Below are 50,744 nucleotides of genomic sequence, written 5' to 3' on the forward strand. Positions count from 1 at the left end.
AAGAGTTGTATAATCAATTGTTGAAAGCTCAGCCTGAGCCTGCTCAAAATGCAGATCGCATGGCAGAAGTTGCAAAAAGTAAAGAAGCATGGGAGCAGGAATTGGTTGATCTTGCAATGGAACCAGGCAGTCCGATCAATCCGCGGAGAGCCCTTTTGGAACTGACTAGAGCACTTCCTGAAAACACAATTATTTCGACTGATATTGGAAACGTATCATCAACAGCAAATGCTTACTTGAAATTCAACAAAACAAGACGCCATATTGCAGCGCTGACTTTCGGAAATACTGGGTTTGCATACCCTGCGGCGATGGGTGCACAGCTAGCTGAACCTGATACTCCTGTAGTAGCTATCATCGGAGATGGCGCATGGGGAATGAGCTTGCACGAGGTGAGCACAGCTGTTGAACAGAACATCCCTGTCATTGCATGTGTATTCAATAATAAATCTTGGGCTGCAGAGAAGAAGAACCAAGTAGATTACTATGACAACCGCTTCATCGGTTCCGACATCGAAGCTCCTGATTTCGCTGAAGTGGCAAGATCAATGGGGGCACTTGGTTATACAATCGACAAGCCGGAAGATATTGCCGGAGTAGTAAAAGAAGTATTGGAGAAAAGAAAGCCTGCAGTCCTTAACATCTTTGTCGATGGAACACAACTCGCTCCGCCGTTTAGAAGAGATGCTCTGAAAATGCCAACACGCTTCCTGGATAAATACAAACACCTTGATCATGAGAATTGGAAAAAATAAATACAAGGTTAAAAACTTCAGCCCGTTAGGTGGAAGCCTGACGGGCTGATTTGTTTGAGCTTAGGGTGTTTACGAAAATACTCTTCGGAATTTAGAAATACTACTCACTTTGCGAAAATACTCTTCGGAATTCAGAAATACTACTCACTTTGCGAAAATACTCTTCGGAATTCAGAAACACTACTCACTTTGCGAAAATACTCTTCGGAATTCAGAAATACTACTCACTTTTACGAAAATACTCTTCGGAATTCAGAAAAACTGTTCACTTTGCGAAAATACTCTTCGGAATTTAGAAATACTACTCACTTTGCGAAAATACTCTCCGGAATTCAGAAATACTACTCACTTTGCGAAAATACTCTTCGGAATTCAGAAACACTACTCACTTTGCGAAAATACTCTTCGGAATTCAGAAATACTACTCACTTTTACGAAAATACTCTTCGGAATTCAGAAAAACTGTTCACTTTTGCGAAAACACTCTTCGGAATTTAGAAAAACTGTTCACTTTGCGAAAACACTCTTCGAAATTTAGAAATACTACTCACTTTGCGAAAACACTCTTCGGAATTTAGAAATACTACTCACTTTTCGAAAATACTCTTCGGAATTCAGAAATACTACTCACTTTTACGAAAACACTCTTCAGAATTCAGAAAAACTACTCACTTTTCGAAAACACTCTTCGGAACTTAGAAATACTACTCACTTTGCGAAAACACTCTTCGGAATTTAGAAATACTACTCACTTTGCGAAAATACTCTTCGGAATTCAGAAATACTACTCACTTTTACGAAAATATTCTTCAGAATTCAGAAAAACTGCTCACTTTGCGAAAATACTCTTCGGAACTCGGAAGGTGGACTATGACGTACTTTTGTTTTAATTTATGGAGCGTCGATTGCTACTCCATGTGGGCTGATGATGAACCGATAATGCCATTATGGGCATGGGCGATTATCCATTCAGTCGCTGGATTCAGATTAATATGGTTTGGCAGGTATAAAATTTTTGAAAAAGTGATAACAGTTTTGATTGGTATTATGTTCCTTGCTGTTGTTTCAAAGGAAGTAAAGCCTGAGTTTAGGAAAATGGAATAATACAGCATTGATCCTTGTCATCGTTATATTTTAAAATTGGGCTTGCCAAATTCATTTAACTTGATTCTGCAGAAGTCTCCCACTTCTATAAGTGGTGAGATGAATGCATATTGATATTCCATTCAGTGGGGGTTCAAACCCCGGTTAAAGCCTCCGGCGGATGCCACAGATTTTATCGAGCGAAGCTCGATAAAATCTGGGCGCAAATACGCCAAGGCGCATTTGATTTTTTCATCCTTTAACAGCGAAAAGCTGCGGCATTGTCCGCAGCTTTTGTTTCAAACTATTTCGCTTCAGGTTCCGTGGCCATGGATTCGGCGGGGCTTTCCTTATCCCTGAAATCTCCCAAGATATAGTGATCCAAATCTTTTTCGGGTATTTCTTTGTAATTTTTATACCTTATAAGGAAGAAGATGCCTCCAAGTGCCACCCAGACAAGCAGGACAATCCAGGAAGGCGTACCCAAAAATCCTGGAGAGCCGGGAACTACTAATAATAGAAAGAAGCCGATACTGCTGATGACTCCAATAAGTGCAACAAGCTTTCTCCCAGGAGCAACGAGGAGAATACCCCTTACTTTTCCAGTGTCTTGATCAGACCATTTAAAAAGGCGGTAGGCAACAAAAGTGGTGTAAAAGTAAGCGATCGTTACGCCCAAGGCAGCCATGTCAACGACCCATAATAATGCTTGCCTTCCGAAGAACGGGGCAATGAGGCAAGCGGCCATTGTAAACCAGATACCCAATTTTGGAGTTGCGTATTTAGGGTGCAATTTTCCGAATGAATCCGGAATGACTTTAGCCCTACCCATCGCAAACAGGAGCCGGCTCGTTGATACATAGAAACCGTTTAGACCTGTAAAAATTCCCATCATAACTGCAAAAGCAAGTATAAGGACGCCAACTCTGCCAAATGCATTTTCAACAATTGTACCTGTACCCCACATATATCCCGCATCAACTGTATTGATCCAAGGCATGCCAACACCAGTGGCAATGATAAGGAAGGCATAAGTCAGGCCCGCACAGATCAACGCCCAAAATATTAGCTTGAATGATTTGCTTGGATGGAAATCAAATTCTTCAGCTGCTTGCGGGATATTGTCAAAGCCGACATAAGCCCATGGTGCAATGGCTATGATGGCTGCTATAGCTGCAAGGGAAGACGTTCCAGGTTTAAAAAGCGGCTGTAAATTCTCCATCGAGCTTGAAGGGTGAAAGACCATTCCCACTGTCAAAAGGATAATCGCTATCACAAGCCCTACGCAAAAGATGAACTGTGAGAATCCCGAAAGGCTTGCTCCACGAATGTTTAAATAGGCAAAGAAAATTAAAGCGAGACAAGCAATGATGACTTCACCAAAAGTGACGTCCCATCCGGCAATAGTGTAAAGGTGGCCTTTCGTAAAGAAAGCGGGCATTGTGAATTTTGCCAACAGGGCTAAAGCAGAAGCATTCAAAGCAACGATTGACATATAGCCAAGTGTCAGGAACCACCCGCAAAAGAATGCATGATATCTTCCAAGCCCGTAATAGGCATATGCAAATTCTCCTCCCGAGACTGGCAGTTTTTCGACGAGATAGCCATAGCTCACACCAATTACAATCATAAGAAGCGCTCCGATGGAATAACCAATAATGACACCAAGAGGCCCTGCCATTGACATCCAGTCCACAGGCAATACAAAGGCTCCCCAGCCGATACAGGATCCGAAAGCGATGGCCCAAACCCAATGAGGCTTTAACGTCTTTGCCAGCTGCTGCCGTTGTTCCATTAAAAAACCCTCCTTCATTTCCGTTGTATAAAAGCGCTTACAAAGAGGAGTCGTCAAGATGTTAATTAAAATTCTATTCCTTTGATTGGTTGAAATCAACGATATCTGATAATTCTAATAATCAGAATGTGCGATATCATTCATGCTTATTTTCTATATATAAAGGTACATGACTCGTCTGTTTTTAATGTTATTCCGGATAAAAACAAATCAGCACTGCTTAATCAAATGCGCCTTGGCGTATTTGCGTCCAGATTTTATCGAGCTCCGCTCGATAAATTTCCTCTGAAAATCTGTGGCATCCACCGGAGGTTTTAACTTTATTCAGCCGGGATTTGAAACCCCACTGAATAGAATACCACTATGCATTCATCTCACCACTTACTGAAGTGGGAGACTTCTGCTGAATAAAGTTAAACAGTGCTCTTAAGTCTACCGATTATTCTACCCTCACTCCTTTACGAAAAGAAGGAGGAACGGTTGCTACTGATGCTGCAGGCTTGGTTGATCCGTATTGATCCCCAAATTTATGGCAACTCCCAAAGTATATTGATCCAACACTTCATCTGGAATATTTTTATCATTTCCTGACAGAAGACGTTTCCCAATGTAGAAGAGTTTGTATATTCAAATAATTACTTGAATATACATAGGTTTAATGATTAAATGAAGGAAATAAGGTGACTTTTACATATATGGGGGTGGGTCCAATATCAATATCGGGCAGCTTATTAGTATTGAAGACAGTAGTCCCTAAAGAGCGTTTTGCAGATGGAGAAACGGATCATTTGCTTGGAAATGGAGGAAGTATCTCGGTATACCCGCAATCGGAAGAGGAGATCGTGAATCTATTATCCTATGCCAATCAATCTGGACAAACAGTTTCTATCGTGGGAGCCGGAACGAAAAGAGGTTATGGTGGCCTGGCTGAAAGCGCCGATATTTTATTGTCATTAAAAAAGTACAACGGCATTGTTGAGCACATTCAAGGGGATATGACGGTCACTGTCAAAGCGGGAACCTGTTTTGGCGACCTTCAAGAATATCTTGCTGATTATGATCAAAGGCTTGCGATTGATCCTTTTTCACCACAGTCCTCGACTATAGGCGGGATTATTGCCGCAAATGACAGTGGTCCGAAACGGCTCGGTTATGGCTCTGCAAGAGATTCGGTCATTGGCTTGAGGGTTGTGTACCCTGATGGGACGTTAATCCGTACTGGCGGCAAGGTTGTAAAAAATGTGGCTGGATATGATATGAATAAATTGTTTATCGGTTCAATGGGCACACTTGGAGTCTTATCGGAAGTGACACTGAAGCTCAGGCCCCTGCCGAAATATGAGAGCTTAGTTCTTTTATCATTTCCTGAAGATGACTCGGAGCAGATTAGGCAATTTTCCATCCAGTTGCTTGACTCGATGCTGGAACCCGTAACGCTGGAATTGCTCAATCCGTCATTGGCTGGGAGATTGACTGGAAGTTACAACAAGACATTAGCAATCGCTTTTGAAGATGTGGAAAGTTCTGTCCTGTATCAAGAAAACGTATTAAGAGATATGAAGCCTGATACAGCGGATTTCAAAGTGCTTTCAGAGGAAGAAACCCGCACTTTTTGGAAAAAGTTATATGAAAACCCTATCAATGAATCGTCAGAAGAATTGACAGCGTCGGTGAAAATTGGCGTGGTCAATATGGACGTGCTTCATATAATAGAAGAAACTACCCAGCTTGAGAGCCCTAGACGCTTAACTATCCAAGCGCATGGGGGATTGGGCCACGGTTTATGCCGGGCAGTAATTAAGGGTGAGGAAAGATTGGTAATCGATGCGATGATTCAATTGAGGAGCAAAGCAGAGGAGAGCGGTGGATATGCAACTGTCACCCATTTGCCGTATAAGCAAAGGAAGCAGATCGATATATGGGGAGAAAAGCCGCCATCCTTTTTCCTTATGGAAAGAATTAAGAAAACGGTTGATCCAAATGGCATTTTAAATCCGCAAAGATTTTTGGGAGGGATTTAGGAGTGGCAGCGATAGTAAAGGAGACCAATCAGGAACCGGCATGCACCACATTGCAATTGGGAAATTACCTTTGGAATGATCCGCCGGATCCGAATAAATGGGCGGATTGTGTCCATTGCGGGATGTGCTTAGAATCTTGCCCTACGTATGAAATCACAGGCCATGAGCACCATTCGCCAAGAGGCAGGGTGCATTTGATCCAATCAGTTGCCGAAGGGCGCCTTGAAGTCAATGATGAACTGAATGACCCCGTTTTTGACTGCTTGGATTGCCGCGCGTGTACAACTGCCTGTCCTGCAGATGTAAATGTAGGCGGTCTGATTGAAGAAGCAAGAGGGCAGATCCGGCAGGCAATGCCTTTGACAGGATGGAAAAAGGCAGTCAGTAAATTATTTTTGGAAAAATTGTTCCCTTATCCAGATCGGATGAATGCTTTTGGAAGTCTGCTGAAATTTTATCAAAAGAGTGGTGTGCAGACGGCGGTGCGAAAAACCGGCTTGATTAATATTATGCCGGACCACTTGGTGGAAATGGAAGGAATCATGCTGGAAGTTAAAAAGCCTGTCCGGAAAAAATATAAACATGAAAAAGTAATCAAAGCCCAAGTGGATAAGAAAACAGAAGTTGCTATGTTTGCAGGGTGCGTGATGGATGTGATGTTTGGCGACGTGAATGAAGCGACAATCAATGTACTGACTCGAAATGGCAATGATGTGACGCTCCCGAAAAATCAGACATGCTGTGGGGCGCTTCATGTTCATGCCGGTGATAGGGAGATGGGAAGGGATCTGGCCAAGCAGAATATCGAAGCATTCGAAGAAGCAGACACAGTTATTGTCAATGCGGCGGGGTGCGGTTCTATGATGAAAGAATACCATGAACTATTCCGAGATGATCCCAAATGGAAAGTGAGGGCGGAGAAATTCTCGGAAAAAGTGGTTGATATTGCAAAATATCTTCATGATACAGGATACGAAAAACCAAAAGCCTCCATTGAAACGACGATCACTTATCATGATGCCTGCCATCTGGCTCACGGCCAGGGAGTTCGGCAGGAGCCGCGTGACCTGCTGCTAGATATTCCAGGGGTGAAAATGATTCACATGCCAAATGCCGACAGATGCTGCGGCAGTGCTGGAATCTATAATATAACCAATCCTGAAATGGCGGATGCGGTACTACAAAGTAAAATGGAAAATGTCCCGGCAGAGGTCGAGATGATCTCGATGGGCAATCCAGGGTGTATGCTTCAGATGGCGCTTGGAGTCCAGAAATATGGCCGCAATCAAAAAGTTGTTCATACAGTGCAATTATTGGATTGGGCCTACCAAAAAGAAGTCCGGGAGGGGGGATGAGGTTGGCGGCTCATATAAAAATAAAAGACAGACACATTCTGAATCTCGCGAAACTCGTTTCTGGCCCCCGTTCGATCCTATATAAAAAAACAGACTTGGCAGCCTATGATTGTGACGGATTCACCATAGAAAAATATTTACCAAGGGCGGTGGTTTTTCCGCAAAATACAGAGGAAGTTGCAGCTGTTGTAAAGTACTGCTCAGAAAACGATTTGCCGTTTTTGGCACGAGGAGCGGGAACCGGTTTAAGCGGCGGTGCGATCCCGATCAATGGAGAAGTAATCATCAGTCTGACAAGGATGAAGAGATTGCTTAACGTCGATCTTGAAAACAGAATGGCAGTGGTTGAACCTGGTTTCGTCAATTTGAAATTGACACATGCCATTTCTGATCAGGAATATTATTATGCACCAGATCCATCTAGTCAATATTGCTGCACGATTGGCGGCAATGTAGCAGAAAATGCTGGAGGAGCACATTGTTTGAAATATGGTGTAACGACCAATCATATATTGGGATTAGAGGTTGTATTGCCGAATGGTGATGTGATAGAAATTGGAAAAAAGGGAATACCTGATGCGCCTGGATATGATTTGTTGGGGCTTTTGACAGGATCTGAAGGGACTCTTGGAATTGTCACGAAGATCACTGTGAGGATTTTAAAAAACCCTGAATCCAAGCAGACTGTGCTTGCTTATTTTGATAGGGTCGAAGATGGCAGCCAGGCAGTGTCTGACATCATTTCAGCGGGGATCGTTCCAGCCGCTCTTGAAATGATGGATAAAATAGCGATTGAAGGGGTTGAAGCTGCTGCATTTCCTGTCGGCCATCCAAGAGATATAGAGGCTCTTCTATTAATTGAAGTGGATGGTATCCATGCAGGAATAGAGGAGCAGATCAATCAAATTTTGGAAGTGTGCAGAAATCGGAATGTCAGGGAAGTAAGGGCTGCGAAAAATGAAGGAGAAAGAGAAAGGTGGTGGGCAAACAGAAAAACGGGTTTTGGGGCGATGGGAGCTATCTCGCATGATTATCTTGTGCAGGACGGTGTTATTCCTCGAAGCAAACTTCCGGAAGTTTTAAGTAAAATCAATGAAATCAGTCAAGAGTCAGGGTTACGGATAGCGAATATTTTTCATGCAGGAGATGGAAACCTTCATCCACTTGTATTGTTTGATTCCCGTGTGCCGGGTGAAACCGAAAAGGCTATTGAAGCCGGCAGTGCTTGTCTAAAAGTTTGTGCTGATGCGGGCGGAACGATTACGGGCGAACACGGCGTAGGAATTGAAAAGAAAGAAGAGATGCGGTTTGTTTTTACAGATGAAGAGATCATGGCCCAGACAGCTATAAGGAAGGTCTTCAATCATGACAATTTACTTAATGCAGGAAAGCTATTTCCGACACCTGGAAAATGCGCTGAGATTAAACAGGAGCTGACAAAAGCATAAGAGAAATGCCAAACAAATATCTGTGAATGGGTGCATTTGCAGATATTTTTTTAACTTCATTCAGCAGAAGTCTCCCACTTCTATAAGTGGTGAGATGAAAGCATATTGGTATTCCATTCAGTGGGGGGCAAACCCCGGCTGAATAAAGTTAAAGCCTCCGGCGGATACCACAGATTTTCAGAGGAGATTTATCGAGCGAAACTCGATAAAATCTGGGCGCAAATACGCCAAGGCGCATTTGATATATATAACATTAGACGGAAAATTGTATTCAAATGATGATGTTACATGTCCAACTCCAGGCGCCATTGCAGCAAGGGTCAAGCCACGCGGAAGTTTATTCAGGAAGAATGTGCTCCTGCGGCACAGCTTATTCAAGGAAGCTTTTCACGATGTAATTGAAATGAGCATCTTTGCTGTGGTGGCTTAAAAACTCCCTCATCAAAATTCACCTTGTGCTTGTCGCCTAAGGCTGTGCGCCTTGCGCTTTTCTTTATAGATCAAGCTGTATAGAACAACAAAGCACCTCAAGAAAGGGCACTGATTCAGAAGAAAGGGGAAAATGCAAATATGAGTACAGGTTTGCTTGCCATTTTGTCTCTCTTGCCCATTATTGCCGTAGGTGTATTTTTGGTTGGTCTCAGGTGGCCCGCGAGCAGGGCAATGCCCATTTCCTATGTTTTAGCTGTTGTACTAGCTCTTTTTGTCTGGAAGGTTCCACGACTGAATGTCACGGCTGCGACCATTAATGGAGTCATTGTAGCGATTACGCTTTTGTACATTATTTTTGGAGCCATTTTATTGTTGAATACTTTACAAGAAAGCGGCGGGATGAGAACGATCCGCCGAGGATTTACGGACATTTCGGAAGACCGGAGAATTCAGGTTATTATTATTGCTTGGCTGTTCGGGTCTTTCATTGAAGGTTCGGCAGGGTTTGGGACTCCTGCCGCGGTAGCGGTTCCTTTGCTTGTTGGTCTTGGTTTTCCAGCGATGGCAGCCGTTGTGGCTGGTATGGTGATCCAAAGCACACCAGTTACCTTTGGGGCAGTCGGTACGCCTGTTTTGGTAGGAATTCAAACGGGTCTTTCGGCGGAGCCAAGCATTAGTCATGATTTTCTGCAGCTAGTAACGATGATTGGCGGCAAAGCTTCCATTTTACACATGATTGCTGGGACATTGATTCCGCTGTTTGTTGTTTCGTTGATGACTAAGTTTTTCGGGAAAAACAGATCGTTCACCGAAGGGCTCAAAGTATGGAAGTTTGCTCTTTTTGCCGCTTTTTCCATGACGATTCCTTATTTGATTGTCGCTAATACGCTCGGACCAGAATTCCCCTCTATGACAGGAGGGCTTGTTGGTTTAATCATTGTGGTCATGGCTGCGAAAAAAGGCTTCCTTCTGCCGTCAAAAGAAGAAACATGGAATTTTGAAGAGGAGTCAAAGTGGGATCCGGAGTGGACTGGCAAAATCATTCTAAAAGACATTGCGCACAAAAATGGTTCGATGAGCATGATAAGAGCATGGTCACCCTATGTCCTCGTCGCTCTCTTGCTTGTATTGACAAGATTGAAGTCACTTCCGTTCCTGGAATGGACCCAGTCGTGGACGATCGCTTTTGAAAACATGTTTGATTCAGGAATAACAGCCAGCTTTCAACCGCTTTATTCACCTGGCACTATTTTTGTTGTGGTATCTGTCATTACATTCTTTTTGCATGGAATGACTAGGAGCGCATACAAAAGAGCTTGGGCACAATCAGGTAAAACCGCATTAGCTGCATCTACTGCACTCATTTTTACTGTGCCGATGGTTCAGGTGTTTTTAAATAGTGGCGGGGGTGCTGCCGGATATGAGAGGATGCCGATAGAGCTTGCCAATGGTGTAGCGGCGGTAGCAGGTGAGTTTTGGCCGTTTTTTGCTACTTTCATCGGAGGTCTCGGTGCATTTATTGCAGGTAGCAATACGGTCAGCAACATGATGTTCTCGCTTTTCCAATATGATGTTGGTTCCCAAATTGGAGTGGATCCCACCTGGATTGTCGCATTACAATCAGTGGGAGGAGCAGCTGGAAATATGATATGCGTCCATAATGTTGTTGCAGCATCGGCGGTTGTCGGGCTCCTTGGAAAAGAAGGGACGGTCATTCGAAAAACGCTATTTCCCTTTGCTTATTATGCCTTGTTCACAGGTGCGATAGGCTACTCAATTGTCTGGTATTCCCAAAAAGGGATATTGAATCTAGGATCCATCATTTCCTTGGTCATCGTATTTGTTGCAATCTATATTATTGCCACAAATAAGAAACGGGCCGCCAAGCTCGAAGTGCCTGCTTCAACTGATTCATTTAAAGGTGTAAAATAAAGGAAAACTTTCTTCATATGGGTATTTTCCAAATCTACCGATTGATGATGCAAGTATGACGGCACTTTCATAACTGCTGGTGGTCGCTTTAGTCATAACGGCTCTAGGTTTTATTCCTACAATAAGCGTGATATATATTGAAAGAAATAATGTAAAAATCCATTAAGCTATTCACTGGACATTTCCAGGGAATGCTTTTCTTTTTGAGTAAAGAAAGTATAACTTGTTATGGAAAATTTTATTCAAATGAAGCTTTATCATTGTCTAGCTACGACGTACAGGAAGTACTAGTGCAAGCGAAGCGACAGGATGTCACGTCCTGAGACAGCCAGCGCCTAGCCCCGCAAGAATCAAGCCGCTTGCACTTTTCTTTTTTCTAGTCAAAGGATGATTGCAATTCGGCTCTTGTAGGAATAAGATTAAAAAGAGATTGTAATGAAAGGATTTATGTGATGGCAAACGATTTGACAAAAGAAGTGAATTCCAGAAGAACCTTTGCAATTATCTCCCACCCTGATGCAGGAAAAACGACTTTGACTGAAAAGCTCCTTTTATTTGGCGGAGCCATACGGGATGCTGGGACAGTAAAAGGAAAAAAAACAGGGAAATATGCAACATCTGATTGGATGGAAATCGAAAAGCAGCGCGGAATTTCTGTAACGTCGTCCGTCATGCAGTTTCAATACGATGATTTCTGGATCAATATACTTGATACACCGGGTCACCAGGATTTCAGTGAAGATACGTATAGAACCTTGATGGCGGTGGACAGCGCCGTCATGATTATTGACTCGGCAAAAGGGATAGAAGAACAGACATTAAAGCTGTTCAAAGTTTGTAAAATGCGTGGAATTCCGATTTTCACCTTTATAAATAAACTTGACAGGCAGGGGCGGCCGCCTCTTGAACTGCTTGCAGAAATAGAAGAGGTATTGGATATCGAAACGTACCCGATGAATTGGCCAATCGGAATGGGAAAAGAGTTTTATGGTATTTATGACCGTTATTATAAAAGAATAGAACAATTCCGGACTGATGATGAGAGTCGCTACCTTCCATTGGATGAAAAGGGCGAGGTCATCGGAGAACACCCGATAAAACAAACCGGTCTATACGATCAGGCACTTGAAGAAGTCTTGCTTTTAGATGAGGCGGGAAATGAATTTTCTATTGAAAAGCTCAATGAAGGTGAGATGACGCCTGTATTTTTCGGTAGTGCTTTGACAACGTTCGGGGTACAGACATTTTTGGAAACGTATTTGAAATTTGCTCCTGCTCCGCAGTCAAGAAATTCAAGCCTAGGTGAAATTGATCCAGCCTCAGAGGGTTTTTCAGGATTTGTTTTTAAAATCCAGGCGAATATGAATCCGGCCCATCGCGACCGCATCGCTTTTGTTCGAATTTGTTCTGGTGAATTTGAAAGAGGGATGTCCGTAACTCTTGCAAGGACAGGCAAACAGTTTAAATTATCTCAGTCCACACAGTTTTTGGCTGATGATAGAAGTACAGTCAATAAAGCAGTGAGCGGAGATATTATCGGTCTTTACGACACAGGAACGTATCAGATCGGCGATTCGATTGCCGAAGGCAAGAAAATTATCCAATATGAAAAGCTTCCTCAATTTACACCTGAGTTATTTGTTAAAGTTACAGCCAAGAACGTCATGAAACAAAAAAGCTTCCATAAGGGCATCCATCAGCTTGTTCAGGAAGGAGCTGTCCAATTATTCAAGACCTATCGAATGGAAGATTACATTCTTGGTGCAGTCGGTCAGCTCCAATTTGAGGTCTTTGTCCATCGGATGAAAAATGAATACAATTCGGACGTCATTATGGAGCCTATGGGCTCAAAGATCGCAAGGTGGGTAGAACATGATCAGATTGATGAATCGTTGTCCAGCCAGCGAAGCCTTCTGGTGAAAGACAGATTCGACCAGCCTGTCTTTCTGTTTGAAAATGACTTTGCTTTGCGTTGGTTCATGGATAAAAATCCATCTATCCAGCTGCGGGACCCGATGGAAATTGATTAACGTTATTTTTTTAAAAAGAGGTGCTCGAATGGGCACCTTTTTTGTGTGAATGTTTGACAAGTTGATGAAAACAATTAATTGCTTGCAAGGGAGTATAAATCTGAATTGTAAAACTGTTATAATTAAAAGTTAGTAAAACGTTCTATATCCGAAAGGAGATCCGTTCGTGAACTTAAGCCATTTTGCCATCAGGCGACCTGTTTTTACAATTGTTACTATGTTTCTCGTCATCATCCTTGGGATCGTATCATTGTTAAAAATTCCTCTTAAATTAATTCCGGAAATCAATCCTCCAATCGCAGTTGTCGTGACTACTTATGAAGGCGCAAGCCCGACCGAAGTAGTTGAAAAAGTCTCAAAGCCATTAGAGGCGAATTTGTCAACGTTACCAGGGATCAAAAACGTACAGTCTTTTTCTGAAGAGGGCTCGAACTTAATGGTCCTTGAGTTCACATGGTCTACTCAGATTAGTGATGTTCAGAATGATATTTTGCAGAGGATCGATCAAACTTCTGTCCCTTCTGACGCATCTAAACCAAGATTATTGAAATTTGACCCTTCACAATTCCCGGTCATCCAGCTATCGTTGAAGTCCGATACGGATGAAGAATTATTGAAAAAGCTGGCGGATCAATTAACCACCGAGCTCACGAGGGTTGAAGGGGTGGCGAACGTCAATGTGACAGGGAAGCTGACAGAGGAAATCAATATCACTCTTGATCAGGCTAAATTAAAAAAGTACAACCTAGCGCAATCTGATATTGTCAATCTGATTCAATCGAATAATATTTCCATGCCCGGTGAAACGGTCCTGACCGACGGAAAGGAATTGACGACAAGGATTGTCAGTTCACTGCATTCAGCCAAGGAAATTGAAAAGTTGGTAATCACAGTTAATCCACGGACTGGTGATAAAATCAGGATCCGTGACGTAGCAGATGTGAAACAGCAGAAGCAAGATGAGAGAATGATCACTAGAACGAATGAACTCCCTTCTGTCCTCCTAAGTGTTTTACAGGAATCTGATGCGAATACTGCCAACGTTTCCAAAGGATTTCAAAAAGAATTAAAGGCATTGTTAAAGAAGGACCAGTTTAAGGATATTGATGCGGATGTCTTATTTGACCAGGGTGACTATATCCGAATGGCTATTAGCAATATTGCTTCCTCACTTGTGATAGGGGGAGCGCTGGCTATGCTCGTCCTATTCTTATTTTTAAGGAATATAAAAAGCCCTCTTATTATCGGTATTGCCATTCCGTACTCAGTTATCGTCACATTTGTCCTGATGTTTTTTGCAGATTTCGCATTAAATATTATGACGCTTGGGGCCCTTGCCCTCGGGATCGGGATGCTTGTCGATAATGCCATTGTCGTCATTGAAAATATTTACAGGCACCTGTCAATGGGGAAGGATCCCAAGACTGCTGCAAGAGAAGGGGCAAAAGAGGTTGCGGGCGCTATCACAGCTTCAACTTTGACAACTGTTGCGGTATTCCTGCCGGTCGTTTTTATTAGTGGACTTCTTGGTCAACTGTTCAAAGAATTCGCCTTTACCATTTCATTCAGCCTGTTTGCATCGTTATTTGTGGCATTAACGGTTATTCCGCTGCTTGCCAGCAGATGGCTGAAAGTGCCGACCGGTAACTATGAGGCAAGAAAGCGCAGATCCAAGTCGTTGAATTCTCTTGACAGAGCAGTTCGCTGGTCTTTAAGGCACCGTTTTTTCGTTTTGTTCACTTCATTGCTGTTATTCGTTGGAGGCGGGCTTGGGTTATTCACGGTTGGTATGCAATTTTTACCGCCAACAGATGAAGGATTCTTCAGTATTAACCTCGAATTGGAGAATGGATCCGCCCTCTCCGAAACAGGAAAAGTCGTTGAAGCAATTGAAAGTGAACTGAAAGATGAGAAAATCGTCGATACGTATGTCAGTCTGATAGGTTCTACTCAGGAATCATCATTCCAAGGTACATCCAAAAGCAATACAGCCGAGATGTATATTAAATTGAAGCCTTTAGATAAAAGGAACGAGTCCGTATTTGAGTTTGTCGATGATTTGAAGCCGAGGCTTGAAGAAAAGGTTGAGGACATTAAAAAAGGAACATCGATTAAATTCAATGTGGATGCTGCTTCAGGTATTGCACCTCAGACGTTGACCTTCAATGTCGGGGACACGAACGCATCCAGACTCGATGAAAGCTCGGAGAAAATCTATAATGCACTTCAGAAATTGAATCATGTGACGGATTTGTCCACTAGCACAAGTGATACGGTCGAAGAGATCCAGATCACTGTTGACAGAGAAAAAGCTTTTGAAGCTGGGCTTGCACCCGCACAAATTGCAACTGCAGTGAATGATGTGACAAGAGGTGTACAAGCGACACAGATTATTAGCGACAGTTCTGATGTGTACGGAGTTTTTGTCGAGTATGATAAGAAAATTACCAGGGATATGGACAAACTTAAAACTCTTTTGATCAAGAAGCCTGATGGTGGATATGTAGAATTAAAGGATGTCGCAAAAATTAAAACAGGCAGCGGACCAGTAGAAATCCAAAGAATCAATCAGCAGGATTCAGTTGAATTTACTTTGAAGTATGACACTGAAACAAGCATAGGAGATATGTCCAAAAAGGTCGAAGAAACCATCGCTGACCTTGATTTACCTGATGAAACGGAGATTACGTTCAGCGGAGAGACTGAATTGCTGGCTGACTCAATCGATGACATGACAATGGCTTTTGTACTGGCAGTCATTCTAGTTTACATCGTAATGGCGGCACAATTTGAGTCGTTTAAATATCCTTTTGTCATCATGTTTACTGTACCGCTCATGGTCATCGGGGTGACAATCGGACTCATCATTGCGAGGATTCCGCTCAGTATACCGGCATTGATCGGAGTCATTATCCTGGCTGGGATTGTCGTTAACAATGCTATCGTGATTGTTGATTATATCAACCAGCGAAAAGCGGCAGGCCTTTCAAGCTACGAAGCCCTCGTTGTGTCTGTTAAAGACCGGGCTCGTCCTATCCTCATGACCGCACTGACAACAATTTTGGGGCTGGTTCCCCTAGCACTTGGTCTTGGAGAAGGAACAGAGATGAATCAGCCTATGGGTGTCGCTGTTATTGGAGGCTTAATCAGCAGTACATTCCTGACACTGTTTGTTATTCCGGTGGTGTACAGCCTGTTTGATCCGGAAACGAGGAGGATGAACAGGAAGGAGAAAAAGCGTGCATAGCCTTAAATTTTTTATTGCTTTTTAACCGCCTATAAATTATAATGGAGTCAACAACATAATGCTTGACTTTATAGTCAAAGGGGAGTAGCATCAAATGAGCTTTTTTGTGCTCATTTGAAACAAAGTCGTCAATTCGTGAAGAAATTCACCGGCTTTGTTGGCATGAACATGTCCAGCAAGACCTTTGCCCATCGGGCAAGGGTCTTTTTGATTTTCCAAAGAGAGGCTGCCGATGGGAATGTTGATCATTTTCGCGGGAGGGGTTTTATTTGGAATTATCATTGATGTTAGAGTATTTATGGGTGTTGGTTGTATTGGTTGGACTGGAAGGCATATTAGCAGCGGATAACGCTGTTGTTATGGCTGTTATGGTAAAGCATCTTCCAAAAGACAAGCAGAGGAAAGCCTTGTTCTATGGCTTGTTTGGAGCCTTCGTCTTCCGATTCACGGCATTATTTTTGATTACATTTTTAGTTAATGTATGGCAGATTCAAGCAATTGGTGCAGCCTATTTATTATTTTTGTCTGTTCATTATCTTGTGAAAAAGTATATGGGGATAGAAAAAGAAAAAAAGGTAAAAGAAAAAAGCAAAAGCCAGTCTTTCTGGTTCACTGTATTGAAAGTGGAAGTGGCGGATATTGCATTTGCGATTGATTCAATGCTTGCCGCTGTTGTGCTTGCGGTCACCCTTAAGCCAACCGGATGGTTTCAGATCGGAGGCATTGATGGAGGACAATTTCTCGTTATGCTGCTGGGCGGTCTAATTGGAGTCATTATCATGCGCTTTGCTGCAAACTCCTTTGTAAGCTTACTGTCTAAGTATCCTGGGCTGGAAACCTCTGCTTTTTTGATTGTCGGATGGGTTGGAGTAAAATTGGCTGTGCTGACGTTATCTCACGAAAAAATTGGATTATTGAACCCTCATTTTCCGGAGTCGTTTGAATGGAAATTGACCTTTTGGGTTGTCCTGGTATTGATTGCTGTTTCCGGATATTTTGCATCAAAGAAAAAAGCTGTTCTTCAATCATTGAATAAATAATATTGAAACGGGGCTATCCAAAAAACCCTAAAGTAAATCAGTTAGCGGAAAACAATTCGTTTTCGCTGACTGATTTTGTATTTGTGAGGCCTCCTCCTGAAATATAATCCAGTTTGACTAAAATCCGGTCCAAAAAACGAAATACGATCCAAGTAAGAAATATACTATCTGAAAAAGCCTTACTGTCCGAGCAAGAGGAGATACTGTCCGGAAAAGCGGAATACTGTCCAGTTTGGCTGAAATACTATCTGAAAAGGCTATACTGTCCGAGCAAGAGGGGATACTATCCTAAAAAGCGAAATACTTTCTTTTATCTATTAGTAACCGTTTTTTGTGGAAATCACATGAGCTGGGTATTTATCCCGGCTATTAGTGAACATTTTAACTTGATTCAGCAGAAGTCTCCCACTTCTATAAGTGGTGAGATGAATCCATATTGGTATTCCATTCAGTGGGGGGCAAACCCCGGCTGAATAAAGTTAAAGTCTCCGGCGGCGCCACAGATTTTTAGAGGAATTTTATCGAGCGAAGCTCGATAAAATCTGGGCGCAAATGCGCCTTGGCGTATTTGATTGGAAGCAGCAAAGGACGGGCACAAAGCCCGTCCTAACGTCCATTTACCTTTATGGACAGTCAAGTTTTTCACTGAAAGCATCTAAAAATGTACTAATTTTAGTCTGTACGTTGATGATCAGTCGCTTTCGCTTTTCTTACTGCTCTTGATTACCGGATAATTGTGCCTGTGCCTGTTTGACGAGGCGTTTTGTTATTTCGCCGCCAACAGATCCGTTGGCTCTTGCAACAGTGTCAGATCCAAGAACTACTCCAAATTCCTGGGCAATTTCTAGTTTCACCTGATCCAAATATTGTTCTATTCCAGGAACGAGTAATTGTTTGCTTCTCTGTCCCATAAAAGTTCCTCCTTAAAGTAAGCTTTTAAGCCTCAATGATATTATGTTCCGAAATGGAAAAAGTAATGCTGGAACATGTTGCATGTTTTTTGGTACATTTGGAATACAAAAAAGTTCATTTGATTTGTATATACCCCTTTTCTTTCAACGGCATTTTGCTTATTATGAAATAATGACTAATGACAGAGGAATTGACAGAGGAAATGAGAAATTTGAAACCACTTCATAAACGAAGACTCTATAAAATGTCGCTTACGCCTTTTCGGGTATTGGTCTCTTATTATTTTTTGACGGTTGGCGTCGTAGCACTCCTTCTTAGTTTGCCTGTGGCTAGGCAGCAAGGGGCTGACTGGTCTGCGATGGATGCGATATTTATAGCGGCCAGCTCAGTAAGTGTAACAGGGCTGACGACTGTTGATTTATCAGAAACTTTTTCCGTTACCGGCATTTTTATTTTGATATTTGCCCTTCAAGTCGGGGGCATTGGGATCATGACAATCAATACTTTTTTTTGGCTGGTGTTTGGCAAGAAGATTGGTTTAAAACAGCGACAATTGATTCAAACTGATCAAAACCAATTGAATTTGTCAGGGCTGGTCAACCTGCTGAGGCAAATTCTCTATTTGATTATATTGATTGAAGCGATTGGAGCCCTGGTTCTTGGAACTTATTACATGAATTATTTTGAGGACCCCAAGGAAGCTTTTCTCCAGGGGTTGTTCGCCTCTGTCAGTGCCACTACAAATGCTGGTTTTGATATAACAGGTGAATCCTTGATTCCGTTTGCGCACGACTATTTTGTTCAATTTGTAACAATGATCTTGATTATTCTTGGGGCTATCGGATTTCCGGTTTGGACCGAAGTGAGAAAGTTTCTATTTTATAAAGGAACAAAGACCAGATTTCGTTTTTCCTTATTTACAAAAATTACTACTGCGACCTATTTCATTTTGCTTGTAGTAGGAACAGTGGTCATTTTCTCGCTTGAGTTTAACGGGTTCTTGTCAGGAAAGTCATGGCATGAATCATTCTTTTATTCGTTGTTCCAGTCAACCACAATGAGAAGTGCCGGTTTATTGACGCTTGATATGAATGATCTTTCAACCTCGACCATTCTATTTATGTCTACACTGATGTTTATAGGGGCTTCGCCGAGTTCTGTCGGCGGGGGAATCAGAACGACAACGTTCGCTTTGAACATATTATTCCTGTTCCATTATGCAAGGGGACGCCGGACAATCAAAGTGTTTAAACGGGAAATTCATCATGATGATGTAATTAAATCGCTCGTTGTATTGATGCTGGCTGTTATCCTATACGGATCATCAGTAGTGATTTTGTCTGCAACAGAAGACGTTAGTCTAATATCAATCATTTTTGAGGTGGCTTCCGCTTTTGGAACCTGCGGAGCCTCCATGGGAATCACTCCAGATTTGACCATATTTGGAAAATGGATGCTCATTATATTGATGTTTATCGGACGCATAGGCATATTGTCATTTTTATTCATCATGTCGAGCAATAACAAAGCACCTGACTTCCAATATCCGAAAGAACGAGTCATAATAGGTTAGTACCGAGTTTTACAAGATACTTGTTAAGGAGGATGAAAATATGAACCAAAAAATTAGAATTGGCATCAACGGCTATGGGAACTTGGGAAGAGGGGTGGAATCCGCCCTCAAACAAAATAAAGATATGGAGCTTGTGGCTATCTTTTCGCGCAGGGATCCTGAAAGTGTTGAAACATTGGATCCTTCTACGAAGGTTTTACATATTTCAGAAGCGGAAAAATATAAAGATGAAATTGATGTAATGATTTTATGTGGAGGATCAGCAACGGATCTTCCTGAGCAAGGGCCTCGTTTTGCTAAACTTTTTAATACAATTGACAGTTTTGACACGCATGCAAAAATACCGGAATATTTTTCTGCAGTGGATGAGGGAGCTAAGTCCGGAAATAAAACAAGCATTATTTCAGTTGGCTGGGATCCGGGTATGTTTTCTATGAACCGTCTCCTTGGAGAAGCGGTTCTTCCTGAGGGCGAGACCTATACGTTTTGGGGGAAAGGGCTTAGCCAAGGACATTCTGATGCTATTCGAAGAGTAGAAGGTGTAAAGGCTGGTGTTCAATACACCATTCCAATTGAAGAGGCTGTCAACCGTGTCAGAAGAGGGGAGAACCCAGAGCTTTCCACAAGAGAGAAGCATTTGCGCGAGTGCTTTGTTGTAACCGAAGACGGAGCAGACAAAGAAAAAATCGAGCATGAAATCAAGACAATGCCTAACTACTTCGCAGATTATGACACAACCGTAAATTTCATTTCCGAAGAAGAATTGAATAAAAATCATTCTAAAATGCTTCACGGCGGATTTGTTATCAGGAGCGGAATCACAGGGGAGAACACAAATCAAATTGTGGAATATTCTTTGAAATTGGATAGCAATCCTGAGTTTACGTCAAGTATATTAGTCACTTATGCTCGTGCGGCATATAAAATGAACCAAGATGGGCAAACAGGAGCGAAAACTGTTTTTGATGTGCCATTGGGACATCTATCACCAAAATCTCCAGAACAATTAAGGAAAGAACTTTTATAAAAAAGGAAAAACCGGCGAAGCTGCCGGTTTTTTGTATGTTTACCTCTGTTCTGTAGTCATAGCACTCGTATCATTACCGAGTTTCGAAGAATTGTTCCTACTCGGTAGTTTGATCGCTTAAAGTCAAATAATTATTCACTTTTCTTGAATCTCATTATTAATAAAACAGTAATGACAACGATGCTAACAGTGGTAGTAATCATTTCATTTTTTAAAACTCGATTTGAAAAAGTAATTGCCAAAAGACCTAACATTCCAGTTATCGTGAAAATTTATTCGTTATCATCTCTCCTTCATCAAAACACCCCTCCAATAGGCCTTATGCCAGCTTGGATGTGGTCTCCATCGTTAATGGATAAAACGAGGATTTACCGTTGTTGGAAGGGTCAAAATAGACAAGACCGTACGAATCCTGCGGAATCATTTTTTCGGACTCTATATAGTCGCCAAGTAAAAACGGAAATTTTTCAATAACAGTATGCTTGTAAAGGTCTCGTTCGGTCAATCCGAGTTCAGAAAACGCTTGGCCAGCCAGGCCGCTGTTTTCATTAATAGCGGAATAAAGACCGGATCGCTCTTCTCTGCTTAGAGATGAAGAATGGTCCCACCAGGCTTTCCTCGGCTTATAACGATGGTTTAGCAAATAATCGTACTTCATTAAACCCTCAGCCAAATTGCTATTCTGAATTTCTTTTTTATGCAAAAACTGAATCAATCTATTATAGAGATCTTCGAGCTGGTGCCCGATTCTAGACCATCCTTGTTCGTCCCAGTATGAACCGAAGCTTTGGAAGAAATCAAACGGAGTGTCAAAGCAAGAGGACGTGATATAGTCAACTGCATGATCCATTCTATGGTCGTTCCAGTATTTTTCCAAAACATCTTCCACCTGTTTGATTTTCAAGACGTCTTCAAAACTAAGCATATTATTTTGCAAAATTTCATAAGGAGAATGGTCCATGTAGACATAGCCGAACTGTTTTGCGGAAATTCTCAATCCTGTACCACGCAGCATTTTTAAAAATCCAAGCTGCAATTCCTCCGGCCTTAAGGCAAAAACATCATTAAATGTTTTTCGGAAGGAATTGTAATCCTCCTCTGGAAGTCCGGCGATCAAATCGAGATGCTGAAGGATTTTTCCTCCTTCTTTGACCATCATGACTGTTCTGGTTAGCTTTTCAAAATTTTGCCGTCTTTTGACCAGCTCATTTGTTAGGTCATTTGTGGATTGTACACCGATTTCGAAACGGAATAACCCCGGAGGTGCATTTTTATTTAAAAAGTCGATGACCTCAGGACGCATGATGTCACCTGTAATTTCGAATTGGAATACTGTGCCCGGTACATGTTCATCGATTAGGAATTGAAACATCTCAAGGGCATAGCTTCGGCTTATATTGAATGTGCGGTCTACAAATTTTATTGTTTTTGCTCCGTTTGCCATCAAATATCTGATGTCGTCTTTTATCTTGTCCCTATTGAAATACCTTACGCCAACTTCAATGGAGGAAAGGCAAAATTGGCAGCTAAAAGGACATCCTCTGCTCGTTTCTATATAGGTGACACGTTTGGACAGGTGTTCCCTGTCTTCTGGAAAACGGAAAGGGGAGGGGAGTTCCCGAAGATCAACTTTGTCCCTTATGGGATTAATGACTGGTTTTCCGTCCTTCATATAACCAATCCCTTTGATATCGTCGGCATTTGACCCGTTTTTAAGAGCAGCAAGGAGTACCTTGAACGTTTCTTCACCTTCCCCGATGACGATAAAGTCAATTTCTGTTAAGCGTTGCAGCCAATATACAACATCATAGGAAACCTCCGGGCCACCTAGCACAATTTTGACATTGGGCATAATTTTGCGCATGATTTGGATTACTTTGACTGTTTGTTCTATATTCCATATATAGCAACTAAATCCGACCACATCCGGTTTTTTGGCAAATAGGTCCGTCACTATGTTCAAGACGGGATCATTGATCGTGTACTCCGCTATTTCAATATCATACTCCGGGGCGGCATACGCTTTTAAATAGCGTATAGCCAAATTGGTATGGATAAACTTCGCATTAAGTGTACTTGCGATTACTTTCATTTCGTTGTCGCAGCTCCTTTATCTCCGTTAAAGAAAATATAAAATAAAATTTTTATTCGAATGATTGTGTGACATGTCTAGCTCCAGGGGCCTTTGCGCTTTTCCTATCACTACTTCATCTATTTTATCGAAGAAAAAAGAAAACCACAATTCGATTTGAACCTCTCGCCACTTAACAACCTTATGGTCTGTTTGAAGTGGGAGTCTTCTGTCGGAAAATGATAAAAAGAAGCAGGAACTTTTCGAAATATGGCGAATATGGGAAAAGGATACGGTAAACTTAAATAAAAAAAGAGCGGGCCAAGCGCTCTTATCCGGGTGAACTGTATTCATTTCGCAGCCGATGTGCAGCCTGTTTAAGCTTCGACCATTTCAATTCTATAATTGGCTGAGTCAGGCTCGTTATAAATTTACTGGAAAGGAGAGCAGTCAATATAAGACTAATGACCAATAATAAAGGTATCGCCTGCACTTGATCTACGTAATCCTCTAGATCACTTCCCCTAAATGTACGTACAATGAATCCGTGCAGCAAATAGACGTACAGCGTATTTCTTCCCCAGCTTGTAAAAAAGAATTGCCGACGCGGAACAAATGCAAAAAAACAGGCAGTCATTACAAACTGAACCATGTATATTCCTGCTCGCTGAAACATTCCCAAAACCTCTTCGCTTTTAAACTCACTGTATGCTTTTGAACCAAAGAACCATTTTTCATTCAAGTCAGGAAAACTTAGGATTCCGATGGCTATGATAAGCATAACAAGGAGCGCTGCTAATTTTGCCTTAGGTTGAACAAGTGCTCTGAAATCTTTTTTGCTTAAAAAATAGCCTGCTAAGAAAAATGGAAAGAGGACAATGGTCCTCGACAAGCTGAAGTAAGTTGAAATCCAGTCGAAGTAGCCTGCTACAAGACCGGCGAATAGAACGATGACCAAAGCAATCTTAGGTTTCATATGGCTAAATGCCAACAGCATGATATTCCAGCAAAAAAGACTGATTAAAAACCATAGAGACCAATGCGGTTCGAAAAATTCAAGTTTAAAGGTATCCTTGCTGTGTAAAAAATAGTAAAATACGGCATAGGCAATTTGGAATAAAATATAGGGCAGGATCAGCTTTTTTGTGATTTTGCCAATATAGCCTTTTTCATAAATGCCTTTAGCGAAGAAACCTGAAATCAGAATAAAGGCTGGCATATGAAAGGTATATATGAACTTATACAAAAAGGAAATGAACGTACTTGTTTCAATATAGGATTGAAGGAAGTGCCCGAATACTACTAGAAAAATCAACAGGATTTTAGCATTATCAAAATAATAATCTCTTTGTCTCATCAGATATCACCTGCATCTTAAGTTGGTCACAATGCTTTTTTCCCTCTATATGATTTGCTAAACATTACGTTTATTTTACAAATGACAGAAAATAATGAAAGTAAATAAGGAGGCTAATACAATGGGTAGGGAATCTGCTACAAAACGATTTTATTATACAGAAATAGACAGTTCAATAGGTAATCTGTTTCTAACTGCTGAAGATTTTGGAATGACAGGCATTTTTTTTAATAGAGAGGATATTCCTCAAACACTCAAAGAACATATGGTGGAGGGAAAAAGACATCCAATCCTGCAAGAGGCAGTCGATCAATTAGTGGATTATTTCAATCATGGAAGGAGAGAATTTACTGTTCCTCTTTTGATTGATGGAACAGATTTTCAGAAAGCTGTGTGGAATGCTCTATTAGAAATTCCTTTTGGAGAAACAAGGACATACGCTGACATTGCGACTTCCATACAAAATAAAAAAGCAGTGAGAGCAGTAGGTCAAGCAAACCGAGCTAACCGTTTGCCCATATTGATCCCGTGTCATCGTGTAATTGGAAAAAATAATAAATTAACGGGTTACGCGGGAAATCAAGTCGATAAAAAGGAGCTTCTGTTAAAATTGGAAGGTGTTCTATGAAGAATGGCATAAAATAAGGTTTTTTTGTCCGAATGGTGTCAATTGCTGGATATTTGTTTACATTGTTGGATAATTTTGAGACAATAGAAAAGTTGAAAAGAATTGATGGCGGAGGTAAGCGATACATGTGTTACAGCAGTAAGAATCAAAGCTCTTTTTTAGCAAAGATTCAGCAAAAGCGGGAAGAAATGTTCGTTCTAGGTGAAAAATACGGATTAGGTGCGGATGAAACGATTACTTGCAGCCGTGAACTTGACCAACTTTTAAATGACTATTATCATATCTATCAATCAACATCCTCTGCTAAGACAACAAACCAAAGCCGTAAACAATCGTTTGTGATATTCTCAAAACCGTATCCTACAAGACGTGTACAAACATCATGAAAATAGAATAAAGACAAAAGCGTAAACGCCTGATCATCGACGTATAGACTGAGTTGAAATGATAAAAACCTCTGATAAGCATAAGACGATTCCTGAAGAGCTGCACCTCAGCCGCCACAGTGAATTTGCTGCTGATCTCGAAGGGATAGGCGTTGCAGCAAGACGTAGCATAACATAATGCAATAGGCATTATATAGTTTTATCAATAAAGAAAAAAGAGACTGCCATTAGGCAATCTCTTTTTCTTTTACAACGATTTTATCGTTTTCCAAAACCGCTTGAAGCTGTTTAGCATTTTCATTATCTAAGATAAAATCTGCGATTTGGTCCTCAAGCTGTTCTTGGATTGCACGGCGCAGTGGGCGGGCGCCAAACTGAGGATGATATCCAAGGTCAGTCAATTTTTCTTTTACCTTATCCGTAACTTCAACAGACAAACCTTGTTCAGACAGATTATCAGACATTTCCTGAAGGAGTAGGCTAACAATCTTTAACAGGTGTATTTTCTCCAACTTGCGGAACTCTACAATTCCATCGAAACGGTTGAGGAATTCCGGTTTAAAGAATGATCCAAGTGAATCTAGGATGCTTGTTTCTTTTAATGCATCGCTTTTATCAAATCCAACCTGGATTTCTTTTATACCTGTTCCGGCGTTACTTGTCATAATGATGACAGTATCCTTAAAGCTTACGGTCCTGCCTTGGCTGTCAGTCAGCCGGCCGTCTTCTAAAATTTGAAGGAACATGTGCTGTACGTCAGGATGTGCTTTTTCAATTTCGTCAAGCAAGATGATGCTGTATGGATTGCGGCGTACTCTTTCAGTTAGTTGCCCGGCTTCCTCATGTCCTACATATCCTGGAGGAGATCCGATTAATTTGGACACACTGTGTTTTTCCATATATTCACTCATATCTAGGCGGATATAAGCATCTTTTGTTCCAAAAAGTTCTTCTGCCAAAACTTTTGTCAGTTCTGTTTTACCTACCCCTGTCGGTCCCACGAAAAGGAATGATCCAATAGGGCGATTTTTTGCTTTTAAACCAGCGCGGCTGCGGCGGATGGCTTTTGCTACTTTTTGAACGGCTTCTTCTTGGCCGATTACTTTGGAAGAAAGATTGTCCACAAGATTTTTCATTTTCTTTTGCTCATCTGATTCCAGTTTTCCGACTGGAATTCCTGTTTTGGTAGCAATGATGTCTTGGATATGGATAACATCTACTATCATACGTGGAGCAGATGAGTCTTTATTCAGAATTTTCTCCAATTCCACTTCTTCATCCCGAAGTTTGGCGGCAGTTTCATAATCTTCTCTGGCTAGGACAGCTTGTTTTTCTTTTTCCAATTCAGCATAACGCTGTTGGGCCTCTTCTTTATTTGGTTCTTTGATCATCAAGTTCAATTTTGAACCGGCTTCGTCCATCAAGTCAATGGCTTTGTCCGGCAAGAAGCGATCTTGGATGTAGCGGCTTGATAATTCGACACATGCCTTGATGGCATCGTCTGTGTATGTCACTTCGTGGAAGCTTTCATATTTGTCTTTTAAGCCGTTTAAAATCTCCAATGCTTTTTCCTTACTTGGTTCTCCAACTTGCACCGGTTGGAACCGTCTTTCCAATGCTGCGTCTTTTTCAATTTGACGGTACTCTTTTAAAGTAGTGGCACCGATGACCTGTAATTCGCCTCTTGCCAATGACGGTTTCAAAATGTTACCGGCATCCATAGAGCCTTCAGCTGATCCGGCACCAACAAGCAAATGAATCTCATCGATGAAAAGCAAGATGTTTTTGCGCTTTTGTAGTTCAGTAATCAGTTGCTTCATGCGTTCCTCAAATTGTCCTCTGATGCCTGTATTAGCAACAAGAGAAGCAACATCTAGCAAATAAACTTCTTTATTCTTTAATTTGGTAGGTACATTGCCTTTGATAATTTTTAAGGCAAGTCCTTCTGCGATTGCAGTTTTACCAACTCCTGGCTCACCAATTAAAACAGGATTGTTTTTATTCCTGCGATTCAATATCTCGATAACGCGGTTGATTTCTTCATCACGTCCAATGACAGGGTCGATCAATCCTGCTTTGGCTGCATTATTCAAGTTGCGGCCGAACTGATCTAAGAAACCTCCACCCTGTCCTCCAGCGGATTTTTCCTGTACATCTCCATTTATATTTGGATGAAATGTATTTTCATCTGCACCTGGGAAACCTTTGAAGAATTGATCAAATCCTCCGAAAGGGGATCCTCCCAAAGCACCTAGTGTTTGCTTTTCACTGGCATAGCAGGTGGAGCATAATGCCAAGGTTTGTTTTTGTCCGTTGATATTGACGTGGAGATGAATGTTAGCATTTCTTTGATTACATTTGCTGCATAGCATATGCATCTAACCTCCATTTTCAGATTTGATCAATTTTGACCAATCAGTTATTAAAAAAACAGGTCTGTTGTTTGACCAACTTTGACCTTGTGATCTCATTATACCCTGACCTTTTTTGACTTTCAACCCTTTTGATCAAAAAAATTATTTTTTGGAGGCCTGTCTCATATGGATAAGGTAGGGGAAAGGGGGGGCGCCTGTTGAAAAAATGGTCAGAGGCTTTCCAGGTCGCTTCAGTTTATGTGGGAACAATTGTAGGTGCAGGATTTGCAACCGGACGCGAGATTGTTGAGTTTTTTACTCGGTTCGGTTTTTATGGCACTGTAGCTATTATTCTGGCGGGTGTTCTGTTTATTGTATTGGGGTCAAAAATCATGCTTGTCGCAATAGATATTGAGGCAAAGTCTTTTGAGCAATTGAGTGAGTATTTATTTGGGCCTCACCTTGCAACAGTCATGAATATATTTTTAATGATCATGCTGACGGGTGTATGTGCTGTTATGCTGTCAGGCGCGGAGGCTTTATTTACAGAGCAGCTCAGATTCCCGCCAAGAACAGGTTTGGCCTTCACCATTGTTCTCACCCTTATTGTTATGGCGGCAGGGGTGAAGGGACTGTTTGCGGTTAATACATTTGTTGTACCTATGATGGTGATCTTCAATTTTCTTATCATGCTTATTGTGGTGAAAACAGGCAGCGGGGTTTTTTCAGCTCATGATATTCTGAATTGGAAATTAGGTGGGAAAGCGGCTCTGTCTGCTTTTTCATACGCAGCTTTCAATCTGGCTTTGGCTCAAGCTGTTTTAGTCCCGATGGCTGCTGAAATAAAGGATCGTTCCGTTATAAAAAAAGGAGGGGTGATAGGCGGCCTGCTACTTACTGCTATTCTATTATCCAGCCATATATCACTTGGAACCCTGGCAGATCCTGTACGATTTAACATTCCGATGGCAATGATTGTAAAGGGAACAGCAGGCACCCTCTATTTCTTATATCTTCTTATAATATATGGAGAGATTTTTACATCAGTCATCGGAAATTTGTACGGGTTGGAAAGGCAGATACGGGGTTATGTGGCTTTTCACAGCTTTTGGATCTATGCTTGCCTTTTAGCAGCTATTTATGTGATCAGTCTTGTGAATTATGGAACTTTACTGGAGCTTTTATATCCACTATTCGGCTATATCAGTATCGGTTTTTTATTGTTGCTGTTGATCAAACCGACTAAAACCCGGTAAGGCATACTTACCGGGCTGATGTTCCTTATTTGGTTGCGAATAATCGTGTAATATGTCTAGCTCCAGCGACTAGTAAACTCCCCACTTCATTCCTCAAAAAGCTTCGCTTTTGCATGTGGCTTTCGAGGAGCAAATCCGAGGTTTATATAAAAGTCGACTAAGACAGGAAGACTAGGGCTAGCAAAGCAACAGAACGTCGTTTCTAGAATAAGCCGACGCGTACTGAAGACAAAGGATGCTTTCTTAAGTGGTTCGTAGCCTTGCGCCGATAAGCAGGACTTCCTTATTTTTCTTTCATTACAAAGTGCTTCAATTGATAAACGGGCTCTACATTGTGTTTAATCTTCAATTGTTTCGGCCATTTTCAGGAAAGGGTCTTCTGCATCTTCTTTGGCAGGTGTGAAAATCGTCAGTTTCAACAGCCAATCTTTTTGTGGAATTAGGTAAGCACTGACTCTTTCATTTCCATTTTCGGCTGTAACGCCAGTTGCGTTTTTCAACCACTCATGTCCCTGTGGCTTCGTCTCTTTTATATCGGAACTCACAGACTCTAGCTGTGATTTGATGGTTTCGACTTCATCATTTAGGTTTGCATTAGTTGGAAGAAGCTCAATCCGCATAAATAAAGCATCCGCCTCTTTTAAGTAGAGTACATCTTTCTGTGGTTCCTCGCCAGTGAGCTCATAATCAGCCAGTACGTACAGGCTATAGTCCTGATTATCGCTCTTCTTTAAAAAAGCCGTTTCTTCTTCTGTCTTCCCGTTTTCTTGATAAGTGAGATTTTTTTCCAGCAGGCGGACTTTTTCTGGACCATCTTTCGTTTCTTCACCAGATTCATTTTCTGTCTGTTCCACTGTCTCGGTTTCCTCTTCGTCGTTTCCTTGTTTGTTGTTTCCTTCATCTACAGTTTCTGTTTTCTCTTTGTCATCCCCGGTCTTTTGCTCTTTTTTCGAAGTGCCACAGGCTCCAAGCAGGGCAGTAATCAAAAGGGAGATGAATAAAAGCTTCATTTTTTTCATTTTTATGTAGCCCCCAATCATAGTTTTACCCATAGATTGATCATCCTAATATAAAGGGAGGACCATCAATAATAACAAATCAAATGTCAGATGTGAAAAAATGACCAGAGGAATACTCCGTTTCCAAATATAAAGGGTTCCCCAGACGAGTCCACTCACAAAAGCTGCCAAGATTAATATGGGATATCCCGAAAGAATAAAGCCAGCTCCATTGAGTAAGGCAGTGATAAAGACGGCTCCTGCTGGGTTTAGCAGTCTTGTCATTCTCTTGAGGACAAAACCTCTCCAAAAAATTTCTTCTCCAGGAACGATTATGAAAAGGAGAACAAGATAATGCCAAATGAATTCAAAAGAAAAATATTTGTATAACGAAGCAACCTGCTTTTCCAATGAGCCGGAGAGAATAGATAATATCCAGTCCCCCGCAAAAAAGAATATATAAAGAGCAATCCCTGACCAAAGTCCATGCTTGATATATTCTTTTGTTGAAGCTTCGTCATCAAGACTTTCATTTACAATCGTATAGCTAATTAAAAACAAGAGCGTTGCTGTATATAGATACCAAAATACATCCTTTCTGTCGAATGTTACGTAAATGAGAAGAAAAGCAAAAAATAAGCCCCCGATTAATTTAAAGTCAATCCATTTTTTAAACATACAAGTGGTTTGATTCCTTTCCTATTTCAATAACCATCATACAGAGATATGAATTCATTCTAACGGAAAAAAGAACAATCTGCCATTTATATTCTGACAAAGCTGTGGTTTTTCTGAGACAATATGAAGTGTGGTTGAGCCAAGCTAAAAAAGCAAGCACGTCTGCTTGCTTTTTAATGTAAATTATAAAATGTGTATGTCGTGAACAATTTTTTCAATAAATGTTGCGTCCAGCTTGACGTACAGGAAGTACTAATGCAAGCGAAGCGACAGGATGTCGCGCTTTGAGCCTGCTGACGGATAGGACGTCCTAGTGTAACCGCAGTGACAGGCAGTGGCAACGTGAGGCGGCCTTATTCGCCATGTTGTCCGGATGTAGTATTCCTAAGGTCACAAATCAAACGTTGCTGAAGACATATTTTGCCTTCAGCAACCGTTTGATTAGCTTTGCTCCGATAAGCAGGCACTTGCGCTTTTCCTAATCCTTTATCTCATCGAAGGTAGTCTGTTCAGCTATAACGCCTAACCCCCGCCAACTCCTTGTGCCAACGGAGGAACACCTGGGGAATTGTCTTATGCTTGTCGGGGCTAAGCAAGATGTTCTTCGAATTTCAACTCAGTCTGTCCATGGATCGCGACAGGCGCTTATACTTTTGTTAATATATTTCAGTTAGGTACTTCTGAATTTCTCAGTGCTTGGCTGATTCATTTATAATTTTATAGTTTTTATGGTTAATGACTGTTTTTTCTTCCAATTCAAGGTCACGATAGTTGTCCATGAATGTCAAGTCAACAATGACGGAGTTTTCATTTATCTTTTCAACTATTCCTCTTAGGCCGTCTTTGAATTCAATGAGGTCACCGATTTTTGCAATTTTCATTGGCTTCTCCCCTTTATTTTTTTTATCTAGTTTGCACTATTTTCATTAAAAGTGCAATTAATATTGAAACGGTTTCTATAAAAGAAAAGATAGAAAATCAGTGATAATCAATTATGGGTTCAGGGATTGTCGCTCTTTATAAGTAAATATGATTTGGAAAAAGTTGTGAATGTCCCCGTGATTACACGGTTGATTAGAAGTTTATTCATCACTGCCATCTTTTCATAAAAATAAAATAAATTTTTTTTAAAAAAAGTGGTTATTTGAACAAATTCCGGGTAATAGAATACTAATCATGACTGATTGGAATTTCTAGTCATGTCAATCTCATTTTTCCCCCTTTTTTTGTTGGAAGACACATGTCTTCCTTTTTTTTGTAATACATGGAAACGGGGACGAGGCACTTGTCAGTCAAGGGTCCTCCTGCTGTAATATGTTCTTATGCTATACTTGGGACAGAAAGCAAGCTAAAGGAGATGAGAAAATGGATTTGGGTTTGAAAAATAAAAAGGCTCTTGTTATGGCTTCTAGCCAAGGGTTGGGCAAAGCCATCGCCGAACAGTTTGTCCGGGAAGGGACAGATGTGATGATTGCGAGCCGAAATGAAGATCAGCTGAAAAAAGTGGCTGAGGAACTAAACAGCCTACAGGGTGGAAAAGTTGCCTTTATACGCTGTGATATCACAATTCCGGATGATATTACCCGTACGGTAAAGCATACGGCTGAAGTATTTGGGGGCATCGACATATTAGTCAACAATGCAGGCGGGCCGCCGGCCGGAAATTTCGAAGAATTGAAGGATGAGGACTGGCACCGTGCGTTTGAGTTAAACCTTCTATCATATATTAGATTAATTAGGGAAGCGCTCCCATATCTAAAAGAAAAGGGAGGGCGCATTATAAATATCGCTTCTTCATCGGTCAGGGAGCCCATTCCGGGATTGATTTTGTCCAATACACTCAGGCTCGGGATAGTGGGACTGTCAAAAACGATTGCAGATGAGTTTGCCAAATACAATATTCTTGTAAATACTGTAGGCCCAGGAAGAATTGCAACCGAAAGACTGGACCATCTTGATGAGGTGCGTGCAGAAGTGAAAGGAGTATCCATTCAAGAGATTAAAGAACAATCGGAAAAGAGCATTCCACTTGGAAGAGAAGGAAAGCCTGAAGAATTCGCAAAAATTGTCGTTTTTCTTGCTTCAGAAGGAAATACATATATGACAGGCAGTACTTTTATCGTAGACGGAGGAAAATTAAGGTCAATTTAGCAGGGGGAGGCTGATTTTAAACAATGCAGAAAAAAATCGGTTTTATTGGAATCGGTGTCATGGGGAATTCAATGGTTCGCAACTTGATGGCGAATGGTTATCCTGTCTTCATTTATACCCGCACAAAAGAAAAGGCTGAAGGTTTGGTCGCTGAAGGAGCAAGCTGGAAAGCATCACCTAAAGAAATTGCTGAGGAAGCGGATATCATTATTACAATGGTGGGATATCCACACGATGTAGAAACTGTGTATTTTGGCGATAACGGTATTTTTGCAGGGGCAGGTAAAGGCAAAGTTCTCATTGATATGACGACATCTACTCCGACGCTAGCTAAACAAATATTTGAGGAAGCGAAGAATCATGAAATGGATGCTCTAGATGCACCTGTTTCAGGAGGAGACATAGGTGCCAAAAATGGAACGCTTTCCATTATGGTCGGTGGGACCGAAAAGGTTTTTAATGAAATCCACCCCGTCTTTTCAGTCCTTGGCAATAACATAGTCTTCCAGGGAGAAGCGGGGGCAGGACAACATACAAAAATGTGCAATCAAATAGCGATAGCATGCAACATGATTGGTGTGACTGAAGCTCTTGTCTATGCGCGTAAGGCTGGGCTTGATCCTGAGAAAATGCTTGCTTCTATCAGTACTGGGGCTGCGGGAAGCTGGTCGATGTCAAATCTCCTTCCAAGGGTATTGAAGGAAGACTATTCGCCCGGATTTTTCATTAAACATTTTATAAAAGATATGGGAATCGCACTTGAAGAAGCGAAGAAAATGGAATTGGAACTGCCTGGACTTGCTCTTGCCGAGAAGTTGTATCAATCCTTGGCGGGAAAGGGTGAGGAAGACAGCGGTACACAAGCGCTGATAAAATATTGGGGTTAAGAGATAAAGAAATATCTAAGCATCGTATTTCAAGCAAGTCATTACCTTGGACACCGTTAGTGAGGGCGTTACCGCAACAAAAACTTTCTCGGATCGCAAAAAAAACAATAAAAAAGAAAATAAACCGCGTGAAATCAAATGTAGAAACCTTGATTTTCGCGGTTTTATTTTCACGATTTGTACTAAAATCTATTACTTTCAGCCTCTTTCCATATAATAAAAACATTAAAAAAAGCTGTCTCCCAATTTTTTAAATTCGGGCTTTTGCTGCTTTCTTTTATGATGTTCTTGACTGGGTTCTTTGAGACCGGTATATTCTTGAAGGAGTTGTTTCGCTTTACTTAGCGACATGCGAGTTTTTGGATTGCGGGAATGTTGATCAAGATGGCCTAAATGAGGTAGTTCTTCAAAATCTTCCTTTGTAGGCGGAATATGGAATGTATAATCTCCACATTTTACTAACACATCCGACTGTTGCTGGCTGAATCTCGGGTTTCTTGAGAAATGAAGTCCGGTTTTAGTCGCTTTTTCTTCCTTGATCATCTTTTCAAGTGCTTGTTTCTTCAAACTGTACAGGAATTTCGGATTAATGGCAGTTTTAGCGTGTCGGTTCACTGTGAATATAGCCTGTGATAAGTTCGCAATTGTCGGTTTTAATGAAGCTGTTTTTCTGATATCCGGATCCACAAATAGGCTCTCCTTTCCTTAATTGATTGAAATTTACATATAATTATATCATCATGACAGGGCAAAGAAAAGACACGCCCTATTCAAAGAAAAAAACAATTGAATTTTCACTTGAAAACAAAGCATCCCAGGTGTATATTAACTGTGTCAGTGAAAGGAAAATTGATAAGAATTAATTGACATATAGCAATCTTGCAAGGAAGGAGATGCAGAAATGAGAAAAAACAAAGATTATGAAGCTGTTTTCCTGCCTTCAAAGTCAGGTGTCATCAAAATTTATATTTATGGTTTCAAACCCTATGGTTCATGGGGAGAAGTTCATACAAGCATGAACGGCGTTTCTGTCAGCGTTAGGGGATACAACCGGAAGAAAACAATTATCAGATCTCTGAAGAAGTTGAATGAGTCATTGTTGAACATAAAGGAAGATCAGTAATGGCGTATTTTTAATAAAAAAGTCTCAGGGTGATTTAAATGCGGGCGTCCCTGGGAATTAGTCGAAGGCAGGGTGACCCTGTCTAATTTTTTGCGCAAATCTGGCCTCTTCGTAAATAAAAAAACGATTTGCATTGTCCGAGGGGCTTCTTTTATAATAAGTTTGTCTTCCCAAAGAAAGGGGTTAAAACATGTCACAATTATTAGGTATTATTCAAAGACTGCAAACGATGCAAAATATGGTGGGGCAAGAAGACGTTCCGCAAAGACAATTTGAAGTGAATGAAAAAGTCATCTGTCAGGTGAAATATTTTTCAGGCTCAGGAACATTTGAAGTGGAAGAATACGATAAGGATAATAATAAGCGGACATATCAATTTGATGACATTGATGCTGCAGCAATAGAGATATTCGATATTGTTCAAGAAGAAAAAGCATACCGTTAAAACAGTTTTACCTTCCGCTTGTTCCTTGAAGCGGAAGCCTTTTCACCTTTAAGCGCTTTGCTTTATGTTATGAAGTAATTTTTCATCTAACTGATTTGTTTCCCTTTTCTAAATTTATGGTAAAATGATATTAGAATGATTTTGCAAAGAGATGAGGGAGTTTAAAGATGATTTCCTTAAAAAGTCAGGCATTTACAGAGTCAAAGATTAGTGACTACATGATTCCGTCTGAAAAAGTGGCCCATGTGCAAATAGGAAATAATTTAGAGCATGCTTTGCTTGTTTTGACAAAGAGTGGCTATTCTGCTATTCCGGTGCTTGATGCCCGTTTTAAATTACACGGTTTAATCAGCTCTGCAATCATTACAGAATCAATTCTTGGATTGGAAAGGATTGAATTCGAAAAGCTTAGTGATAAAAAGGTTGAGGACGTCATGGCAGTGAATATTCCGATCGTTAAGCTCCATGATCATTTTAAAAAAGCAGTTGGTCTGTTGATCGATCACCCTTTTTTATGTGTTCTTGACGAAGAGGGATACTTTGAAGGCATTGTTACAAGAAGAGCCCTTTTAAAAGAGCTGAAGTTGCAACTTTAATGTAAAAATGTTTGAAAAAAGGCTCCCTTTTATTGGGGGCCCAATTTTTTTGTTTTATGATTCTGTACAGTGTTCCAAGAGGTAAGGAGGGGAATCATGAAGGGATCTGTTTTACATAATTATTCTCTTGCTTCACAACCAAAAATGAACCGAATATGGGCTGCTGTTATCCTCGGTTCTTTAACTGCTTTTGGGCCGCTTTCGGTCGATATGTATCTGCCGGGTCTACCAGACCTCGCAGCTGGGTTTAACACACAGGCTTCTTCTGCTCAACTGACTCTCACATCCTTTTTGATAGGGATGGCTGTGGGGCAACTGGTTGTCGGACCGATGAGCGATGCTAGGGGGAGAAAAGGGCCTTTGGTGGTAGGCTTAGTTATTTTTGCGATATCCTCTTTGCTTTGCATGGCCATGCCGAGCATTTGGGGATTGGTTGCCATGAGATTTATCCAGGGAGCTTCCGCTGCAGCAGGGATTGTCATTGCCAGAGCGGTGGCTAGGGATCTGTATTCGGGGGTTGAGCTTACAAAGTTCTTTGCTTTATTGATGCTCGTCAATGGTGCTGCGCCTATCGCAGCTCCCGTAGCGGGAGGACAGCTGCTATCCATCATGCCGTGGCAGGGGATTTTCGGTGTTCTTACTTTTATTGGGGCCATCATGGTGGTTTCTGTTCTTTGGGGTCTTCCTGAAACACTGCCTGCAACCAAACGATCTGAAGGCGGCATTGGAAATATGCTTAAGACTTTTTCATTCCTTCTAAAGGATAAAGTATTTATGGGCTATTGCCTGGCGCAGGGATTTGTCATGGCCGCAATGTTTGTTTACATAGCTGGCTCTCCGTTTTTATTGCAGGAACATTTTAATTTATCTCCACAGGCTTTCAGCCTCTTTTTCGCTATGAACGGTGCTGGAATCATTGCGGCCGCACAAATAACCGGCAGGCTGGCAGGAAGGGTAGATGAGAAAAAGCTGTTGGCGGGTGGTCTGTACCTGGCTTTTCTCAGCAGTGTGATTCTTTTTCTGATGCTGTGGTTAAATGTTGGCTTGATTTTTGTGATGATCCCGCTTTTCTTTTCAGTTTCGACTGTCGGAATAGTCGGCACAACATCGTTTTCCCTTGCCATGAATGATAAAGAGAAAACCGCTGGCAGTGCTGCTGCTTTGCACGGACTTATGCCGCATGTATTCGGAGCTGCTGCAGCCCCGCTTGCCGGTCTGGGAAACGTAGTGCCAATGGGCATTATTATGGCCGCCTGCCATGCATTTGCCCTATTCTTTTATTACTTTCTATGCAGGAACAAGTAGGGAATGGCTAAAGTTAAAAAGGAGATGGAAAAATGGTGCAGATGGCTAAGAGCATTCCAAACCGTACGAAACGTCCGTTTGTCCTAGCTGCTGTTATGCTGGTAATGTTCATCGGGGCTGTTGAAGCAACCATTGTTGCCACTGCCATGCCAGCCATCATCGGAGATCTTGGGGGGTTCGCGCATTACAGCTGGGTTTTTTCGGCATATTTATTAATGAATACCATTACGGTTCTTATTTATGGGAAATTATCTGATTTATATGGAAGAAAGCCAATTTTAACAATAGGGGTCGGTATTTTTCTTATTGGTTCATTTTTATGTGGCTTGGCGGACTCGATGGAACAGCTCATAATCTTCAGGCTCATTCAAGGCATCGGAGCCGGGGCTGTTATGCCGATTGCAACGACAATTGTGGGAGATATTTATACAGGAGAGGAACGTGCCCATGTTCAAGGATATCTATCAAGCGTTTGGGGGATTTCTGCAATCATGGGACCGGCAGTAGGTGGGCTTCTTGTAGAATACATAAGCTGGAGATGGGTCTTCTGGGTAAGTATTCCGTTAGGTCTTCTATCTATTATCGGCGTTTGGCTCTTTTTGCATGAGACGATTGAGAAAAAGAAGCCGGAGATCGACTATGTCGGTGCCAGTCTTCTGACGGTGGCTATTTCATCCCTCATGATTATTTTAGTGGAAGGGGGCGTACGATTTTCTTGGTTCTCGCCTCAGGTAATAACACTTGTAATCATTGCTGTTTCTGCATTCCTATTGTTTATTTTACAAGAAAAAAGAGCAACAGAGCCTATGGTTCCACTTGAGATTTGGAAGCTACGCCCCATATTGATTGCCAATCTCGTCTCTTTTACAACAGGCTTGATGCTGATAGGAATATCTAGCTTTTTGCCTGCATATGTACAAGGGGTGATGGAGAAAAGTGCTACAATTGCGGGTTTTGCATTGACGGCGATGTCCATCGGCTGGCCATTGGCATCAACTGCTGCCGGCAAGTTGATTATAAAAATCGGTTATCGATCCACTTCCTTTATTGGCGGCATTTTTCTTGTTGTTGGTGGTGGGCTGTTCGTTACGATTGTACCCTCAGCTGGCCCGATAGGGGCTGCTCTTTCTTCATTTTGTGTAGGAGTTGGAATGGGGCTTACAAGCACTTCATTTATTGTACTTATCCAAGGGTCGGTTGATTGGAAACAACGCGGTATCACGACTGCAACCAATATGTTTATGAGAAACTTGGGAAATACTGTAGGTGCGGCTTTGCTTGGAGGAATACTTAACGGCCAGATTCTCCGTTATTTTGCGGAACATGGAGGCAAAACAGGGCAAAACCTCACGCTGGATTCCACGAATATGCTGCTAACCGAGGAACAACGGGCTGGATTGAGCGAATCGGTCAAAATCCTATTACAGGAGGGACTATCACATTCATTACATTCCGTTTATATAGCTGTGCTTATGTTCGGTATCATCAGTTTCTTTTTGGTACTCCTCCTTCCGAAAAAAAATAAAGCTGTTGCTTAAGCCTTGATAAATAATTTTACTGTAGGCTGATTAAAATGAAACACCAAGTGAAATATCGGTGAAATACTTTAAATTAAGAGGTTTTTTTATGTCCAACACAGATCTGCGTTTCCTAACCGTTCTTGCAGAAGAAATGAATATGCGAAAGGCTGCGGAAAAACTTTTTGTTTCTCAGCCGGCATTGTCCCAGCGGCTTCAAAATATAGAAAAGCAATGGGGAACAAAATTATTTATCCGATCACAGAAAGGTCTGATTCTTACTCAGTCTGGAGAGATTGTTGTTAAATTTGCGAAAGAAATGTTGGAGAAGGAAGAAAGGGTAGTAGAAGAAATCCAGTCCCTTGAAACGCATATCCATGGCACGTTAAAAATAGCCTGCGCTTCGATTGTTGGCCAAAATTGGCTACCCAAAGTCCTGAAGAAATTTGTGAATTTGTATCCCAATGCAAAAATTTCACTTATAACTGGATGGAGCAGTGAAATTTTAAAGGCGCTATACGGTGGGGATGTACATATTGGCATTATCAGGGGAGCGGCAGATTGGAAAAGTTCTAAATATCATTTATTTGAGGACAGCCTCTACCTTGTGGACAAGGAAATCAGGAATATCGAAGAAGTACTACAGACTGATCGTCCGTTTATCCAATTTAAAAGCGATTCAAATTACTATCAGGAGATTCAGGATTGGTGGTACCGCCAATTTCAAACGGCACCAAAGAGAACTATCGTTGTGGACCAGATTGAGACTTGCAAACAGATGGCATACAATGGTATCGGTTATGCTATCCTGCCAGCCATCACACTGAATGGTGCAGACAAAGATATGTATCAAATTCCTCTCCTAGATGAAAAGGGGATGCCCATCAAACGTGATAACTGGCTGCTCGGTTACGACTCTGCTTTTGAATTGAGGCAGGTTCAAGCGTTTCTAGAAGTAGTCCGTGAATTCAATGAGGATCATAAGGTTATTGACTAAATTGCCGTCATCTTTGGTAAGGCTGTTTTTAACTTGATTCAGCAGAAGTCTTCCACTTCTATGAGTGGTGAGATGAATGCCTATTGGTATTCCATTCAATGGGGGTTCAAACCCCGGCTGAATAAAGTTAAAGCCTCCGGCGGATGCCATAGATTTTCAGAGGAAATTTATCGAGCGAAGCTCGATAAAATCTGGGCGCAAATACACCAAGGCTCATTTGATATGAAAACCAATTCTCGCACGTTATACGGAGCATTTCATTTTGTTGTCGATATAAGTCATGGTAGACTTAAAGTAAGTGGAATATTTATCCGTTTATGTGGGATACATAAAGAAGATGTAAAAGGCCAAGTGTATTAATTAGTAATAATTTTTTATTTAAATTTATTATAATTAATGTTGACTTGCCTGCTAGCTTATCCTATAATTGTTATTGTGATAAGGTTGTTCAATGAGAAAACATATATAATTTTCTCATTTAAATATTAATTTATTTACGGAGGGATTTTACAGTGGCAGAACGTATGGTAGGAAAACAAGCACCACGCTTTGAAATGGAAGCAGTATTGTCAAACAAAGAATTTGGTAAAGTAAGCCTTGAAGAAAACATGAAAAACGACAAATGGACAGTTCTATTCTTCTATCCAATGGACTTCACATTTGTTTGTCCAACTGAGATTACGGCACTTTCCGATCGTTATGACGAGTTCGAAGACTTGGATGCAGAAGTAATCGGAGTATCCACTGATACAATCCATACTCACTTGGCTTGGATCAACACTGATCGTAAAGACAACGGTCTTGGCGATTTGAAATACCCGCTTGCTGCGGACACGAATCATGTTGTCTCCCGTGAATACGGAGTACTTATCGAAGAAGAAGGTATTGCACTTCGCGGATTGTACATCATCAACCCAGAGGGTGAATTAATGTACTCTGTTGTGAACCACAACAACATTGGCCGTGACGTTGATGAAACTCTTCGTGTACTTCAAGCTTTGCAAACAGGTGGACTGTGTCCTGCAAACTGGAGACCTGGACAAGCGACATTAAACGTTTAATAAAATAGAAAAACGAAGGCCGTCTGCTTATTGGCAACCTAGCTGATGGGGGCCTTCGTTGGACATTAAACTGGACAGGCACTATTCGTGTCTGTCTTTCACATATCAATGCCTAAAACTTTTCGGAAGAGAGGGATTGCTTTATGAAATTGCGTGAACCTATGCCTGAACTCGAAGGTGCAGTCGAATGGCTTAACGGACAGGTTACAAAGGAAGATTTGATCGGTGAGAAGCCCTCATTAATCCACTATTGGTCCATTAGCTGTCACCTTTGCAAAGAAGCTATGCCTCAGGTTAACGAATTCCGTGATGCATATAAAGATAAGTTGAATGTTGTTGCTGTCCATATGCCAAGATCGGAAAATGACCTCGATATTGACGAGATCAAAAAAGTCGCAGATGAACATGATATTACACAACCAATCTTTGTCGATAGCCAGTTAAAACTGGCAGATGCTTTCCAAAATGAATACGTTCCTGCTTATTACGTATTTGATAAAGATGGACAACTGAGACATTTCCAAGCCGGAGGCGGCGGAATGAAAATGCTTGAAAAACGGGTGAACCGTGTTTTGGGCGAGCTGGAGAAAAAAGAATAAACAGGGGATAGGGCGCTTTTTATGGAAGGCGTCTCTTTTTTTAAAAAAAATAGAGCTAGGAAGCAATGTCGCTGGCTCTATTTTGGGAAACATTCTGATCCGACAATGCGTTCAGGATGTGTGTAAATATTTAATTGGTTTTTTCTGGCAAATCCTATCGCGGTAATACCGAGATCATGTGCTAAGTCGATCCCAAGAGTCGTTGGGGCCGATTTTGATATTAGTATGCCTACTCCGATTTTGGCTACTTTCAATACGACTTCGGATGAAATTCTCCCACTGAAAACGATCACTTTATCTTTTAAGGAAATTTTCTTATTGAGACAATGACCGAATATCTTATCCAATGCATTGTGGCGGCCAATATCAGAATAACTAAAAAGCAGCTCATTCTTAGTGCATAAAGCAGCGTTGTGGACACCGCCTGTAAGTTGGAACTCTTCAGAGTTTTCCTGCATTTTAGTCATTAATTCCAGGCATTGCTCGGCCGAAATTTTTTGCCTCGACATGATCGTTTTGGCCGTTTTGGCATCATTATAGAAGTAAAACTGCCGGCTTTTTCCACAGCAGGATCCGATCATTCGTTTCGAGTAAAACTCTTTGCTGATCACTTGCTTCATTTTCAACTCAACATACGCAAATCCCTGATGATCGTCTATATCAAGAGAAGAGATGTCCTCCATATTTCTGATCATCCCTTCAGATGCCAAAAATCCGATAACGAGCTCTTGCAAATTTGTAGGGGAGCAAACGATTGTAGCAAACTCTTCATTGTCAATAAAGATTGTAAGTGGATATTCCACGGCGGCTTGATCCTCTATTTTTGTAAGTGATTGACCATTGTATCGCAATACCTGTAGACGACCCCTGACCATAGGCTTCATACGATCACCCTCTTAGTTAATTTCTTGTTATATTGAAATGATAAAATATCTAAGTTGTGAATAACTTATTTTTCACTAAAGCTGTGTCCGGCTTCGACGTACAGGAAGTACTAGTGCAAGCGAAGCGACAGGATTGCATCTCCAGATAATATTTCTAGGCAATGTACGCGTCCGCTTTTTCGACTTATATTCTGGAATCCCCACGCTTTTTTGGCAATACGTTTTTCTTATTTTGTATGCGAAAATATTGTCTCCCCATGTATCGGTAACCTGGGTTCAATTGATTATAAACGACAATAGCCTCACCTTCCAATATTCCAAGTTTTTGGGATAGATGGAATATGTCATATCTGATTTCTGTTTTTCGGATCAGTCTGTATAAGATAAATAGAAGCTGGCGCTTTTGCCCTAAAAAAACCACCGTAAAATCCTGAAAAGGGATCTTGCGGTGGTTAGTCTTTAACAGGTGCGCTGCCAAGTGCCAACTCATGTTCCTTTTATTTTATATTGAGTTTTTCTTCTAAGTTCTGGTCGAAGATAAATATCGACATTCCCAAGTCTTTTTCGATGTCAATATCAACAAAAAGGTCAATGAACTTTGCACCTAGTAATTCTTCCATTTCAACAGGATGGTTTTTGCGATACATGTCTTTAACCATCTCTGTTCTCGCAGCACGAACCACCTGTTTGCCATCATCGGCACTTGCAATAAATTTCTCAACCGGTGACAAATTGCCCTTCATCTCACAAATCGCCCAATTTTTACAAAAAGTCGTCTTTATATACCCCGGACCTTTGCCCATATGGCGTTTGCGGAAAGACCTTACTAAGTTGCTGAATTCTGCCTCATAATTTCTCATCATCCAATAACCTCTTGTCCTGGTGCTTACCATTATTCTATCATGTTTCCAAAATATCTCAATATCTGTTATTTGGTTGCGTTTAGTTGGTTGTAAGGTCATTTCGCCTGCTTTGGGTAGATTTTTCCCTTTTAAGTTTATTAAGGTCAAGTCGAATAATAATTGATACGATTAAAGCGATAACAAAAAAAGCTGCAAAAAATAACAGGCTGTTTCCGTAGCTTCCTGTTACATCTTTAATTCTAGCTGCAAACAAGGGACCTGCCAGGCCAGCAGCGGACCATGCTGTTAATACATAACCGTGAATGGCTCCAAGCTGCTTTGTTCCAAATATATCTCCGATGTAAGCGGGAATACAGGAGAATCCTCCGCCGTAGCAGGTCAGAATGACGGCAAGCATAATCTGAAACAAAATTGATACATTTGTGAATGGCAGAAGAGTGAATAAAACGATTTGGATAATAAAGAAAACCGTATATGTGTTTGGACGGCCGATATAGTCGGAGGCACTTGCCCAGCCTATCCGTCCGAGGCCGTTAAAAATCCCGAGCACTCCTACCAATGCCGCTGCTTCGATGGAGGAAAGGCCGATGCTTTCCTGTGCTAGTGGGCTGGCTGCAGATAAAATGGCAATACCGCAGGTGACATTGATAAACAGCATGATCCACAAATAATAAAAACGAGGTGTTTTTACTGCCTCATTAGCTGTAAGCTGAGAAAGGTCCGTGGATACTTTTCCGGACTCCATTTTTTCCTTGAAACCTTTAGGCATCCATCCCTCCGGCGGCTTTGCAAGATATAGGGAAGATGATGTCATGATAATAAAATAAACGGCCCCCAAGATAAAGAAAGTATTGGCGATGCCTACAGATTTAATAAGAACGTCCATAATCGGGCTGCTAATGGCTGCTGCAAAGCCGAATCCCATAATCGCCATTCCTGTAGCCATTCCTCTTCTATCGGGGAACCATTTGACCAGAGTAGAAACTGGGGCAATGTATCCGACACCAAGGCCAATTCCCCCAATGACGCCATAGCATATGTAAAGTAAAGGCAATGAACCCAGCTTTACTGCAAACCCTGTACAAAAAACTCCAACTCCAAAAAATAACGAAGAGAGAAGGCCTGCTTTACGTGGACCATGTTTTTCAACAAAGTGCCCCAAAAAGGCTGCAGAAAGCCCCAAGAACAAAATCGCCAAGCTGAAGGTCAACTGCACCTGGCTTGCTGTCCAATTGAATTCTTTCATCAGGGGATTTGTAAAGTTGCTCCAGGCATAGACTGATCCGATTGAAATATGTATGCCAACTGCGGAAGCAACAATCAGCCACCTATTTTTCAGTTTCTCCATTTTTTCCTCCTTCATGAGATAGCTGCTACCGTATATGAAACCGCTAGCAAATAATGAAATATCAAAAGTTTGAGGTAATGAGTATTTATTGGGGTTAAAAAACCATAAAGATTAGTCCGCCAAACAAAAAACCACCGCGAAAGAAGGCCTATCCAAAGATAAGCGGTTTGCGGTGGTTAGTCTTTAACAGGTTCGCTGTCAAGTGCCAACCGTGGACATTATGTACAACACTCAACTTCTACAATAAATTTGATATTTCGATATATATGTTAACATATTTGTCACATTTTTAATAGAGAAAAAGGTTGGAGAATTCACAATTTTTTCAGGGCCACTGAGACTATTCAAAAAATGCGGAATGATCTTTTCATGACGGGGTAATTGCATGAAAAATACTCATTCTTGAGGAGTATGAAAAGAGAAATCTTTTCTTCATTCATATTGAAAGGCTTAGCAGGAAAGGATAAATGCTTAAGTGGTGAATAGCTACTTATCATTTAATATTCTCACCTAGTCGCACAAGGACCTAGGCAAATTAGCTTTTTTGAGAATCGTCTTTTGCTCACGTTAATGTATTTCCGGCTTAGATTAACTTCATTCAGCAGAAGTCTCCCACTTCTGTAAGTGGTGAGATGAATGCCTATTGGTATTCCATTCAGCAGGGGTTCAAACCCCGGCTGAATAAAGTTAAAGCCTCCGGCGGATGCCACAGATTTTATCGAGCGGAGCTCGATAAAATCTGGGCGCAAATACGCCAAGGCGCATTTGATGGCGCTTACGATTTTGTTGTGGAATGGACGTTAACGCATTTCGTATATGAAAATGGTATAATGGGCATTAATTTATAGGTTAAATTCCGAAGGAAGGTAGATTATATGTCGAGACTAGAAGCTGGAACGGTTGTTCAATTATTTGAGGCGCGTGAGGTGCCGTTTGGATACTTTTTGACTGATGGGGAGGAGGACGTCTTGCTTCATCATACGGAAGTTCCGGATAACTTCGATCCACAAGAGGAACAGACCGTCTTTTTATATCAAGATCACGAAGGTAGGTTGGCGGCTACTTTAACAATTCCTGAAGTAAGGAAAGGGCATTTTGGTTGGGTGGAAGTGGTGGAAGTCAAAGAGAACTTGGGTGTTTTTATACATATTGGTTTAAAGAAAGATATCCTTGTTTCAAAAGATGATTTGCCTGAACTGTTCCGGCTATGGCCTGCAAAGGGAGACAAGCTTTATTGTAGCTTGAAAACAGATAAGAAAAATAGGCTCTTTGGAAAGCTTGCTGTCGAGGACGATATTCGCAGACTCGCAAAGTTTGCCGATAAAAATTTATTTAATAAAAACGTAAAGGGAACAGTTTACCGACTTCTGTTAGAGGGATCAAACATCATAACTGAAGAAGGGTATCTTGGTTTTATCCATCATTCGGAAAGAACGAGGGAGCCTCGTCTCGGTCAATTGGTCGAAGGAAGAGTGATTGGGGTCAAAGAGGATGGATCAATCAACTTATCACTCCTTCCGAGGGCACACGAGGCTATTGATGAAGATGCAGAGCGAATTTACAGCTATCTGATCAGCCGCGGTGGAAATATGCCATACGGGGATAAATCTCAATCGGAAGATATAAAAGGACGTTTTCAAATGAGTAAAGGCTCCTTTAAACGTGCTTTGGGCAAGCTGATGAAAGAGAGGAAGGTTGTCCAAAAGGATGGGTGGACCCACTTGGCTGATCATGAAAAAGAATAGGTGCCTGAATCTTGAACCAGTTCGTTTTTGGAGTAGGGGTTAATCCGACGTTGAAGCGTCGGATTTTTTATCGTTTAACTTTATTCAGCAGAAGTCTCCCACTTTTTGTAAGTGGAGAGATGAATGCCTATTGGTATTCCATTCAAAGTTAAAGCCTCGGGGGGATGCACAGATTTTCAGAGGGAATTTATCGAACGGAGCTCGATAAATTCTGGGCGCAAATACGCCAAGGCGCATTTGATTCAAGTATCTTTGTTGTTCGGTCTCTAGTCTGAGAGAAAAACACGGCTTAAGGTCGTTTGGTGTTCGCATTTAATTCTTTAAGATAAAGACAACAGATAGGAAAGGGGAGATCAAAATGAAAAATGTGCTTGTTTTTACACTAGCTGTCATTTTGGCCATCATTGCTATTGCAAGCCTAGGAAATATTGTGGGGATGGCGATATGTCTGATCATCGTTTACTTTTCGCTGAAACAGTTTTTAAAAACCCACTCTACTTGGCAAAAAATTGCTTGGGGGATCCTTGGAATAGTCGGGTTGACTGGCTTACTGGGAAATTTACCAGCATTGGCAGGAATAGCAGCCATTTATGTTCTTTATGTGGGATATAAAAATTGGAAAAAAGAAAAGGCAGAAGAAATTGAAGTAGAACAAGATCCATTCGTAAATTTTGAACGCCAGTGGAAGGACCTTGAAAAAGGCCGTACAAAAATTTAAAACAAGGGAGACTGACAAAAAATGAACACTTTATTTGAAAAAATCAAACAAGCTATAAAAGATGATTTCTACGAAGTTGCCGAAACACAGAAAAAGACAAATCCAATTTCTCTGTTAAATCAATATTTACGTGAAAGTGAAAGAGAAGTGAAAAAAGCATCGAAGCTAATCGAAAGGCAGAAGCTCTTGAGGGACGAATTCTACAAAGAGTGGCAAGAGATAGAGAAGATGGCTGAAAAGAGAAAAGAGCAGGGGGAAATTGCCCTAAAAGCAGGAGCAGAGGATTTATCGGAGATCGCATTGCGCGAACAGGCACAATACGAGGAACGTGCTGATCGATTGAAAAATGTCTATGACAATTCAGTGCATCAATTGGAAGAGCTGGAGCAAAAGTACCGTGAAATGAAGCTGAAGTTAAAAGATATGCATATGAAACGATTGGAGCTTATGGGGCAGGAAAACGTAGTCTTAATGAAAAACAAAATGAACAGAGTACTGAAAGATACCGAGTTTGGAACTCCCGCTGAGAATATGGAGAACATTGGAAAATTATTCGAACGGGAGGAAAAGAAAGCGAATGATGAATATGAAATAAGCATTTTTGATGCACGTATTCAGCAACTGGCAAAAGATTTAAACAAACAAGATAGTGGAGATTTAAGAGATAACTCATGATAGAATAGAAGTGACCAATTTACCGATGAGGAGGGACACCATTGAAAAACTTCAGCAGAAACAGCAAAATTGGTTGGGCCATGCTGTTTGCAGGGATTGGAATGGCGCTGGAGCTTCTGCTCAATTGGAGGCTTTATGTCCCTCTCCTTATAGGGTGCTTCATTATATATTATTGGAAAAGCCACCAAGGTAGAGATTCGAAGAAACTATACCTAATCATCGGAGTTTCACTTGTTTTGATCCCTATCATTTCCACGGCTGTTTTTAAAATTTTCATTATGGCAGCAGCCGTTTATGCACTTATCCAATATTCAAAAACAAAAAAACAGGCAAAGAAAATTGTAATAGAAACAATTCCACCCAATCAAGAAACAAAAGTTAACAGGAAAATGCCTTATATTAAAAATATGTTTTCCGGAACTCAAAAGGTTGTCAATGAAATATTTGAATGGGACGATATTAATATACAGTGCGGATTTGGAAATACGATCATAGACATGGGTATGACCATGCTTCCCCCGGGAGAAAGCGTTGTTCTCATACGCGGTTTCATTGGCAATATTCAGCTTATTGTGCCTATCGATGCCTCCGTAACCATAAATCACTCTGCGATCAGTGGTAAATTGAATATATTCAACCAGAAGGAAGAACTGTTAAATTCCAATGTTATTTACTATACAGACGGAGATGACGAAACAGCATCTCGGAGAATAAAAATTGTTACAAGTGTTGTATTCGGAGATGTTGAGGTGAGACGCACATGAAAATGGCCAGAACATTGTCATTTTATTTTGCGTCTCTGGCCCTCTTCGTTTTTATGTTTGTACTTTTGATGTTTCTATTTACTGTTGATACAGACTGGTATCCGCTATTGATGCAAAAAAAATATTTGCTTGTTCCAAATGTCTTTTTCATACTTGCTGTATGTTTATTGGTGGGTTCAATCGCCGGTTACATAGTCGGGATTTCCATTGACAAAAAAGTAGAAAAGATTGAATGGAGTCTTTTGGAGCTGGAAGGGGGAAATTATGACCGGGTAAGCATTCCGCCTGCAAAAAATGATAATTTCCCTTCAATCTGGCAAGGGATTGAAAATATACGAGCCCGGCTAAAGGAGCAAACGTTGCTATATCAAAAATTCACCAACGAACGGGTGAAATGGAACAGGGAATTAAAAGAAGAGGTTCTCACAAAAGAGAGAAATCGATTGGCAAGGGAGCTTCATGATTCTGTCAGCCAACAGCTTTTTGCTGCCACGATGCTTTTGTCAGCTATCAACCAAAGTCCTGATCCCACAAGTGAGGCTACTGCAAAACAACGGGTTTTGGTTGAAGAAGTCATTAATGAAGCTCAATCTGAGATGAGGGCTTTGCTTCTTCATCTCAGGCCGATTCAGTTGGAAGGGAAAAGCCTGAAAGTTGGCATGCAGGAACTCTTGTCCGAATTAACGGCCAAATTGCCTTTAAAGGTAACGTGGAATTTACAGGATGTTCAGTTGGAAAAGGGAATTGAGGATCATTTATTTCGTATACTACAAGAAGCAGTTTCAAACACATTAAGACATGCAAAAGCCAAAACATTGGAAGTCCATATGATGGAAGTGGACCAATTCGTATTTTTAAAGGTGATTGATGACGGTAAAGGCTTCAACATCGGCGATCAAAAAGCCGGTTCCTATGGCATAACAAACATGCGGGAAAGGGCATCAGAGATTGGAGGAAATATCAAGATAGTCAGCCTGCCGGGAAGGGGAACAAGTATTGAAGTGAAAATACCTCTGCCAAATCAGGAGGGAGGATAAGAAATGATCAAAGTTTTGTTAGTGGATGATCATGAAATGGTCCGAATTGGTGTATCAGCTTATTTATCTGTTCAAGAAGATTTAGAAGTGATCGGGGAAGCGGGGGATGGAAAACAAGGTGTTGACCTTGCTCTTTCGCTGCGCCCGGATATCATCTTAATGGATTTAGTTATGGAAGGCATGAACGGAATTGATGCCACAAAAGCGATTCTGGAGGAATGGCCTGAGGCGAAAGTGTTAATTGTAACAAGCTTTTTGGATGATGAAAAAGTATACCCGGCACTAGAGGCAGGAGCTACAGGGTATATGTTAAAAACATCTAAGGCTAGTGATATCGCAGATGCTGTCAGATCCGCCTATAAAGGTCAGAAAGTCTTGGAGCCCGAGGTTACGGATAAAATGATGAAAAAGCTACATCATAGAGCAAAGCGTTCCCTCCATGAAGATTTAACGAACCGGGAAACGGAAATTCTCGCATTAATGACTGAGGGCAAAGCAAACAAAGAAATAGCGGATGAGCTTTTCATCACATTGAAGACGGTTAAAACACACGTCAGTAATATTTTGAGCAAATTGGAAGTGCAGGATCGGACACAGGCTGTCATATATGCATTTAAAAATGGATTAATCAGAAAGTGAATTCGTCTTTCATAGATGAATTTACTTTTTTTATGATGCAAATGTACTCCACTGATATGAAGGTAATGCCGGGAGTGTTTATGACTTCCAAATATGCTAAAATGGCAACATAGCAAGAGTGGAGGAATGAAAGTTGAAAAAAGAATTTGCGGTTATTGGCCTTGGACGCTTCGGTGGGAGCATTGTCCGTTCTCTGACAGAGCAGGGAATGGAAGTGATGGCTATCGATATCAATGAAGACCGTGTGAATGAATTTGCTTCTACAGCAACACAGGCAGTCATTGCCGACACGACAGACGAAAACGTTTTGAAAAGCTTAGGTATACGAAATTTTGACCATGTCATTGTTGCCATTGGGGATAATATCCAATCCAGTATTCTGACAACCCTCATTCTGAAGGAATTGGGTGTTAAACACATAACCGTTAAAGCGCAAAACGATTACCATGAAAAAGTGCTTCGGAAGATTGGTGCAGACCATGTTGTTCACCCTGAACGTGATATGGGAAGGCGGATTGCGCACTATATTGTTTCCACCAATGTTCTCGATTATCTTGAATTGTCAGAGGAATACAGTATCGTCGAGGTAATGGTTAATGACTTATTGGCAGGGTATACGCTAGTGGAATTGGATATAAGGGCTAAATATGGGTTGAATATTGTAGCCATTAAAAGAGGGAAAGAAATTATTGTTTCACCGTTGGCAAATGCTCCGCTTCAGCTCAATGACATATTAATCATCATAGGGGCTGATACTGACATTAACCGTTTTGAAAAGAAGGTATTGGTTGAATAAGGGAAGCGGGACATGGCTCTGCAGACTTGGTCAGTCTCGGACAAGATGAACTATCGCAGAGAATGTGGATAGCCGTTTTCCTAACAAAATCAAGTTGGACAGCCAAAATGGGCCATTTAACTTCATTCAGCAGAAGTCTCCGACTTCTGCAAGTGGTGAGATGAATGCATGTTGGTATTCCATTCAGCGGGGGTTCAAACCCCGGCTGAATAAAGT

General features: G+C 41.2%; 50 protein-coding genes and 1 riboswitch (1 of these 51 only partly in view). Of the genes, 37 read left to right on the top strand and 13 right to left on the bottom strand.

What is annotated here, in order from left to right; genetic code table 11:
• From xsc to D5F11_RS27825, 3 genes are all read left to right on the top strand, one after another.
• A protein-coding gene (gene xsc / locus D5F11_RS15955) for a sulfoacetaldehyde acetyltransferase (protein WP_120117126.1) crosses the window boundary here: on the top strand, window positions 1-755 show its final stretch. 1,024 nt of this gene lie to the left of the window's left edge; 755 of the gene's 1,779 nt are visible here — the last part of the coding sequence; the start codon falls outside the window, past its left edge; its stop codon occupies window positions 753-755.
• A 939-nt stretch (window positions 756-1,694) separates the two neighbouring features.
• Window positions 1,695-1,859 carry a hypothetical protein gene (locus tag D5F11_RS26620; protein WP_185830740.1) on the top strand — a complete coding sequence of 55 codons (165 nt, stop codon included), beginning with the start codon at window positions 1,695-1,697 and terminating at the stop codon, window positions 1,857-1,859.
• A gap of 110 nt (window positions 1,860-1,969) precedes the next feature.
• A complete protein-coding gene (locus D5F11_RS27825; protein ID WP_280519745.1) occupies window positions 1,970-2,101 on the top strand; it encodes a hypothetical protein in 132 nt (43 codons plus the stop codon).
• Between the two features lie 41 nt (window positions 2,102-2,142).
• Here D5F11_RS27825 and D5F11_RS15960 read toward each other — a convergent pair whose 3' ends face one another.
• On the bottom strand, window positions 2,143-3,633 hold the full coding sequence (locus D5F11_RS15960; protein ID WP_120117128.1) for an APC family permease: 1,491 nt from the start codon (window positions 3,631-3,633) through the stop codon (window positions 2,143-2,145).
• Between the two features lie 695 nt (window positions 3,634-4,328).
• Between D5F11_RS15960 and D5F11_RS15965 the strand changes: the two genes are divergently transcribed.
• The 9 genes from D5F11_RS15965 to D5F11_RS27830 all read left to right on the top strand — a co-directional run bounded on the left by D5F11_RS15965 (window position 4,329) and on the right by D5F11_RS27830 (window position 17,611).
• Window positions 4,329-5,654, top strand: a complete 1,326-nt coding sequence (locus tag D5F11_RS15965) for an FAD-binding oxidoreductase (protein ID WP_120117129.1) — start codon at window positions 4,329-4,331, stop codon at window positions 5,652-5,654.
• Between the two features lie 2 nt (window positions 5,655-5,656).
• Window positions 5,657-7,009 carry a (Fe-S)-binding protein gene (locus tag D5F11_RS15970; RefSeq protein ID WP_120117130.1) on the top strand — a complete coding sequence of 451 codons (1,353 nt, stop codon included), beginning with the start codon at window positions 5,657-5,659 and terminating at the stop codon, window positions 7,007-7,009.
• Window positions 7,006-8,457, top strand: coding sequence for an FAD-linked oxidase C-terminal domain-containing protein (locus D5F11_RS15975; protein ID WP_120117131.1), 1,452 nt, complete (start codon window positions 7,006-7,008; stop codon window positions 8,455-8,457). The genes D5F11_RS15970 and D5F11_RS15975 overlap by 4 nt, the downstream gene beginning before the upstream one ends.
• Window positions 8,458-8,562: 105 nt before the next feature.
• Window positions 8,563-8,736, top strand: a complete 174-nt coding sequence (locus D5F11_RS26625; RefSeq protein WP_185830741.1) for a hypothetical protein — start codon at window positions 8,563-8,565, stop codon at window positions 8,734-8,736.
• 291 nt (window positions 8,737-9,027) lie between these two features.
• On the top strand, window positions 9,028-10,821 hold the full coding sequence (locus D5F11_RS15980) for an L-lactate permease (RefSeq protein ID WP_120117132.1): 1,794 nt from the start codon (window positions 9,028-9,030) through the stop codon (window positions 10,819-10,821).
• Window positions 10,822-11,273: 452 nt separating this feature from the next.
• Complete coding sequence (locus tag D5F11_RS15985) at window positions 11,274-12,851, top strand: peptide chain release factor 3 (RefSeq protein WP_120117133.1); 1,578 nt, start codon at window positions 11,274-11,276, stop codon at window positions 12,849-12,851.
• A gap of 166 nt (window positions 12,852-13,017) precedes the next feature.
• Window positions 13,018-16,098, top strand: coding sequence for an efflux RND transporter permease subunit (locus D5F11_RS15990; RefSeq protein WP_120117134.1), 3,081 nt, complete (start codon window positions 13,018-13,020; stop codon window positions 16,096-16,098).
• 67 nt (window positions 16,099-16,165) lie between these two features.
• Window positions 16,166-16,272: riboswitch (yybP-ykoY riboswitch) on the top strand.
• A gap of 95 nt (window positions 16,273-16,367) precedes the next feature.
• The gene (locus D5F11_RS15995) at window positions 16,368-17,138 is read left to right on the top strand and encodes a TerC family protein (protein ID WP_120117135.1); all 771 of its coding nucleotides are present in this window, start codon (window positions 16,368-16,370) and stop codon (window positions 17,136-17,138) included.
• Between the two features lie 344 nt (window positions 17,139-17,482).
• The gene (locus tag D5F11_RS27830; protein WP_281277094.1) at window positions 17,483-17,611 is read left to right on the top strand and encodes a hypothetical protein; all 129 of its coding nucleotides are present in this window, start codon (window positions 17,483-17,485) and stop codon (window positions 17,609-17,611) included.
• Here the strand turns inward: D5F11_RS27830 and D5F11_RS16000 are convergent.
• Entirely contained in the window at window positions 17,587-17,784 is a 198-nt protein-coding gene (locus D5F11_RS16000; RefSeq protein ID WP_126646615.1) for a hypothetical protein, read from the bottom strand. The genes D5F11_RS27830 and D5F11_RS16000 overlap by 25 nt on opposite strands.
• A 64-nt stretch (window positions 17,785-17,848) precedes the next feature.
• The gene (locus tag D5F11_RS16005; RefSeq protein ID WP_120117136.1) at window positions 17,849-18,049 is read right to left on the bottom strand and encodes an alpha/beta-type small acid-soluble spore protein; all 201 of its coding nucleotides are present in this window, start codon (window positions 18,047-18,049) and stop codon (window positions 17,849-17,851) included.
• Window positions 18,050-18,252: 203 nt separating this feature from the next.
• On the opposite strand from D5F11_RS16005, the gene D5F11_RS16010 reads away from it, so the two are divergent.
• Together D5F11_RS16010 and D5F11_RS16015 are read left to right on the top strand one after the other, a co-directional pair.
• Window positions 18,253-19,623 (top strand): TrkH family potassium uptake protein, encoded by a 1,371-nt coding sequence (locus tag D5F11_RS16010; RefSeq protein WP_185830745.1) that lies wholly within the window; start codon window positions 18,253-18,255, stop codon window positions 19,621-19,623.
• A gap of 40 nt (window positions 19,624-19,663) precedes the next feature.
• The gene (locus D5F11_RS16015; protein WP_120117137.1) at window positions 19,664-20,650 is read left to right on the top strand and encodes a diaminopimelate dehydrogenase; all 987 of its coding nucleotides are present in this window, start codon (window positions 19,664-19,666) and stop codon (window positions 20,648-20,650) included.
• A 319-nt stretch (window positions 20,651-20,969) separates the two neighbouring features.
• Here D5F11_RS16015 and D5F11_RS16020 read toward each other — a convergent pair whose 3' ends face one another.
• Together D5F11_RS16020 and D5F11_RS16025 are read right to left on the bottom strand one after the other, a co-directional pair.
• Window positions 20,970-22,742: a B12-binding domain-containing radical SAM protein gene (locus tag D5F11_RS16020; protein WP_120117138.1), complete on the bottom strand. Its 1,773-nt coding sequence runs from the start codon at window positions 22,740-22,742 to the stop codon at window positions 20,970-20,972.
• A 310-nt stretch (window positions 22,743-23,052) separates the two neighbouring features.
• Window positions 23,053-24,078 carry an acyltransferase family protein gene (locus tag D5F11_RS16025; RefSeq protein ID WP_120117139.1) on the bottom strand — a complete coding sequence of 342 codons (1,026 nt, stop codon included), beginning with the start codon at window positions 24,076-24,078 and terminating at the stop codon, window positions 23,053-23,055.
• A 121-nt stretch (window positions 24,079-24,199) separates the two neighbouring features.
• Between D5F11_RS16025 and D5F11_RS16030 the strand changes: the two genes are divergently transcribed.
• Window positions 24,200-24,706 (top strand): methylated-DNA--[protein]-cysteine S-methyltransferase, encoded by a 507-nt coding sequence (locus tag D5F11_RS16030; protein WP_120117140.1) that lies wholly within the window; start codon window positions 24,200-24,202, stop codon window positions 24,704-24,706.
• Window positions 24,707-24,738: 32 nt separating this feature from the next.
• On the top strand, window positions 24,739-25,092 hold the full coding sequence (locus D5F11_RS16035) for an aspartyl-phosphate phosphatase Spo0E family protein (RefSeq protein WP_120117141.1): 354 nt from the start codon (window positions 24,739-24,741) through the stop codon (window positions 25,090-25,092).
• 227 nt (window positions 25,093-25,319) lie between these two features.
• Here the strand turns inward: D5F11_RS16035 and D5F11_RS16040 are convergent, their stop codons facing one another.
• Window positions 25,320-27,464, bottom strand: coding sequence for an ATP-dependent Clp protease ATP-binding subunit (locus D5F11_RS16040; protein ID WP_120117142.1), 2,145 nt, complete (start codon window positions 27,462-27,464; stop codon window positions 25,320-25,322).
• Between the two features lie 200 nt (window positions 27,465-27,664).
• On the opposite strand from D5F11_RS16040, the gene D5F11_RS16045 reads away from it, so the two are divergent.
• Window positions 27,665-28,702 carry a YkvI family membrane protein gene (locus D5F11_RS16045; protein ID WP_120117143.1) on the top strand — a complete coding sequence of 346 codons (1,038 nt, stop codon included), beginning with the start codon at window positions 27,665-27,667 and terminating at the stop codon, window positions 28,700-28,702.
• Window positions 28,703-29,040: 338 nt separating this feature from the next.
• Here the strand turns inward: D5F11_RS16045 and D5F11_RS16050 are convergent, their stop codons facing one another.
• From D5F11_RS16050 to D5F11_RS16060, 3 genes are all read right to left on the bottom strand, one after another.
• Entirely contained in the window at window positions 29,041-29,754 is a 714-nt protein-coding gene (locus tag D5F11_RS16050) for a hypothetical protein (RefSeq protein ID WP_120117144.1), read from the bottom strand.
• 12 nt (window positions 29,755-29,766) lie between these two features.
• Window positions 29,767-30,378: a CPBP family intramembrane glutamic endopeptidase gene (locus D5F11_RS16055; RefSeq protein ID WP_120117145.1), complete on the bottom strand. Its 612-nt coding sequence runs from the start codon at window positions 30,376-30,378 to the stop codon at window positions 29,767-29,769.
• Window positions 30,379-31,067: 689 nt separating this feature from the next.
• A complete protein-coding gene (locus D5F11_RS16060) occupies window positions 31,068-31,259 on the bottom strand; it encodes a YkvS family protein (protein ID WP_120117146.1) in 192 nt (63 codons plus the stop codon).
• Window positions 31,260-31,743: 484 nt separating this feature from the next.
• Between D5F11_RS16060 and D5F11_RS16065 the strand changes: the two genes are divergently transcribed.
• Entirely contained in the window at window positions 31,744-32,529 is a 786-nt protein-coding gene (locus D5F11_RS16065) for an SDR family oxidoreductase (RefSeq protein WP_120117147.1), read from the top strand.
• A 23-nt stretch (window positions 32,530-32,552) separates the two neighbouring features.
• Entirely contained in the window at window positions 32,553-33,416 is an 864-nt protein-coding gene (locus D5F11_RS16070) for an NAD(P)-dependent oxidoreductase (protein WP_120117148.1), read from the top strand.
• A 225-nt stretch (window positions 33,417-33,641) separates the two neighbouring features.
• Here D5F11_RS16070 and D5F11_RS16075 read toward each other — a convergent pair whose 3' ends face one another.
• Entirely contained in the window at window positions 33,642-34,103 is a 462-nt protein-coding gene (locus tag D5F11_RS16075) for a YkyB family protein (RefSeq protein WP_120117149.1), read from the bottom strand.
• A gap of 214 nt (window positions 34,104-34,317) precedes the next feature.
• Between D5F11_RS16075 and D5F11_RS16080 the strand changes: the two genes are divergently transcribed.
• The 9 genes from D5F11_RS16080 to D5F11_RS16120 all read left to right on the top strand — a co-directional run bounded on the left by D5F11_RS16080 (window position 34,318) and on the right by D5F11_RS16120 (window position 41,059).
• A complete protein-coding gene (locus D5F11_RS16080; RefSeq protein ID WP_120117150.1) occupies window positions 34,318-34,539 on the top strand; it encodes a hypothetical protein in 222 nt (73 codons plus the stop codon).
• Window positions 34,540-34,729: 190 nt separating this feature from the next.
• The gene (locus D5F11_RS16085) at window positions 34,730-34,984 is read left to right on the top strand and encodes a DUF1797 family protein (RefSeq protein ID WP_120117151.1); all 255 of its coding nucleotides are present in this window, start codon (window positions 34,730-34,732) and stop codon (window positions 34,982-34,984) included.
• A 167-nt stretch (window positions 34,985-35,151) separates the two neighbouring features.
• Window positions 35,152-35,580: a cyclic-di-AMP-binding protein CbpB gene (cbpB, locus tag D5F11_RS16090; protein WP_120117152.1), complete on the top strand. Its 429-nt coding sequence runs from the start codon at window positions 35,152-35,154 to the stop codon at window positions 35,578-35,580.
• Window positions 35,581-35,676: 96 nt separating this feature from the next.
• The gene (locus tag D5F11_RS16095; protein WP_120117153.1) at window positions 35,677-36,885 is read left to right on the top strand and encodes a multidrug effflux MFS transporter; all 1,209 of its coding nucleotides are present in this window, start codon (window positions 35,677-35,679) and stop codon (window positions 36,883-36,885) included.
• 32 nt (window positions 36,886-36,917) lie between these two features.
• Entirely contained in the window at window positions 36,918-38,423 is a 1,506-nt protein-coding gene (locus D5F11_RS16100; RefSeq protein WP_120117154.1) for an MDR family MFS transporter, read from the top strand.
• Between the two features lie 88 nt (window positions 38,424-38,511).
• Complete coding sequence (locus D5F11_RS16105) at window positions 38,512-39,399, top strand: transcriptional regulator CcpC (protein WP_120117155.1); 888 nt, start codon at window positions 38,512-38,514, stop codon at window positions 39,397-39,399.
• A gap of 72 nt (window positions 39,400-39,471) precedes the next feature.
• The gene (locus D5F11_RS16110) at window positions 39,472-39,759 is read left to right on the top strand and encodes a hypothetical protein (RefSeq protein ID WP_126646616.1); all 288 of its coding nucleotides are present in this window, start codon (window positions 39,472-39,474) and stop codon (window positions 39,757-39,759) included.
• Between the two features lie 152 nt (window positions 39,760-39,911).
• A complete protein-coding gene (locus tag D5F11_RS16115) occupies window positions 39,912-40,460 on the top strand; it encodes a peroxiredoxin (RefSeq protein WP_120117157.1) in 549 nt (182 codons plus the stop codon).
• Between the two features lie 143 nt (window positions 40,461-40,603).
• Complete coding sequence (locus D5F11_RS16120) at window positions 40,604-41,059, top strand: TlpA family protein disulfide reductase (RefSeq protein ID WP_120117158.1); 456 nt, start codon at window positions 40,604-40,606, stop codon at window positions 41,057-41,059.
• 77 nt (window positions 41,060-41,136) lie between these two features.
• Here D5F11_RS16120 and fdhD read toward each other — a convergent pair whose 3' ends face one another.
• The 3 genes from fdhD to D5F11_RS16135 form a co-directional block, all read right to left on the bottom strand.
• Complete coding sequence (gene fdhD / locus D5F11_RS16125) at window positions 41,137-41,943, bottom strand: formate dehydrogenase accessory sulfurtransferase FdhD (protein WP_120117159.1); 807 nt, start codon at window positions 41,941-41,943, stop codon at window positions 41,137-41,139.
• A gap of 497 nt (window positions 41,944-42,440) precedes the next feature.
• Window positions 42,441-42,803, bottom strand: coding sequence for a Na-translocating system protein MpsC family protein (locus D5F11_RS16130; protein WP_120117172.1), 363 nt, complete (start codon window positions 42,801-42,803; stop codon window positions 42,441-42,443).
• 82 nt (window positions 42,804-42,885) lie between these two features.
• A complete protein-coding gene (locus D5F11_RS16135) occupies window positions 42,886-44,154 on the bottom strand; it encodes an L-lactate MFS transporter (RefSeq protein ID WP_120117161.1) in 1,269 nt (422 codons plus the stop codon).
• Window positions 44,155-44,786: 632 nt separating this feature from the next.
• Here D5F11_RS16135 and D5F11_RS16140 point away from each other — a divergent pair.
• The 9 genes from D5F11_RS16140 to D5F11_RS16175 all read left to right on the top strand — a co-directional run bounded on the left by D5F11_RS16140 (window position 44,787) and on the right by D5F11_RS16175 (window position 50,528).
• Window positions 44,787-45,002: a hypothetical protein gene (locus tag D5F11_RS16140; RefSeq protein WP_120117162.1), complete on the top strand. Its 216-nt coding sequence runs from the start codon at window positions 44,787-44,789 to the stop codon at window positions 45,000-45,002.
• A 27-nt stretch (window positions 45,003-45,029) separates the two neighbouring features.
• Complete coding sequence (locus tag D5F11_RS16145) at window positions 45,030-45,899, top strand: CvfB family protein (RefSeq protein WP_120117163.1); 870 nt, start codon at window positions 45,030-45,032, stop codon at window positions 45,897-45,899.
• 11 nt (window positions 45,900-45,910) lie between these two features.
• Entirely contained in the window at window positions 45,911-46,051 is a 141-nt protein-coding gene (locus D5F11_RS26630) for a hypothetical protein (RefSeq protein ID WP_185830742.1), read from the top strand.
• Between the two features lie 206 nt (window positions 46,052-46,257).
• On the top strand, window positions 46,258-46,617 hold the full coding sequence (locus D5F11_RS16150) for a lmo0954 family membrane protein (RefSeq protein WP_120117164.1): 360 nt from the start codon (window positions 46,258-46,260) through the stop codon (window positions 46,615-46,617).
• A gap of 21 nt (window positions 46,618-46,638) precedes the next feature.
• Window positions 46,639-47,292, top strand: coding sequence for a PspA/IM30 family protein (locus D5F11_RS16155; protein ID WP_120117165.1), 654 nt, complete (start codon window positions 46,639-46,641; stop codon window positions 47,290-47,292).
• A gap of 41 nt (window positions 47,293-47,333) precedes the next feature.
• Window positions 47,334-48,056 (top strand): cell wall-active antibiotics response protein LiaF, encoded by a 723-nt coding sequence (gene liaF / locus D5F11_RS16160; RefSeq protein WP_120117166.1) that lies wholly within the window; start codon window positions 47,334-47,336, stop codon window positions 48,054-48,056.
• The gene (locus D5F11_RS16165; RefSeq protein WP_120117167.1) at window positions 48,053-49,093 is read left to right on the top strand and encodes a sensor histidine kinase; all 1,041 of its coding nucleotides are present in this window, start codon (window positions 48,053-48,055) and stop codon (window positions 49,091-49,093) included. Before liaF ends, D5F11_RS16165 begins: the two co-directional genes overlap by 4 nt.
• Before the next feature lie 3 nt (window positions 49,094-49,096).
• The gene (locus D5F11_RS16170; protein ID WP_120117168.1) at window positions 49,097-49,732 is read left to right on the top strand and encodes a response regulator; all 636 of its coding nucleotides are present in this window, start codon (window positions 49,097-49,099) and stop codon (window positions 49,730-49,732) included.
• Window positions 49,733-49,865: 133 nt separating this feature from the next.
• Entirely contained in the window at window positions 49,866-50,528 is a 663-nt protein-coding gene (locus tag D5F11_RS16175; protein WP_120117169.1) for a potassium channel family protein, read from the top strand.
• Window positions 50,529-50,744 lie beyond the last annotated feature (216 nt).

Source organism: Siminovitchia terrae, assembly GCF_003605405.2.
Taxonomy (GTDB): Bacteria; Bacillota; Bacilli; order Bacillales; family Bacillaceae_C; genus Siminovitchia; species Siminovitchia terrae.

Excerpts from the sequence above, each read along its gene's own strand:
- D5F11_RS26620 (WP_185830740.1), top strand. The coding sequence starts at position 1,695 with ATGCCATTATGGGCATGGGCGATTATCCATTCAGTCGCTGGATTCAGA.
- D5F11_RS15960 (WP_120117128.1), bottom strand. The coding sequence starts at position 3,633 with ATGGAACAACGGCAGCAGCTGGCAAAGACGTTAAAGCCTCATTGGGTT.
- D5F11_RS15965 (WP_120117129.1), top strand. The coding sequence starts at position 4,329 with ATGGGGGTGGGTCCAATATCAATATCGGGCAGCTTATTAGTATTGAAG.
- D5F11_RS15975 (WP_120117131.1), top strand. The coding sequence starts at position 7,006 with ATGAGGTTGGCGGCTCATATAAAAATAAAAGACAGACACATTCTGAAT.
- D5F11_RS15980 (WP_120117132.1), top strand. The coding sequence starts at position 9,028 with ATGAGTACAGGTTTGCTTGCCATTTTGTCTCTCTTGCCCATTATTGCC.
- D5F11_RS15985 (WP_120117133.1), top strand. The coding sequence starts at position 11,274 with ATGGCAAACGATTTGACAAAAGAAGTGAATTCCAGAAGAACCTTTGCA.
- D5F11_RS27830 (WP_281277094.1), top strand. The coding sequence starts at position 17,483 with ATGAGCTGGGTATTTATCCCGGCTATTAGTGAACATTTTAACTTGATT.
- D5F11_RS16005 (WP_120117136.1), bottom strand. The coding sequence starts at position 18,049 with ATGGGACAGAGAAGCAAACAATTACTCGTTCCTGGAATAGAACAATAT.
- D5F11_RS16010 (WP_185830745.1), top strand. The coding sequence starts at position 18,253 with ATGAGAAATTTGAAACCACTTCATAAACGAAGACTCTATAAAATGTCG.
- D5F11_RS16015 (WP_120117137.1), top strand. The coding sequence starts at position 19,664 with ATGAACCAAAAAATTAGAATTGGCATCAACGGCTATGGGAACTTGGGA.
- D5F11_RS16020 (WP_120117138.1), bottom strand. The coding sequence starts at position 22,742 with ATGAAAGTAATCGCAAGTACACTTAATGCGAAGTTTATCCATACCAAT.
- D5F11_RS16025 (WP_120117139.1), bottom strand. The coding sequence starts at position 24,078 with ATGAGACAAAGAGATTATTATTTTGATAATGCTAAAATCCTGTTGATT.
- D5F11_RS16030 (WP_120117140.1), top strand. The coding sequence starts at position 24,200 with ATGGGTAGGGAATCTGCTACAAAACGATTTTATTATACAGAAATAGAC.
- D5F11_RS16035 (WP_120117141.1), top strand. The coding sequence starts at position 24,739 with ATGGTGTCAATTGCTGGATATTTGTTTACATTGTTGGATAATTTTGAG.
- D5F11_RS16040 (WP_120117142.1), bottom strand. The coding sequence starts at position 27,464 with ATGCTATGCAGCAAATGTAATCAAAGAAATGCTAACATTCATCTCCAC.
- D5F11_RS16050 (WP_120117144.1), bottom strand. The coding sequence starts at position 29,754 with ATGGGTAAAACTATGATTGGGGGCTACATAAAAATGAAAAAAATGAAG.
- D5F11_RS16055 (WP_120117145.1), bottom strand. The coding sequence starts at position 30,378 with ATGTTTAAAAAATGGATTGACTTTAAATTAATCGGGGGCTTATTTTTT.
- D5F11_RS16060 (WP_120117146.1), bottom strand. The coding sequence starts at position 31,259 with ATGAAAATTGCAAAAATCGGTGACCTCATTGAATTCAAAGACGGCCTA.
- D5F11_RS16065 (WP_120117147.1), top strand. The coding sequence starts at position 31,744 with ATGGATTTGGGTTTGAAAAATAAAAAGGCTCTTGTTATGGCTTCTAGC.
- D5F11_RS16070 (WP_120117148.1), top strand. The coding sequence starts at position 32,553 with ATGCAGAAAAAAATCGGTTTTATTGGAATCGGTGTCATGGGGAATTCA.
- D5F11_RS16080 (WP_120117150.1), top strand. The coding sequence starts at position 34,318 with ATGAGAAAAAACAAAGATTATGAAGCTGTTTTCCTGCCTTCAAAGTCA.
- D5F11_RS16085 (WP_120117151.1), top strand. The coding sequence starts at position 34,730 with ATGTCACAATTATTAGGTATTATTCAAAGACTGCAAACGATGCAAAAT.
- cbpB (WP_120117152.1), top strand. The coding sequence starts at position 35,152 with ATGATTTCCTTAAAAAGTCAGGCATTTACAGAGTCAAAGATTAGTGAC.
- D5F11_RS16095 (WP_120117153.1), top strand. The coding sequence starts at position 35,677 with ATGAAGGGATCTGTTTTACATAATTATTCTCTTGCTTCACAACCAAAA.
- D5F11_RS16100 (WP_120117154.1), top strand. The coding sequence starts at position 36,918 with ATGGTGCAGATGGCTAAGAGCATTCCAAACCGTACGAAACGTCCGTTT.
- D5F11_RS16105 (WP_120117155.1), top strand. The coding sequence starts at position 38,512 with ATGTCCAACACAGATCTGCGTTTCCTAACCGTTCTTGCAGAAGAAATG.
- D5F11_RS16110 (WP_126646616.1), top strand. The coding sequence starts at position 39,472 with ATGAATGCCTATTGGTATTCCATTCAATGGGGGTTCAAACCCCGGCTG.
- D5F11_RS16120 (WP_120117158.1), top strand. The coding sequence starts at position 40,604 with ATGAAATTGCGTGAACCTATGCCTGAACTCGAAGGTGCAGTCGAATGG.
- fdhD (WP_120117159.1), bottom strand. The coding sequence starts at position 41,943 with ATGAAGCCTATGGTCAGGGGTCGTCTACAGGTATTGCGATACAATGGT.
- D5F11_RS16130 (WP_120117172.1), bottom strand. The coding sequence starts at position 42,803 with ATGAGAAATTATGAGGCAGAATTCAGCAACTTAGTAAGGTCTTTCCGC.
- D5F11_RS16135 (WP_120117161.1), bottom strand. The coding sequence starts at position 44,154 with ATGGAGAAACTGAAAAATAGGTGGCTGATTGTTGCTTCCGCAGTTGGC.
- D5F11_RS16140 (WP_120117162.1), top strand. The coding sequence starts at position 44,787 with ATGAATGCCTATTGGTATTCCATTCAGCAGGGGTTCAAACCCCGGCTG.
- D5F11_RS16145 (WP_120117163.1), top strand. The coding sequence starts at position 45,030 with ATGTCGAGACTAGAAGCTGGAACGGTTGTTCAATTATTTGAGGCGCGT.
- D5F11_RS16150 (WP_120117164.1), top strand. The coding sequence starts at position 46,258 with ATGAAAAATGTGCTTGTTTTTACACTAGCTGTCATTTTGGCCATCATT.
- D5F11_RS16155 (WP_120117165.1), top strand. The coding sequence starts at position 46,639 with ATGAACACTTTATTTGAAAAAATCAAACAAGCTATAAAAGATGATTTC.
- D5F11_RS16165 (WP_120117167.1), top strand. The coding sequence starts at position 48,053 with ATGAAAATGGCCAGAACATTGTCATTTTATTTTGCGTCTCTGGCCCTC.
- D5F11_RS16170 (WP_120117168.1), top strand. The coding sequence starts at position 49,097 with ATGATCAAAGTTTTGTTAGTGGATGATCATGAAATGGTCCGAATTGGT.